The following is a 55,677-nucleotide window of genomic DNA, read 5'->3' on the forward strand; positions in this document are numbered from 1 at the left end:
GAGGCTGCCTGCTATTAGGGCTAAGGCGAGGGTTCCTCCCTCTAACCAAGGGGGATGTCGGGTCTACATGGCTGATTCCTGTAAAGCATCTAATACAAGTGTAGTTATCCCCTATCGATAGGGATTGTAATTCCCGATTAGCTGGTTATAATGCCTGCCTCTCGAATGATTACCTCGGCTGTGGCGCTAAAGCAGACGAGCTAAGAGACAAGTTTTTGCCTGGTGGCAATAGCGTTGTGGAACCACCTGACTCCATGCCGAACTCAGAAGTGAAACGCAACTGCGCCGATGATAGTGTGGGGCTTCCCCATGTGAAAGTAGGTCACTGCCAGGCTCTCAATAAAAAGGCCCTGCTCATTGAGCGGGGCCTTTTTGCATTCAGCGCACACTAAACTGACCTAGTTTTGCATGGGGAAGCAGGTAAAGAGCGCGCCTATGGCGCAACAAACCCCATGTGAAAGGCTTCGCGGTATATCAATAGAACAGAGACTGGCTCTTAAGAGCGCGCCTTTGGCGTATCAATCCCCTTGTGTATGTGAGGCGCAGCGCACCGAACCGAACGGCAGGCTTCGATGTTACCTCTGGTATTGGCTCCGAATTACCACGCGCAGTGAAGTGACCTAGTAGATCTTACTCAGTGACAGACTTCCCCCATGAGCACAATAGGTTAGTCTTCATCCTCGCCCTGCGTGCTATAGCGGCGCCTAGCTCTGGCTAACGTTCCTTCACCACTTTGTGCCTGAGATCCGCGATGTACCTAAGCAGCGCACCAAAACCGGCACTAATCACCCGTCGTACCCATGGCTCGGTATATCTGGCTATCACAAACGAGACTGCCATTAAGCACCCCACAACACCGATGGGCACTATCACCTGATAAGGTTCAGGGACGTACCTAGCGAAGTGGGCTGTAAGTGCAATCAATGCGTTTTCGTGGATCAGATAAAGCGGATAGCTGATAAACCCGGTAAACAGCAGTGGTGCGCTGCACAGGGCGCGTTGAAGCAGGCTGAGCTTAAGTGCTGCGGGAAATAGGCCAGTCACCAGCATTGTGGCTATAAACGTGGCGGTGTTCAGGCGACTGGAGGCTATCGCAGCGAGCAGCAATACCGCGATGCCAAAGGCAAAACGGCTGTGGTTTTCGGCCTCATGAGTGGATTGATAAAACAAAGCACCAGCAGCGAACCATGCGAAGTATTGCCACGAGCCAAGTAGGCTTAGCTGGTAGCAGTAGGCTATGGTCGAGTTTGGGAAATAATGGTAGGCGATTTCAGCGAGCAGCGCGAACACGTAGAGACTCAGTAGTAACGGCACTAAGCTGCGCTTACCGATAAAGAAGTAACAAGTCGCCGCCAACAGGTAGAATTTGAACTCCACATAGAGCGACCAAAACGCGCCTTCGATACTGTGCCATTCTCCACCGAATAGCTGGGATAGCCAGGCGGGTTCAATCAAGCTTAAGCTGGGGATTAACTGAGAAAGCTGAGGCATGCCGCCGGGCCTTTGGCCAATTATCGGGGCGGTAGCAAAGATTAGAGCACAGGCTATCAGCATGGCCGGGAACAGCCGTAGCCAACGTTTTGCGATAAAGCCGCTAGCCGTTGTACTGCGTTCCAGCGTCAGCAGTATCACGTAGCCAGAGATAACAAAAAATAACTGTACCCCAAGGTAGCCATACTGAAATGCAGGGACATCAGCCCAGAGGTCGGCATAGGGGAGATACTCCGGCCAGCGGGCATAGGCGTGGAAGCCGATAACCAACATTATGGCTATGCCACGTAGGCCATCGATATAGTGAACGCGCTGCTGCATATTCCCTCCCGGACAAACCGTCAGGTTAGGCAACAGCAATTCACGTTCCTGTTCTTAAAACACTTTTAAAATCAACCGATAAAGTGACGCTGTGAATGGCGTTTGCATTCTGCAAATGGGTTAGCTTGCGCTTAACGTAGCCTGCAACCAACGCTCAAGCGATTTGATTTGCTGATGGCCGATGGTATGGCTGATCGGATAAAGCTCCAGCTCTGGCTGTAGTCCCAATGCTTCGAGGTGTTGTTTGGCATGGTCGGCAAGCGCTGGTGCTACCACATCGTCTACGCTGCCGTGTTGAATCAAGATGGGCAAGGGCTTGCTTGAATCGAAACGGCTTAGCTCGCTGGGCACGTAGCTGGACATAACCACTAGGCCTGCCAGTAGCTCGGGGTGAGAAAGTGCCGTTTGATAGGCGATCGCGCCGCCTTGGGAAAAGCCCGCCAGCACCACTTTCTCGATACCTTGTTTGCGTTGCTGGACAATCAGCTCACGCACTGTCTGGGATATCTGCTCTATATGCTGATGATTGAGCTCTCTCTGCGGCTCAAAGCGCAGGATATCGTACCAAGCACGCATCTCGTAGCCGCCGTTAGCGGTTACCCGGCGATAAGGTGCTGCGGGAAAGATAAAGCGAGTGCGGGGCAGGCCCGGTGAAAGCAACTTGGCGATAGGGGCAACATCTTGAGGGGCTGCGCCCAAGCCATGCAGGCAGATAAAAGCACTGTCGGCGGGTAGCTGGCTTTCGATAACAAGGGATTCAAGCATGATTGGCTACTTACGATGAACTTAAGTCAGACTGACTGGGCTGGGAGTGGTCATGAGCTTATCTAACCAGAGTGCGCGCTCAACATCAAACAGCCCTTGGCGGCGCGCCTGAACGCGGCTGAGGCGGCCCTCAAACTGATCGATCATCAATTGCACGTTACGGTTATTGGCATCCAGCCAGCAATCACTGTCGCTGTACTCGCCTTGATTAACAGGGCGCCCATTGAGGATGACCGGACGATACTGCCACGCTTGGCCGGGATAGTAGTAGCCGGAGAACTGCATGCTACCGTTACTACCGACTAGCTCTAGGTGATGGTAAATACCTTCAAATCCGCTCAGGCTAAAGCTCAGTTCTAGCTGGGTATCGCCACAGGCAAACTGCAGCTCCAGTTGTCGCGCGTAGCTGCGCCGCTTTAACAAGCGGGGCTCACCAAACTGATGGAGCAGCCAAGCCAGAGGGTGGGAGCTGGTCTCAAGTATCCATTGTTCCAAGGTAAACTGCAGCGGCAAGTTAACCGCAGAGCGCAGCTTGACCTTACTCACGGTACCAAGCTCGCCAAGGTGTTGCGCTGCCAGCTGGGCCGTCTGCAATTGGGGGAAGGCATAGTTCACCCACAGCTGGTCAGCATGGGCGGGTAGTGAGTGTTGCGGGCTGCGCGTTCCGAGCAGTGGCTTCTCGCAGATCAATGAGGGGCCGTCCAATTGGCTGAGGATAGCGCTATGGCTATCTGCCGGGCTGGCTACAATCACCAGATCGCAATCCAGCGCATCAACGACATCGGTGCTATAGCCGCTAAAGCCTTCGCGCTTGGCGATAACGGCCAGTTGAGTGGGATCTTGGCCGACTAACAGCTTGGGCTGAATGCCGCGCTCGCGCAGCGGTCGCAGGTAGGTTAATCCCCAGTTGCTGCCGATAATCGCGGCGCTGCGAATGACCTTGCTCATGCTTGGTTTGGCGCCTTGGTCGCCACCTTAGCAGCCACCACCATAAAGCGTGCTCCGTGCTCGCCTGCGCTCACCGCATGGGCCTGACCGCACAGGATGCAGTGACAATCCCCGGGCAATAACTCAACGCATCGTTGCTGCTGTTGATCATACAAGGTGATGGTGAGGCTACCCTCCAGTAGGTAGTAGAGCTCTTCGGTATCGTGATGCTGGTGCAAGCCAATCACCGCATGGGGCTCGAGGTGGGAGTCCATAAACAGCTCTACGCCACTTTTGAGCAGGCCTTCGGCTTTACCCGGTTCTTCGCAATAGAGCCACTTACCAACGAGCGCACCGCTGCCTTGCTGGCCGCTGGGGGCGGCGGGGTTATGGTGCGCAGCCTGATAGCTCACCCGGCTGATCTCTGCATCACGTTTAAACTGTGGATCGGTACCGCTAAAAACGGGCGCATCGCCGTGGTGGAACTGCTCTGCGCTAAAGTGTGGACTGGAATTCTTCATAGACGCCAAGGGCTAAGCGAACGTGCCGCTATCATGCCTTTTTATCAAACCCGCATAAAGCTAAACTTAGCCCAGCACTAAGCGTTGAGAAATAACATGTTTGATGAAATAGATGAGCTAAAAGCGGCCGATCAAAGTGGCGACTATCCCATGGAGTTGCCAAATGAGGTGCAGTTGGTTGAGGTTGAGGAACAGCTTCTGATGGCGATGCCTAGCGACTTACGTACCTTTCAGCTTACGGTAAGCAACCTGGTGATTGGCAGTTTGGAGCCGGTGACCATTGCCGATCCGAATATGCATACCTACCTGCCCGAGGTGGCGGCCGAGGCCTGGAGTCAAGGCGTGCCACGCCATCTTATCCCGATCTGCCAGCGGGGCGAGGACTACTACGTTATCCGCGAAGACAACCAGATTGGCCTGTGGCAGGGCTTTGATGATGTCGAGCCCAAGTGGGAAACCATCTGGGACTGGGCCATGGAAGTGTGGCTGATCAGCTAAGCATGAGCCAGCCCGAATACCTGCAGCGCTTTTATCTGGTGATTGCCAATATCCCCGCCGGCCAAGTGTGTACCTACGGTAAGGTCGCCGAGATGGCCGGCTACCCACGGATGGCCCGAGCGGTCGGGCGCTGCCTCAAACAATTGCCCAAAGACAGCCGGCTTCCTTGGTTTCGGGTGATCAACGCCAAGGGTGAGCTGTCTTTTCCCAAGGGCTCAGATGCCTATTTACGCCAACGCGCGCACTTGGAAGAAGAGGGCGTGGTGTTTATCGGCGCGAAGGTCCGGCTCAAAGACTATCTGTGGCAGGGCGGTTAGCTAACCTGTTCCATCTCTGGCAACAGCTCCAGCTCCATTAACAGTTCTTCGGCAATAGCTTCGATCTCTTGGGCAGCATGCCCATCAGGTTCCAGCTCCCCCACGCTATAGCCCGAGGCCTGGCAGTCGTCGTAGATGTCCAGTTCATGGGTGGCGGCAGACAACAGCTTGACCCCGTTGTCGCGACACACCTGGATCGCATCGGCAAGGCGCGCTTGCAGGGGCGTGGCGACCGGGCATTGGGTGAGCACAATGGCATGCTTGAGCTTGCGATTAACCAACTTGCAGGTATAGATTAGCTCGTTGAGTTGAGAGAGGGTGCGCAGGTCGCCCAACTTGGGGCGCAGTGGCAACAGGGCATAGTCGGCCACCATAAAGCTGGAGCGGAGGGCACGCTGATCGCTGCTGCCGCAATCGACGATCACGATGCCATAGCTGCGTTGCAGGCTGGCCAGATCGTTGCCGATATTACCGTAGAGTTGTACGCAATCGATTTTCGGTAGTGATAGTTGTTGCCGTGCTTGCTCCCATTGCGATGTGCAGCGCTGGGGATCGCAATCGACCAACGCCACCCGGCTTTGGGTGCGCAGTTGCAAACAAGCGGCAAGGTTCTGTGAGAGGCTGGTCTTTCCGGTACCACCCTTCTCCCCGCCAACAAGTATTATCATTGTAAGTCCTTGGGGCCCCCATCTTCATGAGATAGGGCTCTGCTTTTTTTGTAAGTTAGTCGCTCCCACCTATGTTTGGTAGGATGGCGGATATTTAAGCAATAACAAGTACTTAATGGCAAGTGAATTGTTTGATTTTTAGTTATTTCTACACAAATAGAGGGCAAATTGACGCAAGATTCGGTGGTTCGCTGCAGTGAGGAGAACTGGAGCGTGTATATGATTCGTACCCGCCATGGGCATCTATATACAGGCATCACTAACGATGTCGAGCGACGCTTTCACTCTCATCAACACGCCAGCCAAGGTGCGAAGTTTCTCAAGGGAAAGGGGCCACTGTTATTGGTGTTTCAACAAAAGGTGGGCAGTAAATCCCAAGCCGCCCGTTACGAGTACCGGATCAAACGACTACCCAAGCGCTGCAAGGAGTCGTTGGTTGCGGGAACCGCGGCATTGGATGAGTTGGTGGTGCTTGATTGAGTTTTATTGCTAGCTGCCGCTACCCTCTCCAGAATCAATTAAATTGATATTCACTATGAAAATTATCAGATATTAATTATTGCTGAATTCAATAGACTGCTACTCCGGTAACAATTGCCGCTCAGTAACTTACCTGATGTGAGTTCTCTGGAAGTGGCGAGCAGGGGAGTGGGTCGTGTCTGCTAAAATTCATCGTTTTCCTAAAGCTGCAGCAACCAGTCTGGTTGAAGATGCAGCGAGCTATGGCAGCGCCAAAGTGGCAAAAGCCAAAGCTCAGTCGCTTGGCTTGGCGGTCTTTGCCGGCGTATTCATCGCGATTGCCTTCATTTTCTACACCACGGTGACCACCGGTGCAGCGACCATGCCATGGGGTATGACGCGTCTGGCCGGTGGGCTGGCGTTTAGCTTGGGGCTGATGCTGGTTGTGGTCTGTGGTGGAGAGCTGTTTACCAGCACCGTGCTGAGCTCGGTCGCTTGGGCGGAAGGGCATGTTCGCGGACGTGACTTGCTGACCTGCTGGGCGCGAGTCTATCTGGGCAACCTGATTGGTGCCTTTGTGATGTTGGCCTTGGTGCTAATGGCTAAGTTGCCAGAGCTACATGCCGGTGCCTGGGGCGTCAATGTACTGAACATCGCTCAACATAAGATTCACCATAGCTGGCTGCAGGCATTTAGCTTGGGTCTGCTTTGTAACATGCTGGTTTGCTTAGGTATTTGGATGACCTTTACCTGCAAAGAGTCGTGGGCGAAAAGTCTGATGCTGATTCTGCCAGTGGCGATGTTTGTCAGCACCGGCTTTGAGCACAGCATTGCCAACATGTTCATGGTGCCACTGGGCATTATGACCCGCAGCCTGTCAGGCAGCTATCTGAATCTGGGCGAAGGGGTCGAGATTGCGCATTACGCCGATCTGACCTGGCTGCACTTTGTTATGCACAACCTGATCCCGGTCACCTTGGGCAATATTGTAGGTGGCGCGGTGTTTATCGGGCTGGGTAACTGGTATGTGGAACAAGCCAGTGGCCACAAAAAACCGAGTGCTGCTAATGCACTTTCATCCAATCCGCTTGAGGAGTACTCATTTATGTATCAGCGTTTATCTTCAACCCTTGTTGCGGATCTTATGGAAGAGAATCCGTTTGCCCTTAACCAAGATATTACCGTCAAACAGGCGCTTAGCCAGTTGGTTGATTACCGTCTACGCGGTGCGCCAGTTGTCGCTGAAGACGGCAGCTACCTGGGCTTTTTGAGCGAGCAAGACCTGCTGCGCCTATGGTGGTCAGAAGAGTTCGATCAAGACTCTAGCACCACCGTGGAGAGCTTGGTAAAACGCAAGACCAAGGTGTTATCACCCAACGAGAGCCTGATTGAGGTGCTCGAGTTGATGATTGTGAACAAAGACAAGCTTTACCCAGTTAACGGTGGTGGCTTCTTAATGAGTCATGAACCACAAAGCTTTGAGCAACGCCTGTTGGAAGCGGCCTCCCATATGCCTAGCCAGTATCCGGTTGTTGAGAACGGTCGACTGCTCGGGATGCTTCGCCGTTCGGAGCTGGCTGCATTTATCAGCCGCGGCAAAGAGGTTGCCAAAGAAGGCCAAGCCGCCTAGGTCTACAAACCTGAGTTAGCTGGCCAATTACCCCGGCGGCGCACCAGCCGCCGGGCTTCCCGCAATATCCCCTCTCTTATCGGACTCTCCAAACTGTCATTCCGCCAGATAAACGAGATACTGCGATGCAAGTCCAGCTCCGGCGTGTTGATAATCACCAATCGTTCAGCCTCCACATCGTTGGCCGCATCAAAGTAGGGAATGCAGCTTAGGTAGGGGCCGTTCGCTACGAGCGCTTTGATAACCGCCACGCTGTCGTACTCTCGCCATACGTTAACTGTTTCCAGCTTACCTTGCACCGCGCCATTAAAGGTGCGTCGGGTGCCTGCGCCAGATGAGCGCAATATCCACTGGGCCTGCTCTAACTGCGACAACGATACTTGCTCATAGCCGGCATAGGGGTGATGAGGCGAAGCGATGATGACCAAGTGGTCATCCAGCCAGGCTTCGCGATGTAGCCTGGGGTCGTCGCTCAGCCAACCTTCGATAACACCTAGGTCGGACTCGAAATCGAGCAGGCTCTCGATCACTCGGTCGCTATTGGCCGAGGTGAGCTCGATATGAATATCGGGAAAGTCACTATCAATCTTACTGATTAGGGTTGGCAATAAATGTTCAGCCGCGGTTTGGCTGGCACAAACCCGAATCGCGCCGCTAAGTACATGCTGATGATGCAGCCCAGAGACAATCTCATCGGCAGATTGCAGCAGCTGTTTGGCGCGCGGCCTGAGCCAGTTGCCCCAATGACTCAATACCAGACGATTCCCTCTTCTTTCAAAGAGTTGCCGATCAAGCTGCTTTTCCAGCTGCTGCAAAGACATGCTCACTGCCGATTGGGTCATCGACAATGCTTTGGCGGCATCACTGACGCTCTCTGCGCTGGCAACCGCATCAAAAACACTTAGCTGTTTGAGGGTATATTTACGCATATTCGGCAAAATCCAAGCTAAAAACCATCAATATAATTGATGGTAAGCTAAAGGAAAATTAGATGGGGTGAATTCGGGGCTTTCTAATGTGATCTTGCGCAGGGGTAGAGCTTAATACTGCTCACCATTGATTGTAGCAATGATTCTGCGGGAGCCGCCGTGGTTGCGGTGTTCGCCCAAGTAGATACCCTGCCAGGTACCCAAGGCAAACTGACCGTCGCGGATCGGTAGGCTGAGGCTAACGCCGAGTAGACTGCTCTTGATATGGGCGGGCATATCGTCGGCACCTTCATAGGTGTGCTGATAGTAAGGTGCGTTCTCTGGCGCTAGTCGCAGGAAGTGGGCTTCCATGTCGCTACGCACGCTGGGGTCGGCGTTCTCATTCAGGGTCAGGCTGGCGCTGGTGTGCAGTAAGGTCAATTGACACAGGCCCACTTGGTAGTTTGAGAGCATGGAAAGGTGTCTGCTCACCTCGTCGGTTATCAAGTGAAAGCCTCGGGCGCGAGGCTTTAAGCTGAAGCTATGTTGTTGCCACATGGCTATAGGTTCCTTTGATCGGATAGGGTTACGCAAATCTTCAGGAGCTGCGCTCCTAGAATGAAGCGATAATCGCGGTTAACCCTGATATAGCACAAAGCCCCAACGACCAATAGCGCATCTGCTCCGGAGGAAGCCAACGGCGCACTTTCTTGGAAGCCCGTGATGCCAGAATTACCGCCGGGATGAGCGGCAAGCTTGCCATCAGGTGTTGCCAGCTCATATAACCAGTAGGGATCTGGACCGCCAAAGACATCAGGCTACTGGCCAGGAAGAACGCCGCCAAGTTAGCCCGCAGCAGGTCGGCCTGTTGATGCTGCATCAGCAGCGCCATCGGCGGGCCTCCAATTGAGGTACTGGTACCCATAAAGCCGGATAGAAAGCCAGCTACGGCCAGCCTCCTTGGGGTGGGATTAACCCGAAATGGTAACAAGCTGATTACTACGGCGATTAGCACCGCTACGCCAAGCCATAGCGATAGTTCGGCGACATCAATCTGCGTGAGCAAGACACCACCGACAATAGAGCCAGGTAGTCGACCAATAAGCGCCGCTTTCAGGCCGCCTAAGGAGATATTCTTGCGGTTCTCATAGCTGCTCAGGATTGAGACAACCAGCGCGAGGATAACCAGTGGGCCGGGTACATAGATGGGAGAGAGCAAGAACAGTAGCGGAGCTGCTACCACCGCCATGCCAAAGCCAACGGTGTACTGCACTAATGCGCCAAGGAAAACTAAACAGAAAGCAGCTAACGAAATCACGACTAATAACCACTAGATAGACTGTGATCAGGATAACAGCTTTCTGTTTTAAGGTATTGATCTAAGCAGGCTTTGCCACGGCCAGCGGGCGGCTCCCTTCGGCTTCACTTTGCATCGCCAACTCGATGAGATAGATCACCAAGCGGGCTTGCTCAATGGTCACCTCCAACGGTGCTTCGCCGCGGATTGCGGCTGCGACATTTTGATAAAACGCCGGGTAGTTGCCGCGTTGCATCTTTTGATGCACCAAGGCCTTATTGGCGAGGTGACACTCACTGCGCTGCACGTCTTTGCCAAAGTGCTTGGCATTGGGTGACAGGCCAGCGGCAAGTTGCGACTCTTGGGGATCGGTGCCCCACTTGGCGTAGGAGCCCAGAGCGCCATGCAGTTCATAGCGAGGGCCGGGCTCAACCACCAATGAGTTGCAGCTAAGTTGTACGTTCAGCCCCGGATAGTACAACTGAATATCAAAGAAATCCGGTGCTTGCGCACCGCTGCGTAGGGCTTTTACCTGGGCAGACAGGCGCTCTGGCAGGCCGAACAGGCACAGCGCCTGATCGAGCAAATGGGCGCCCAAGTCGTAAAGTACCCCACCGCCGGCGGAGGCTTGCTCCTTCCAGCGCTGCTTAACCTGAGGGCGGTAGCGGTGAAAGTGGGTCTTGTAGGTGTGCAACTGCCCCAGTTTTTGCTCGTCCAAAAGCTGCTTAATGGTCTGAAAGTCGCCATCCCAGCGGCGGTTATGGAAGATGCTTAAACAGCGTTGCTGCTGCTCGGCAAGCTCTGCCAACACCTGACACTCTTCACTTTGAATGGCGACCGGTTTTTCTACTACCACATGCTTACCGGCCAACAAGGCTTGCTGGGCAAAAGGCGCATGCAGATCGTTGGGGGTGGCAATCACCACCAGGTCGATGGTTGGGTCTGCCAGTAGCGCCTCAAAGCTGGCGGTTTTGGCATCTGGATAGAGCTCAGCAATGACTTGCTGCTGACTGCTGACAATAGTGCTTAGGTGAAAATCCTCACTGGCACTGAGTAAGGGGGCATGGAATACCCGCCCTGATAGGCCAAAGCCGACAATGGCTGCGTTTAACATGCGAAGCTCCCGTTGTTTATCTGTCTATAGTCCAAAGCTTAACGCCATCAGTTTGCCGATTATTTACAGTCAGCAAAACCAGTTGTTGATCCTGGGTGGTGAGTGACAATGCCCGCTCGTCATTATCTAACGGCAGCAAGTAGGGCCGTAATGCCGGGTTGGCAAGGGAGCTAATCTCTATCAACAGCTGGTGGCTGCGGCTTAAGCCCAGTAAGGTGCCACGGTGGACCGCCAAGCTATCGATGCTGTAGCTACTGTCGCCATTGCTTAGCGGTGGCAGCTCGAGGGTTTTCTGCAGTTTCAGCTCGCGATCAAACAGGTAGCACAGGCGCTTGCCTTGCTGCTCACAGGCAATCAGTTGTTGCGATTCTGCAAGCCAGGCAAACGCGGCGAGCTGATGGGACAGGCCATCGCGCAGCAGCTTGCGGCGATGGGCTAAGCGAGAGGTGGCATAGTCGCCAAACAGCAGAAAGCGCCCCTGTCCGTCGAGGGCGGCCAACTGCTGGTCGATGATGCTGAAATCGCTGACATTGCCAGAGGCGGGCAGCGGCACGCTATCGCTGGTGGAGAGCTGGGCGTCAAAACGATAGAGCATGGAATTTTGATTGGCTAGCTTATCTTGGGGCAGGGCGCTGCTAATCCACCACTGCTGCAGTGGCTCTAGCCATACTATCGCACTCGGGGTTGCCGGAAACTCACCATAAGCCAGCGGGGTGAGCTGGGCCGACGGGCTGTTTACCGGTGCTTGAGCGCTTGGTGGTGGGAAGGCTACCCGCCCCACTAAACCCACTGCGATGACCAACACTACGGCCGCGAATACTTTCCACATCAGATTCTTCCATTATTCCATGCCGCAGCGGTGTCGTAGAAATCAACAACAAAAAACACTAGCAACAATCTAAAAATCACAATCCTTGTTGGGGAGGATTTTGCGTATCTTGGAGCGACTATACAAGGAGAGACTATGCTCAATCGCTCGCTAATCCATGATATTCAACAGGCGCTGCGTAGCAACCTGATACCGGGAATTTTGCTACAGCTGTTTGCCCTGATGTTGGCGCTTAGCTACTTCCACTGGCCTGCCGCGCAGTTAGCATTTGACCAACTCGCATCGCTTAAGGCGCAGTACCAATGGCGTTTTAGCGCTGTCGCCACCGCGCTGTTTGGCGGGCTAATCCCCTTCGCGATTGCTTATTGGAGTGGTCAGGTGAGCGGGCGTATCTGGCCGCAGATTCTCTGTTTGGGGCTGCTATGGGCTTACAAAGGGGTAGAGGTTGATTTGGTGTACCAGTGGCAGGCGCGGGTGTTTGGCGAAGGGGCAGACTGGCAAACCGTAGCCACCAAGGTGGCGGTGGATCAGTTTATCTACGCCGCACTATGGTCGATTCCGGGTATCGCTCTGGTCTATCACTGGAAGGATCGCGGCTTTGTCTTTCGGGGTATGGGGCGGGAGCTAAACCGCCGTTTCTGGCAGCAAAAAGTGCTGAGTATGGTGTTGACCAACTGGCTGATCTGGATACCGGCAGTGGCGATTGTCTACACCATGCCGCTAAACCTGCAGATCCCCTTGTTTAACATTGTGCTGTGTTTCTTTAGCCTGTTGGTGGCGATGCTAAGCAAGCCGCCGGTTGAGGCAGCTAGCTTGACAAACTAAATCACTAGTTGAGGATTGGCATCACCCGGTTGCGCCCGAGTCGCTTGGCCTCGTAAAGCTGTTTGTCAGCCTCTTCGACCGGCGAGCGTTTCGGTGACAATTTGTCGAAAACCGCCACCCCAAAGGAGGTGGTGATGTTCTTGATCTGGCGATTGGCGCGGCGGTCTTTGAGCGATAGCTTTTCAATTGCCCGGCGCATGGTTTCTGCCAGGTAGCGGGCTTTACGCAGATCGGCATCGGGCATCAGAATCATAAACTCTTCACCGCCATAGCGATAAATCTTCATGCCTTCGCGGCAGCCCTCACTTAAGCGCTTGGCTACCACCTTTAGCACTTGATCGCCGAGCACATGCCCGTAGTTATCGTTAAATGCCTTGAAATGGTCGATATCGCAGGCGATTACCGCAAACTCGCGCTTATGTTGCAGGAGTTGCTGGTAATCGAGATCGAAAGCGCGACGGTTATAGATGCCGGTCAGGGCATCGTGCATGGCTTGCACTTCGGTTTGCTTGAGCTGGTCTTTCAGCTTGGAAATTTCTTCCTGGGCGCTGCTTAGCTGCTCATTAAAGAAGTTGGTGCTTTTGCGGATAGTCGCGGCTTGATCGATCAGGTGGCGGACAAGGTCCATAACCTGATCCAGCGCCATGCCATCACGCTCGGCGTTCTCCAGTTTTTCGAAGCTGCTGTCGATGGTGCTTTGGAAGTTAGCAGTGTCGGTACCTGTATCACGCATGGTGTGCTGCAGCTCCTGCACCATGGCTTCCAGGTTCTGACGCATTTCTTTAACCTCAAGGTTTTGCTCTTCCTCGATAAACTGGTTGTAGAGCAGATCTCCTTGGGAAGGAGGAATCGTCTGATAGGTGTCGAGGGTTTGCTCCATGGCCTGTTTTAACTCGGCTTTGTTGTTCTCGACATAGAGATACCAAAGAGCGTAGTTATGCGGGGTAGCAGCAATCTTGTGTTTCATCATCAAGGCAACGGACTTCTTAAGTACAGCCGTTGCCTTGGCAAATAAGCGATCTGACATACAACTTCCGGTCTAGCGGTGAAACATTAAAGCGTGTTCGGGTTAACCATCCTGACATGCGTAGGCTGAGACCAGCAGCTCGTCGCCTTGGTCATAGCTGAGCTCTAGTATATGCAGCGTGTCGCCGCCTAGCTCGCGATTAACCTGACTGAACTCCGCTTGTTGTTGCTCCCAGCGCTCTTTAGAGGTTCCCAAAGTCGCGAGGATAAGGCAAGCCTGCATATCGCTGGCATTATAGGAAACACCAGATGAAGGGCCGTCCGATTGTGAGGAACACGCGCCCAAGGCCAAGCTCGCCATTGCCACACACCATGCTAATTTCATTACCCATCCTCCGCTGAAGAGCCCGCTTAATCAGTGCGCCGTGAATCAGGCGAATTAAGCCGGCTGGTTTAGAATTACCTCTAAAAGACAAGCACTTACTGGTATTAATCCATTCGTATTGGGCGTTAAAGGCGGCAGCAAACGCGCACTTGTCTAACCCGATCATTAGCTTAGTAAATATATGGCCAAAGGAGCAGAAATTCTCCGCTGATGCAGAGTAGAATGGGCGCGGGAAAGATCAACACCACTATAAGGAAATACCATGCTAAGTTCTCAGCAAGCATTGCAACTTTGTCAAATTGCCCTGCAGCTCGCCCAACAAAATCAGTAAGCGATAGCGGTTGCAGTCGTCGATAGCCATGGCGAACTGATGGCATTTACTCGCCACGATGGCGTGGGCTTGCCGTCGATCCATTTAGCGCAAAACAAAACCTATACCGCAGCCAGAGAACGTCAGCCATCGGGCAACCTCGGACAATGGGCGCGCGATACCGGCAAAGACATGGGTTACTGGAACGATGCGCGGGTAACCGGTTTTAAGGGCGGCCTTCCGATCTTCGTCGATGAGCAGTGTGTGGGCGCGATCGGTGTCTCAGGGCTAAGCGAGGAAGAAGATGAAGCCTTGGCGTCGCAGGCCATCGATGTGCAGCGATTGCAGTAGCAGCGCGAGTTTCAGCTAATAAAAAGCCCGCTATGCGCGGGCTTTTTGGTGTCTATTGGTGCTGGAGATTACTTCTCTAGCAGGATGCGGAGCATCCGACGCAGCGGCTCGGCAGCGCCCCATAGTAGCTGATCGCCCACGGTGAACGCGGCAACGTACTCAGGACCCATGGCCAGCTTACGGATACGGCCTACCGGAATGCTCAGGGTACCGGTAACCTTGGTCGGGCTAAGTTCTAGGGCGGTGATGTCGCGCTCGTTGGGAATCACTTTCACCCAGTCGTTGTGCTCGGCGATAATTTTCTCGATCTCTTCCACCGCTACATCTTGCTTGAGCTTGATGGTTAGCGCTTGGCTGTGGCAGCGCATCGCACCTACGCGAACGCAGATACCGTCGATAGGGGTTTGGTTATCAGAGGTGCCCAAGATCTTGTTGGCTTCTACCTGGGCTTTCCACTCTTCCTTGCTCTGGCCGCTGGCTACTGGCACATCAATCCATGGGATCAGGCTGCCTGCCAGAGGAACACCGAACTGGTCGGTTGGGAAGTCTTCGCTGCGCATGGTCTCGGCCACTTTCTTGTCGATGTCGAGAATGGCTGACGCGGGGTCGGTCAGTTGCTCGGCAACTTCATCGCGCAGTACGCCCATTTGTGAGATCAGCTCGCGCATGTTACGGGCACCGGCACCAGAGGCGGCTTGATAGGTCATTGGGCTTACCCACTCCACCAAGTCTTTCTCGAACAGACCGCCGATGGCCATCAGCAGCAGTGATACGGTGCAGTTACCGCCGACGAAGGTCTTGCTGCCCGCGCTTAGGGCTTGATCGATCACGCCACGGTTGACTGGGTCGAGCACGATAATCGCTTCGTCTTGCATACGCAGGGCCGATGCGGCATCAATCCAGTAACCCTGCCAGCCGCTTTCGCGCAGCTTAGGGTAAACGTCTTTGGTGTAGTCGCCGCCTTGGCAGGTAATGATGGTGTCCATCTTGCTCAGGCTGGTGATGTCGAAGGCATCTTCCAATGTGGTGCTTCCCTTGCCTACATCTGGGCCAGGAATACCTACCTGAGAAGTACTGAAGAACACAGGATCGATATGAGCAAAGTCTTGCTCCTCTCGCATCCGCTGCATGAGCACGGAACCCACCATTCCGCGCCAGCCAATCAAACCTACTTTCATGACGACTGCTTATCCTTAAATTATGTGTGTATGCATGTTGTGTGACCTTTCAATCTACCACTGGCAACGTGGGAATTGCTAGGGGCTGGTGAATATTTGTGCTCGATTTTTGTGCAACTAAGCACTACACAGCATAAGGTCGGACATGCTGGTTTAAGCGCTGCGCTTATTGGCAAAAGGCAAGACCTCGGGCGAGCTGGGCTCGCCGCCATGGATTTTGACGCGGCGAGAGCGGCGCTGGCCGTTTTGATAGCGGTCGTAGTGGGCCTCATCAACCTCCATCATCTGGCAGAGTTGGTAAAAGCTGGCGTAGTCCTGGCTGGTGAAGGGGCTGTCGTCGCGGGTCATCTGCCCTTCGATATAGCAGCTATTGCCGTTGAAGGTGAAGCTGGCACAGGCATCGTAGGCTTGTCCGTAGCTGGAGGCGCGGATCGCGCGCACCGCCTTTACCTCATAAATCCAATCGCCAATCTGAATACGTCTTATGGTCGGTAGTTGCATAGTGCCTCATCCATGAATCGAAAGTGTTGTTGCAGTGGATGAGTTAATACAGACTTCATGCCAAAAGAAAATAGTTATTTAAAACAGTTGGTTAGTAAGGAGCTTTTGGTTTGACTGTCGCTAAATAGCGACAGTGGCAACAGGGAGAATGCGCCAGCAAGCAGTGAAACAGGGTTTACAAGGTCGGGCGAAATATTTTTCTTGTTAAATATCATGCTGGTACGAGGTAATTGGCGACGTGCAGTGGATGTCGCCAACTGGCAACAGTGGGGTTTTGCGCGGCGCTCTGGCATGATGATGCGTTGTCTGTCCAGCGTAGCTATTGAGTCCTCACTGTATACAGACCTATTGATAAATGGAGTTATCTCGCCTGTGTTGCCAAGACACTATATTAGACAGTGGATGTCGATCCGCCACTTGAGCTTTGTCGCGCTGGCGATCCTTGGGGTACCGCTACTGGTTAGCCTAAGCCTGAGTCTGCGCCACGTTGAGCTGCTCTCGCAGCAAGCGCATAGCTTGGTGGCACAGGCCAGTGATGGCAGCCAGCTACGCAAACAGCTACAGCAGCAGCTGGATACCCTTGAGCGCACTAGCAAGCAGGCGGTGGTGCTGCGTGATCCGCAGGCAGACCAACGAGTCGCTAGCCTGTTGGGCGAATGGCACCAGTGGCGACTCTCTCAAACCATCGTGCTGCCTGAGTTTGCCGAACTCAAGCAGTTTCAAGCTCGCTTTGAGCTGGCCCGTGAGCAACAGCAACTAGCGCCGCTGAACGACTACTTCGTTAGCATCAACAATGCCCTGCTGCTGTGGGAGCAACAGCAGCAGCAAGACTTGTTGCTTGGTGCCAGTGAGTTCGATCTGTTTCGTCAGCAAGCGCGCAAGGGCATCTTAATCAGCCTGGCCAGTCTGCCCTTGGCGGCGATGGTGGCTTTTTTGCTGATGTGGGGCACCACCCGGCCACTTACCCTGATGCAACAGCAGATCACCAAGCTCAAACGCCACGGCCTCGGCCAACCGATCAAGGTCAAGGGCTTGTGCGAGCTGGTGGAGATCGCTGAGGCCTTGGACGATATGCGCCTAAGGCTTCTACAAATCGAGCAGCAGCGCAGCGACTATCTGCGCCACCTCTCCCATGCGCTAAAAACCCCGCTGGCAGCCATCCGTGAAGGCAATGCGCTACTTAGCGATGACAGCATTGGCAGCCTTAGCCCGCAGCAGCGCGAACTCACCCATATCCTCGATGACAGCAGCCTGCGGCTACAGCAGCTTATCGAGCGGCTGCTGGACTTCAATCATCTACTGGCTGCCCCGCGCCACCGTGAGCAGCGGGTGAATCTGGCCGAGTTGGTGCCCAAGGTGCTGCTTAATCACCGTCCGTCCATCCTCAGCCGCGGGCTGATTGTCGAAGACTTGGCCTTGGAGCATGAGCTGTTCAGCGAGAGTGAGTCCTTGCAGGTGATTATCGACAACCTGATCTCAAATGCAGTGAAGTTCTCCCCCGAGGGGGGCTGCATTCAATTGAGTTTGGTGACCGAACATGGCCATTGGGCACTGCGAGTGGACGATCAAGGGCCGGGCATCGATGAGCTGCAGCAGGCGCGGGTGTTTGAAGCCTTCTATCAGGGCGATGCGGTGGCCAGTGCCTCGGTTAAGGGCTCAGGTTTGGGACTGGCAATTGCCGGTGAGCTGGCCAAGCGACTGGGCTTGGTGCTTAGCTACCAGCGCCTAGAGCAGGGTAGCCGCTTTCAGCTCAGTGGTTTTGAGGAGGCGGCTGATGTGGCATAGCTGTTTGATAATTATGAGCGCGTTGCTGCTCGTTGGCTGCAGCCAACAGCTACAGGAGCCGGCGCCCACCGTTGAGGTGTTGCACGATGGCCCCCAGCAACATGCTACCCCCTTACTTGATTACTACCTTCAGCTCGAGGCGATGAGCATCGCCGAGCTGGAGCTTGAGTGGCAACGGTTATCGTGCGATGACTGCCCGAGTCTCCAGCCGCAGCGCGCCCTGTTTATCGCCTACCGCCGCTCACCGGTGAAAAACCCCCATCGGGCCAACAAGTTGATAAAAAGCCTGCTGGAACAACCCCTAGCGCCGGAACAAGGCGCCATGTTGCTGGCGCTACAGGCCCAACTCGATGACACCTTGTATTGGTATGAGCGCTACCTGGAGCAACAGCACTTGGCCGAACAACAACAGCTGGATAACCAGCAGCTACGCGAGCAGCTCCAGCAACTTCAACAGATAGAGCTACAGATCCATGAACGAACCCAAGACCTGCGCTAGCCACCGTATCCTGGTGGTGGATGATGACCCCAGCTTACTGCGGCTGATTAGCATGCGCTTGCAAGCCAATGGTTATCAGGTGGTGGCTGCCGAGTCTGCCAAACAGGCGCTGGCTGAGTTGGAGAGTCAATCCTGCCAGTTGGTGATTAGCGACGTACGCATGCCACAGATGGACGGTATGGATCTGTTCGGCCAGCTCAAGCGGCTCTATCCCGGTCTGCCAGTGATACTACTAACCGCCCATGGCAGCATTCCCGATGCGGTGGAGGCCACCCAGCAAGGGGTGTTTGCCTATCTCACCAAGCCCTATGAGGCGGAGCAGCTGCTCACTCTGGTGGCCTCGGCCTGCCAGCGCACCCAGCCTAGTTCAAGCAATAGCCATAGTGCTCAGCCTGCCTGGCGACAAGCGATCGTCACTGCTAATCCGCAGATGCATCATTTGTTGGAGCAGCTAGGACAGCTGGCCTTGAGCGAGCTGTCGCTGGTGCTGCGCGGCGAGAGCGGCACCGGCAAGGAGCTGTTTGCCCAAGGGCTGCATCAGGCCAGCCCCCGCAGCAAGGGGGCGTTTATCGAGGTGAACTGTGGCGCGATACCCGAAGAGCTGTTCGAGTCTGAGTTGTTTGGCCATGTGAAAGGTGCTTTCAGCGGTGCCACCCGTGACCACAAAGGGCTGATTCAGTCTGCCGATGGCGGCACGCTGTTCCTCGATGAGATTGCCGAGCTACCGTTGTCGGTGCAGGTCAAACTGCTGCGGGTATTACAGGAGCGCAAGGTGCGGCCGGTCGGCGCGACCCAGCCGATCCCGGTGGACTTTCGCTTGGTCTGCGCCAGTCACCAAGACCTGCAACTGGCGGTGAGTGAAGGACGTTTTCGCGATGATCTCTACTATCGCATCAACGGATTCGAGCTGGTGATACCGCCGCTACGCGAGCGCCAGGAAGACATCCCGCTGCTGATTAGCCACTTCTGCCAAGTAGGCGCTATGGCGAGTAGCAAGCAGTTTGCCCCCGCTGCGATGGCACTGATGATGGCGGCCAACTGGCCGGGTAACGTGCGTCAGTTGGCCAACGTGGTTCAGCAGCTGGTGATCTTGGTGCCGGGGGAGCTTATCGATGAAGATGCGGTGCGTCGCGCCCTGCGTGAAGAGCAGCAGTGGTTGGGCTTTAGTCAGGCCCGCGAGCAGTTTGAGCGGCGCTATCTGGCCAAGCTGTTACGCATGACCGACGGCAATGTCAGCCATGCGGCGAAGCTGGCTGAGCGAAACCGCACCGAGTTCTACAAACTGCTGGAGCGGCATCAACTCAAGCCAGAGGCTTATCGTTAATCTGCCTGGCACACCGTTAACCTGCCTAGCACACCGTTAGATCAGCTGACGCTGGTGGGCCAGCTGGTCGGCAATCTCATCCAGGCTGGCCGGGTCATCGATGGTCGACGGTACGCTGTACTCCTCGCCTTCAGCCAGCTGGCGTAGGGTACGTCGCAGGATTTTGCCCGAGCGGGTTTTCGGCAGTCGCTGCACCACGGTGGCCTGATTAAAGCAGGCAATCGGTCCTATCTCAGCGCGCACCTTAGCAATCAGCTCCTGCTCCAACTGGGCGTTGTCCATGCTTACCCCGTCTTTGACCACCACCAAGGCGAAGGGGATCTGGCCCTTGAGCTCGTCGTGACAGCCAATCACCGCACACTCGGCGACTGCAGCGTGCGCGCCGACCACCTCTTCCATCTCACCGGTGGACAAGCGATGCCCCGCCACATTGATCACATCATCGATGCGCCCCATCACGAACAGGTAGCCATCTTCGTCGATATAGCCGCCATCGCCACTGACATAGTAGCCGGGGAACTGGCGCAGATAGGCCGACTCAAAGCGCGCGTGATCGCCCCATACCGTGGGCAGGCAGCTTGGCGGCAGCGGCAGCTTGATGGCGATAAAGCCTTGCTGGTTGGGCTCGCAAGGCTGGCCGCTCTCATCGAGGATTTCCACCTGAAAACCGGGCATGGGCTTGGTGGCGCTGCCGGGCTTCACTGTGAAGCGCTCCAGCCCTAGCGGGTTGCTGGCGATCGCCCAGCCGGTTTCGGTTTGCCACCAGTGGTCGGTGACCGGCTTGGCGGTGTGTTGTTCGGTCCACTCGAGGGTCGGTGGGTCGAGGCGCTCGCCCGCCATAAAGATCTCTTGCAGGCAGCTGATGTCATAGCCTTGCAGCGCCTCGGCATTGGGGTCTTCCTTCTTGATCGCCCGAAAGGCGGTGGGAGCGGCGAACAGCACCTTCACCTGATACTCCTCGGTCACCCGCCAGAACGCGCCGGCATCGGGAGTGCGCACCGGCTTGCCCTCGTACAAGATGGTGCTGCAGCCAGCCAGCAAGGGCGCATAAACGATATAGGAGTGGCCCACCACCCAGCCCACATCAGAGGCCGCCCAGAATACCTCGCCGGGCTGCATGTTGTAGACCGCCTGCATCGAGTAGTGCATGGCGACCGCATGGCCGCCGTTGTCGCGCACTACGCCCTTGGGTTTACCGGTGGTGCCGGAGGTATACAGAATATACAGCGGATCGGTGGCGTTGACCGGGGTGCAGGGCGCCGGTTCGCTTTGCGCCAGCAGGGCCTGCCAGTCGAGGTATTGGCTGTCGAACTTAGCCGGGTGCTCCGAGCGCTGCCAAACCACCACCGGTAACTTAGGCAGGCTTGAAAGCTTGAGTGCCTGTTCGACCAAGGGCTGGTAGGGCAGTAACTTGCAGATCTCGATACCGCAGGAGGCGGTGAGGATCAGCTTGGGCTGGGCATCATCGATGCGCACCGCCAGCTCTTGGGCTGCGAAGCCGCCGAACACCACCGAGTGGATTGCCCCCAGCCGGGCACAGGCCAGCATAGCGATCGCCGCTTGGGCAATCATCGGCATGTAGATCACCACCCGGTCACCTTTGGCCACGCCTTGGGCGGCCAGCATCCCGGCGCAGCGCGCCACTTCATCGCGCAGCTGTAGGTAGCTGTATTGCTGCTTGGTGTCGGTGACTGGCGAGTCGTAGTAAAGGGCCACTTGCTCGCCGCGGCCCTGCTCAATGTGGTAGTCGAGCGCCATATAAGCGGTGTTCATCTGGCCATCGGCAAACCAGCGCTGTTGGCCGGATGTCGGGTTGTTGCCATCTTCACTTAGGCCCTGAGTGGGCATTTGATACCACGGGAGTTTGGCGGCCTGCTCTAGCCAGAAGCCTTGGGGATCGTTAGTCGACTGCTGTTTCTGTGTTGCATAGCTCATTTGTTGATTCCTTGTCTTAGCCTTGTACAGGCATAGCCGGTAGTCGCTGGGTCAGATCGCCGCGTTAAAAGGCTGGCGAAAGGCTTGGGATATGCACCCAGCCGTCCATGAGTACCCGCGCGCTGCGACTCATTACCACCTTGTCGATCTGCCACTGGCCATCTTGCTCACTGGCCTTAGCCCCTACGGTCAGGGTTCCTGACGGGTGGCCAAAGCAAAGCCTTGTCTTACTGGTGCCACCGGCGGCGCGACTGACTAGTGTGCCCGGCACGGCGGCGGCGGAGGCGATGGCGACTGCTGCGGTGCCCATCATGGCGTGGTGTAGTTGCCCCATCGACATGGCGCGTACCACCAAATCAATGTCTTGCTTAGCTATCTCTCGACCGCTGGAGCTTTGGTAGCTGGTGGCCGGAGCAACCCAGGCAATCTTGGGGGTATGCTGGCGCGCTTTGGCTTGGCTGAGATCGTCGATTAGCCCCATCGCCAGCGCGCCGTGAGCGCGGATCTGTTCCAGCTTCTCCAGCAGCGCCGGCTGACTATTTACCTCGGCCTGGCTTTCACAACCGCTCAGTCCCAGCTCGCTGGCATTCAGAAACAGGGTGGGGATCCCAGCGTTGATATAGCTGACGTTAAAGCTGCCCAGCTCGGGTACGCTCAGGTCGTCAACCACTCGCCCGGTGGGTAGCAGCGCACCGTCCACCGGGTCGACAAAGCTCACCTCGATCTCGGCGGCGGCGAAGGCCACCCCATCGAGATAGAAATCGCCCGCTTCCTCGACCTCGCCGTCGCAGATCGGGATCTGCGCCTCAATGGTTTTCTCGATATTGCACTGCCAGATCCGCACCCGGCTATGGCCGTTGTCGGGTAGTTGCTGCTTGTCTATCAGTCCTCGGCGGATGGCGAAGGCCCCCACCGCGGCGCTTAGGTTGCCGCAGTTGCCGGTCCAGTCGACAAAGGGCCGATCGATGGCCACCTGGCCAAACAGGTAGTCAACATCATGGCCGGGACGGTCGCTTTTGCTCACCAGCACCACCTTGCTGGTGCTGGAGCTGCCACCGCCCATGCCGTCGATGTGCTTGCCGTAGGGGTCGGGGCTGCCAATCACTCGCAGCAACAGGGCATCGCGCTCGGGGCCGGGCTGACGGGCCACCAGCGGCAAGTCATCGAGACTAAAGAACACACCTTTGGAGGTGCCGCCACGCATATAGGTGGCGGGTATTCGTAGCTGCTTGGTCATAACTCGGCCTCCTGCTCTTTAACGGAGCGATCAGAAGAGGGAGAAGAGGAAGACGTTTCCTGCTGGCCTTCCAAAAAGTCTTGGGCGAAGCGCTGCAGTACACCGCCAGCTTGATAGACCTCGACCTCTTCGGCGGTATCTAGTCGGCAATGCACGCTGATCTGCACGCACTGGCCGCTGCTGCGCTCAATCAATAACTGCAGCTCGGCGCCGGGAGCCAGATCGCCGGTCACCGAGAACAGCTCGCTGCCATCCAAGGCCAAATCGTGGCGGCTGACACCTTCTGGAAGCTGTAGCGGTAGTACCCCCATGCCAATAAGGTTGGTGCGATGAATGCGCTCGAAGCCTTCGGCAACTATCACCTCCACCCCCGCTAGACGCACTCCTTTGGCGGCCCAGTCGCGCGACGAGCCTTGGCCGTAATCGCCTCCGGCCACAATAATCAGCGGCTGTTGCTGCTGCATATAGTGCTCGATGGCTTCCCACATCCGGCTTACTCGCCCTTCGGGTTCGATGCGTGCCAGCGAGCCTTGTACCACCTCACCTTGCTCATCGCGGACCATTTCGTTGAGCAGTTTGGGGTTGGCGAAGGTGGCGCGCTGGGCGGTCAGGTGATCGCCGCGGTGGGTGGCGTAGGAGTTAAAGTCGGCCTCCTCCAGCCCCATCTTGGCCAGATACTCGCCGGCGGCGCTATCGGCCAAGATCGCATTGGACGGCGAGAGGTGATCGGTGGTGATGTTATCGCCCAGCAGCGCCAAGGGGCGCATCTTGCTTAGGCTGCGTGGCTTGGCTAACGCGCCTTCCCAATAGGGCGGTCGGCGGATATAGGTGCTCTGTTCGCGCCATTGATAGAGTGGGTTAGCGCGCTCGCCATAATCCACTTTCACATCGAGCGGCTTGTCGAACAGAGGTTGGTACACCGCATTGAACTGGTTGGGCTTAACAAAGCGCGCCACGTAGTCGTCGATCTCGGCATCGCTTGGCCACAGGTCGCTCAGGCGCACCGGTTTGCCTGCACTGTCGTGGCCGAGTACATCTTGCTCGATATCGAAGCGCATCGAGCCGGCCAGTGCATAGGCCACCACCAGTGGCGGCGAGGCCAGAAAGGCCTGCTTGGCATAGGGGTGGATGCGACCGTCGAAGTTACGGTTCCCCGAGAGCACTGCGGTGGTATACAGATCGCGCTCAACAATCTCTTGTTGAATAACCGGGTCGAGGGCACCACTCATGCCGTTACAGGTGGTGCAGGCAAAGCCGACAATGCCAAAGCCCAACTGCTCCAGCTCGCTGAGCAAGCCCGCTTCCTGCAGGTAGCTTTGTACCACCTTCGACCCGGGTGCCAGCGAGGTTTTCACCCAGGGCTTGCGGTTTAGCCCCAGCTGGTTGGCCTTGCGTGCCAGCAGCCCGGCGGCAATCAGGTTGCGCGGGTTACTGGTATTGGTGCAGCTGGTGATGGCGGCGATGATGATGGCGGCATCGGGCAGTTGACCGGCGGCTTCTTGCGCTTGCACCTTGCTAAGGTCTTGGGCGATACCGCGCTCGGCCAAGGCCTTGGTGGGCAGGCGGCGGTGCGGATTAGAGGGGCCTGCCAGGTTGCGCTCCACACTGGAGAGATCAAACTCTAGCAGCCGTGGATAGCGCGCCTCGCTGAGCTGCTCAGCCCACAGGCCATTGGCCTTGGCATAGCGCTCAACCAACTCAACCTGCTTTGGCTCGCGGCCGGTGAGGGTCAGGTAATCCAAGGTCTGTTGATCGATGTAGAACAGCCCGGCGGTGGCGCCGTACTCTGGGGTCATATTGGAGATGGTGGCGCGATCGCCGATGCTCAGTGAGCGGGTGCCGTCGCCGAAAAACTCCAGATAGGCCGACACCACCCGCTGCTCGCGCAAGAACTCGGTGAGTGCCAGCACGATATCGGTGGCGGTGATACCGCTTTGCCGCTGGCCGCTGAGTTTGACCCCAACAATCTCTGGCAGGCGCATCATCGAGGCGCGCCCGAGCATCACATTCTCCGCTTCCAGCCCGCCGACCCCGATGGCCAGCACCCCGAGCGCGTCCACATGAGGGGTGTGGCTGTCGGTGCCGACGCAGGAGTCGGGGAAGGCCACGCCGTGTTGCACCTGCACCACTGGCGACATCTTCTCCAGATTAATCTGATGCATGATGCCGTTCCCGGCCGGGATCACGTCAACATTGTCGAAGGCCTGTTTACACCAGTTGATAAAGTGGAAGCGATCGGCGTTACGCCGCTCTTCAATCTCGCGGTTGCGCTCGAAAGCCTCGGGGTCAAAGCCGCCATGCTCCACTGCCAGCGAGTGATCGACGATCAGCTGGGTGGGCACCACAGGCTTGACCTGCGCCGGATCGCCGCCTTGCTCGGCAATCGCATCGCGCAGCCCGGCCAAGTCGACCAAGGCGGTTTGACCGAGGATGTCGTGACAGACCACCCGCGCCGGATACCACGGAAAATCCTGTTGCTGCTGGCCATGAATGATCTGCAGCAGGCTTTGCTCCAGCTGCTCGGGCGGGCAGCGCCGCAGCAGATTTTCCACCAATATGCGGCTGGTGTAAGGCAGCCGTTGGTAGCTGCCGGGCACCAGCGCATTGACCGCGCTGGCACCATCAAAGTAGTCGAGATCGGTGCCAGCGAGTGGCACCCGATAAGCTCTGTTCATAAAGGCTCTCCCTGTTTGCCTCTGGCTTTGCCGTTTGTGCAGCGGCGCGGCTTAGCCACGCTCGGCCAGTGGCACATAATCACGCGGTTCAGCGCCGGTGTAGTCGGCACTGGGGCGAATGATCCGGTTGTTGCTGCGCTGCTCCATCAAATGGGCCGCCCAGCCGCTGGCGCGGGAGCAGACAAAGATCGGGGTAAACAGCTTGGTGGGAATGCCCATAAAGTGATACGCGCTGGCATGGAAGAAGTCGGCGTTACAGAACAGCTCTTTCTCGCGCCACATTACCTGCTCAACCCGTTCGCTCACCGCAAACAGGTGCTGATCGCCAGTGTGTGCGCTGAGTTTGCGTGACCACTCCTTGATCAGTGCATTGCGCGGATCGCTGGTGCGGTAGATGGCATGGCCAAAGCCCATAATCTTCTCTTTGCGCTCCAGCATGCCCAAGATTTCCTGTTCGGCCTGCTCGGGGCTTTGCCATTGTTCGATCATCGCCATGGCGGCTTCGTTGGCACCGCCGTGCAGTGGGCCGCGCAAGGCGCCAATCGCGCCAGTGATCGCCGAATGAATATCGCTGAGGGTGGAGGCGATCACCCGGGCGGTGAAGGTGGAGGCGTTAAACTCATGCTCGGCATAGAGGATCAGCGAGCACTGCATCACTTGCTCGTGCAGTGGATCGGCCGGTTTGCCATGCAGCAGGCTGAGGAAGTGACCGGCAATCGAACCGGCCTCGCTTTGGGTGGAGATGCGCACGCCATCATGGCTGTAGCGATACCAGTAGCAGATGATGCCCGGCAGGGTGGCCAGTAGGCGATCAGTCTGTTGCTGCTGCTCGCTAAAGCTTTGCTCGGTTTCCAGGTTGCCGAGCATGGAGACGCCGGTGCGCATTACATCCATGGGGTGGGCGTCAGCCGGGATTGCTTCTAGCACTTGTTTGAGGGCGTCGGGCAGCTCGCGCAGTTGATGCAGGCGATCGAGGTAGGCGGCTAGTTGCGCCTGAGTGGGCAGCTCGCCGTGGCACAGCAGGTAGGCCACTTCTTCAAAGGTGGCTTGCTCGGCCAGCTGCTTAATGTCGTAGCCGCAGTAAGTGAGGCCAGAGCCGCTTTGGCCGACGGTGCAGAGTGCTGTTTGGCCCGCGCTTTGGCCGCGCAGGCCCGCGCCGTTAAGGGATTTTTGTACCATGATGCTCTCCTTCAGTCCTTGTTTTGGTCATCGTGTAGGGACGGTCTGATGCCGCTTAGTTATTTTGTGATTGCGCCTTGTCAGGTGTGGCGCTGTAGAGCTGGTCGAGCTTGGCCTCAAAATCGTGATAGCCGAGGTAGTCATAGAGCTCGCTGCGGGTCTGCATCTGCTCCACCACATCGCGCTGGTGGCCCTGATCGCGCAGGCTGCGATAGACATTGAGCGCCGCCTGATTCATGGCGCGGAAGGCCGATAGTGGGTAGAGCGCCATGCCCACGCTGGCGCGAGCCAGCTCTTCGCCGCTGAACAGTGGGGTCTGGCCAAACTCGGTGATATTGGCCAAGATCGGCACCTTCACTGCTTCGGCAAACTGCTGGTACTGCTCAAGGGTGTTCATCGCTTCCGGGAAGATCATGTCGGCACCGGCCTCGACGCAGGCACAGGCGCGGTCGATGGCGGCGTTGATGCCTTCCACCGCCAGCGCATCGGTGCGCGCCATCACCACAAATTGCTCATCGCGGCGGGCATCCACGCAGGCCTTGATGCGATCGACCATCTCAGCGCTGGAGACAATGGCCTTGTTAGGGCGGTGGCCGCAGCGTTTTTGCGCGACTTGATCTTCGATATGCACCGCGGCGGCTTCCGCCCGCTCCATCTCCTTGATGGTGCGGGCAATGTTAAAGGCACCACCAAAGCCGACGTCGATGTCGACCAACAGCGGAAGATCGCTGGCGGCGGTGATCCGTCGCACGTCTTCCAGCACATCATTCATGGTGGTAATGCCCAGATCGGGCAGCCCATAGGAGGCGTTGGCGATACCGCCGCCGCTTAAGTAGATTGCCTGATGGCCTTCGCGCTGGGCCATCATCGCGCAGTAGGCGTTGATGGTGCCGACGATTTGCAGGGGGCCTTTCGATTGTGGCTGCAGTGCTTGTGTCACTGCTTGCCGAAATTTCGCTCCTTGGCTCATGGTGGTTCCTTTTATCTTGTTTGTGGGGCCTAGTTGTTTGTGAGGCTTAGTTGTTTGTAAGGCTTAGCTGTCGGGGGAAGAGAGCTGTTCGATCACCTTGCGGGCACGGCTGATATGCCGGCGCATCAGGATCTCGGCCAGTTCTCCATCGCGGTCGTTAAGTGCCTGCCAGATTGCCCAGTGCTCCTGTAAGGCGCGCTTCGGGCGGGCGTGTTGGCGGGCGGAGGTGCTGCGGTACATCCGCAGTAGGTGGTAGAGTTCGTCACATAACAAGGTCACCAGCCGCTGATTGCCGGTGGCCTTAATAATCCGGTAGTGGAAGTCGAAGTCTCCTTGCTGGTCGAAGTAGGCCTCGCCGTGGTTGTCATCGAGGTATTGCTGATGGTGCTCCAGTAGATCATGCAGTTCGTTGAGTTGGCGTTGGGTGAGACGCTCGGCGGCCAAGCGGCAGGCCATCCCTTCTAAGGGTTCGCGAATGGTGTAGATATCGAGCAATTGTTGACAATTTAGCTCAACGACTCGAGCGCCGACATGGGGAATGCGTTCCACTAAGCCAATCCCCTCCAGCTTGAGCATAGCCTCGCGTAGCGGGCCGCGGCTGACTCCGTAGCGGCGGGCCAGTTCTGGCTCGGAGATCTTTGAGCCCTGCGGGATAACCCCTTGTACGATGGCTTCGGTGAGCAGTTCGCCAAGGTCTTGAGAGAGCATGCTCTGCTTATCGATGTTGCGAAGGTTTTGCATATTTGCACCTAATGTTGCGAAGTGGTTAAAGATTAGGCGGTGTCGACAATCCCTTCAAGTGATTGTCGACAATCTAAAGGTAGACATTGGTATTAGGTGGATAGATAAGGAAACGATCAGTGAGATTGTCTACAGCTTGCGGTCTAGCTGTTGAAGGAAGGCGTCGCTGAGCTCCCAGCCCCAGCCTGCAATGGTAGATAGCGCCTGATCGACCGAGGCGGTCTGTAGAAAGGCCACTTGGTCCCGGCTTGGTCGCTGGTAGTCGATCTGCTTGTGGACAAAGGAGGATAGCCCGGGGTTTGAGACTAAAAAAACACTGTGGCTCAAGCCTTTGCGCAGGCTGTCTTCGAACTGCAGGCTCATAATCGGGTAACAGTCACGGGTAAGTAATTGCCAGTCTCGGGCATCAAAGATTCCCAGCCAGGGTTCGGGTGAGAGCTGATCGGCACAGCGTTGAAAGGCGCGATGGTAGTCCTCGGTGCAACGCTAGTTCCAGCTGCCGTGGAGGCTGGCTAGGATCATCTGCGGCTCTACCAGAATCGTAAAATGACCATGGGCACGCATATAAACCTCTGAATTATTTCCAAATTTGCTCAAAAATTGTGTTGCTTAAATTGTAGACTACGGTAGATTAAACGTTCCGGCAGCTACTAACAGGGAGAACATCATGACTACATTCACTAGCCATCTGCAGATGTCCTCATCCCCTGTTGCGCTGAACTGTGTGTTTAACCATGCGTTAAACCCAGCGATGAAACGATCAGGTTCATCATCGCGCGAGCTCCGGTAATCACTTTTTATTATCCGAGCCGCGAGATCAGCGGTTCGGAGCATCACGTAACACCTCTTGGTTTTTGCTTCTTTTTTGACCGCTGATGTCGGGCTCTTCACTCAGGAGAGAACGAGATGGACCTATCACCTTTCACCAACAGTTTGCATCTTTGGTATGCACGGATGTTACAGCGACGCTTAATCGACAAGCAGAGTCGCACGCTACGTATTGACGGACTGAACCCGCATCTGTACCGGGATATTGGTGCCGACCCCGACGGTGTTATGCGCAAGCCTCTGCAGGATGTGCCGCCGTCTGAAGCGGAGATGAAAAACCGCGGCGCGGGATTGCTCTACAAGCCCCGGCAAGAGGGGGAGGAGACGTGAGTAAGCGGCCTTCGGGCCGCTTTGTTAACTGCTTGTTTCTTGGGCGTGAGCACTGTGCTTGCGCCGAGCCACAGCTCAAGTACACTAGCTGGTGTTGTTTAAGCAGGAATCGCTATGAGTCAAACCAAGGAAACCACCCACTTCGGCTATCAAACTGTTAACAAGGAAGACAAGGTAGGCATGGTCGCCAATGTGTTCCACTCGGTAGCCGCCAAATACGATCTAATGAACGACCTGATGTCAGGTGGTATCCACCGCTTGTGGAAGCGTTTCGCCATCGATTGCAGCGGCATTCGTCCGGGGCAAAAGGTGCTGGATCTAGCGGGTGGTACCGGCGATTTGAGCGCCAAGTTCTCGCGCATTGTTGGCAAGCAAGGCGAAGTAGTGCTGGCCGATATCAATGACTCGATGCTGAAGGTTGGTCGCGCCAAGCTGCGCGATATGGGTATCGCTGGCAACATTAACTATGTGCAAGCCAACGCCGAGAACCTGCCTTTCCCGGATAACTATTTTGATTTGGTGACCATTGGCTTTGGCCTGCGCAATGTGACCGACAAAGACGCGGCGCTGCGCTCGATGTTTCGGGTGCTCAAGCCCGGTGGTCGACTGCTGGTACTGGAGTTTTCCAAGCCCGAGCAGGAAGCCCTGTCGAAGGCCTATGATGCCTACTCCTTCCACCTGCTACCGAAAATGGGACAGGTGATTGCCGATGATGCTGAAAGCTATCGCTATCTGGCCGAGTCGATCCGCATGCACCCCGACCAAGATACCCTCAAAGAGATGATGGAGCAGGCGGGTTTCGAGAACGTCGGCTACTACAACCTCACCGGAGGCGTTGTCGCCCTTCATCGCGGCTACAAGTTTTAGGAGTGGCCATGCCGTTTGATAATCTGCTGACCGCAGGGCTGGAAACCCTCAGTAACCAATTGCTGCAGCTGGATCAAGCCAGCGGCCAGCGACGCTGTGAGCTGCAGGGACAGGTACTACGCATTGAACTGCGGCCACTGAAGCCCTTGTTCTTTGTGGTCAGTGAGCAGCAGCTCGATGTTCTCGGTCAGTATGAAGGCGAGGTGGATTGTGGCCTAAGCCTGCATATCTCCAGCCTTCCCGAGTTAAGCCAATCTGAGCGCCTTCCCGAACTACTTAAGCAAGACAAACTGCAGGTGGAGGGTGACATTAAACTGGCCCAACAGTTTGCTGATCTGTTCCTCAAACTCGAGCCGCAGCTGGAAGAGAAACTCTCGTCGGTTATTGGCGATGCGCCTGCACACATGGTGGCGAGGGCGTTTAAACAGTTACAGGGTACTATCAAGTCATTAGCCGAGCAGAGCCCTGCTCATGTCGCCGAGTTGGCGCGCGATGAGTGGCAGCTGCTGGTGGGCAATGGCGAGTATCAGCGCTGGGCGCTGCAGGTGGCGCAGCTGCAAGATCGCCTTGAGGCCCTCAGTGCCCGGGTGGAGGCCTTGGCCGAATGACCCCGAAAGAGTTTGCCCGTTTCTACCGTATAAGCCGTACCCTTTGCCACTACGGCATTGATGAACTGCTCCCGGAAAGCCTGTGGCCCAAGCCGCTGCGGATGGCGCGCGGCATGATGCTGTTTTGGCGCAATCGCCATGCTGACAAACCGGCTGGAGAGCGGATCCGCCGCGCCTTGGAAGAGCTGGGGCCGGTGTATGTGAAATTTGGCCAGATGCTATCGACCCGCCGCGATCTGCTGCCGCCGGATATCGCCGAGGAGCTGGCGCTGCTGCAAGACCAAGTCGCCCCCTTCCCGGGAGAGCAAGCCAAGCAGCAGATTGAGCAAGCGCTGGGCTGCGATATCGACAGCCTGTTCAGTGACTTCGACTTACAGCCGCTGGCCTCTGCCTCGGTGGCGCAGGTACATACCGCTCGGCTAAAAGAGAACGATGAAGAGGTGGTGCTGAAGGTGATCCGCCCGGGCATCGAACGCACTATTGTGTCTGATGTTGCCTTGATGAAGCGCTTTGCCGGACTGATTGCCTATTTCTCGAAAGATGGTCGTCGGCTGCGCCCGGTGGAAGTGGTCGAAGAGTATCGCAAGACCTTGGTCGATGAACTCGACCTTAGCCGTGAGGCGGCCAATGCTATTCAGCTCAAGCGCAACTTTGATGGCTCGCGCGAGCTGTATGTGCCCAAGGTCTATAGCGACCACTGCCGCCGCCAACTGTTGGTGATGGAGCGGATCTACGGCGTGCCGGTCTCCAATATTGCCGAGCTGGAAGCCCAAGGCACCAATATGAAGCTATTGGCCGAGCGCGGTGTTGAGGTGTTCTTCACCCAAGTATTCCGTGACAGCTTCTTCCATGCCGATATGCACCCGGGCAATATCTTTGTTAGCCGCGAGCACCCAGAAGACCCACAATATATTGGCATCGACTGTGGCATCGTCGGCACCCTCAACAAGCAAGACCAACGCTATCTGGCCGAGAACTTCTTGGGCTTTTTCAACCGCGACTACCACCGAGTGGCCCAACTGCATATCGACTCCGGCTGGGTGCCAGCCGATACCAAGGTGGAAGAGTTCGAGGCGGCGATCCGCACGGTGTGTGAGCCAATCTTCGCCAAACCGTTGGCCGAGATCAGCTTCGGCCATGTGTTGCTGAACCTGTTTAACACCGCGCGGCGCTTTAATATGGAAGTACAGCCGCAGCTGGTGCTGTTGCAAAAGACCTTGCTGTATATCGAAGGCTTAGGGCGACAGCTCTATCCGCAACTGGACTTATGGGCGACCGCCAAGCCGTATCTGGAGTCATGGATGCGTAAACAGGTTGGCCCCGAGGCGCTACTGAAAACAGTCAAAGAGAAGGCCCCGCAATGGCTGGAGGCGCTGCCCCAGCTACCCGAGTTGATCGTCGATAACCTGCAGCTGGCCCGCCAGCACCAGCAACAATTTCAACAGCTTGTGGACCAATATTGGTTGCACCAGCGCAGGCGCCAGCGTAGTCTTTTGTTAGGTATTGGCGCGGCTGCCAGCTTGGTGTCGGCCGCGGTTCTTTACAGCGACCAGCCCTTATTGGCTGGTGGATTGTTGGTGGTATGCCTGGTTTCAGCCGGAGCTGGCTGGCGTGAGTTAAAATAGCTTAGAGAAAGAGTCAAAAGGAGTAGACATGGGTGGTATCAGTATTTGGCAGCTGTTAATTGTAGCTGTAATCGTAGTGCTACTGTTCGGCACCAAGAAACTGCGCGGTATGGGCGGTGATTTGGGCACGGCAGTGAAAGGCTTTAAAGATGCGATGAAGGATGAGAAAGACCCTAAGCAACTGGATGAAGCCACCGCTCAGAAAAAAGAGTCTGTTGAAGAGCAAGATAAGCAGCAAGGCTAAGTATGTTTGATATTGGCTTTTGGGAGCTGATTGTCATCTCTGGCATCGGCTTGCTGATCTTAGGGCCGGAGCGTCTGCCCGGTGCGATTCGTAGCGTACTGAAAACCGTTAATGCGGTGAAAAAGAGCGTTTCCCAGGTGGGTACCGAGCTCAAGCAAGAGCTGGAGATCGATGAACTGCACGCCAACCTAAAAAAGGCTGAAGAGCAGGGACTGGAAAGCCTCAACGGTGCCAACAGCGGTCTCAAAGAGAGCCTCGACGAACTGCGGGCGCGCGCCGATGAGGTGACCCGACCTTATGCGCCGCGGGCCGAGCAAGCTGACGACAGCGAAACCCCATCAACAACTAAGCAACCAGCTGACTCCGCCAAGGCCGATAAGCCAGAAGTGGAAACCTTCCCGAATAGTGAGCACAAGCCCCATGAGTGATTCAGCCATGCCGCTCATCAGCCACCTGATTGAGCTGCGCAGCCGTTTGCTGCGCGCCGTGGTGGCGGTGTTGGTGGTGTTTTTGGCGCTGGTTTATTTTGCCAACGATATCTATACCCTGCTGGCCACGCCTATCTTGGCGGTGGTGCCAGAGGGCAGCACCATGATTGCTACCGATGTAGCATCGCCATTCTTTACCCCGATTAAGCTGACCTTGGTTACCGCCATCTTTGTGGCGATGCCCTACCTGCTGGGACAGGTGTGGGGCTTTATCGCTCCCGGCCTGTATCAGCACGAGCGTAAGTTGCTGGTGCCGCTGGTGATTGGCTCTGGTCTGCTGTTCTATGCCGGCGTTGCCTTTGCTTACTACGTGGTATTCCCGCTGGCCTTTGCCTTTTTCGCCTCGGTGGCGCCGGAAGGGGTGACCGTTGCCCCGGACATCGCCAGTTACCTCGATTTCGTATTAAAAATCTTCTTCGCCTTCGGTCTGGCCTTTGAGATCCCGATTGCCACTGTACTGCTAGTGTGGACCGGCGCAACCACCGTGAAAGAGATGAAGACCAAACGTCCTTATGTGGTGGTGGGCGCTTTTGTGGTTGGGATGTTGCTCACCCCGCCGGATGTTATTTCGCAGACCCTGCTGGCGCTGCCAATGCTGGTACTGTTTGAGTTAGGCCTGTTTGTGGCCCGCTTCTACACCCCGCGCGATGAGGCCGGCCCACAGGCACAAGACGGCAAACAACAAGACAACGCCGAGCAAAGCTAGATTGATGTTTGATATCGCGGTTAACCTGACCAGCTCTCAGTTCGACAAAGACCGCCAGCAGGTGGTTGAAGATGCCCAAACCGCTGGCCTAAGCGGCATGCTGCTACTGGGCTCGGATATCGACGAAAGCCAGCAAGTCGCCGAGCTGGCCACACAGTGGCCGGGCTTTTGCTTCGCTACCGCCGGGGTTCACCCGCATGATGCTAAATCCTGTACGCCAGACGATCTGCTCGGACTAAAAGCCCTATGGCAGCAGCCGCAAGTGGTGGCTGTGGGTGAGTGTGGTTTGGACTTTAACCGCAACTTCTCGCCTCCCGAGCAACAAGAGCTGATCTTCGATGCCCAGCTAGCGCTGGCGGTAGAGCTGCAGCTCCCGGTGCTGCTGCATGAGCGCGACGCCCATCAACGTTTTATCGAGATCTACCGTCAATGGCAGGACAAGCTGGTGGGCGGGGTGCTGCACTGCTTCACCAGTGATCGAGTGGCGCTGGATACTTGCTTGGATGCGGGTCTGCATATCGGGATTACCGGCTGGGTGTGCGATGAGCGCCGTGGCCAAGAGCTGCAACAGCTAGTCAAACACATCCCTGCCGATCGACTGATGCTAGAGACTGATGCGCCTTACTTGCTGCCGCGCGACCTTAAGCCCAAGCCTAAGTCGCGGCGCAATCAACCCGCCTATATCGCCCATATCTACCAGCGAGTGGCCGAGCTGCGTGGCGAGCCGCTGGCGCAGATGAGCCAGCAGATCCAGACGAATATCTCGCAGTTATTCGGGATTTAGTCCATGCTGGGTAGCCCGCCGGGTCGCTAGCGACCACGGCGCTTATCTCAAGGATGGAGAGCCCCGTGAAGCCTAAGCCTGCTAGCAACACCCCCAACGATCAAACCCGTTACCTTCCGGTGCTGGTGAGCGCCTGCTTCCTGCTGATGCTCTCGTTTGGCTATCGGGCCGGCTTCGGACTGTTTTTGCAGCCGATGTCTGAGGCTAATGGCTGGGGGCGGGATGTGTTCTCACTGGCCTTGGCCATCCAAAATCTGGCCTGGGGCGCGGTGGCGGTATTGGCCGGTGGCCTGGCCGACCGCTTTGGTAACCTGAACGTCTTGCTGGCGGGGGTGCTGTTCTATGGCGTGGGTATGCTGTTAATGGCCCATTCAGCCGAGCAGTGGCAGCTTATCTCCAGCGCAGGTCTGCTGGTGGGCGCGGGCATTGCCGGTACCTCCTTTGGCATCGTATTGCCGTCGATAGCGCGCGGTGCCTGAAGAGAAGCGTGGCTGGGCCTTGGGTTTGGGCACCGCCGCGGGTAGTTTCGGCCAGTTCTTGCTGGTGCCGATCATGCAGCAGCTGATTGAGTTAAGTGGCTGGTTTATGGCGCTGCAGCTATTGGGGATCAGTGCCTTGTTAATGGCGATTTTTGCCCTACCTCTAACGCCCTTTGGCGGCGCGAACAGCGCTAGCTCTCAAGCCCAAGACCCTGCCTTAAGCCTTATGGAGGTATTGCGAAGAGCGCTAACCGTGCCTTCCTACAGCCTGCTGACCATCGGCTTTTTTGTGTGTGGTTTTCATGTGGCCTTTATTACGGTGCATATGCCGGGCTATCTGGTGGACAAGGGCTTCGCTCCGCAGTTGGGGGCCTGGAGCCTGAGTATGATTGGTTGTTGTAACGTGATTGGCGCCTATTGCTCGGGGCTGCTCTCCAACCGTCGGCCGATGGCCCGCATTCTCAGCCTTATCTATGCCGGGCGAGTGGTGGCGATCAGCCTGTTCGTGTTGCTGCCGATGTCGTTGACCTCAGTATTAGTATTTAGCGCCTGTATGGGCTTTTTGTGGCTGGCGACGGTGCCGCCGACCTCGGGCCTGGTGGCGGCGCTGTTCGGTACTCGCTATATGAGCTTTCTCTATGGCGTGGTGTTCTTCTCCCACCAACTAGGCAGTTTTAGTGGGGTGTGGCTAGGCGGTTGGCTGTATCAGCGCTTTGGCAGCTACGATGGCATTTGGTATTGCGGTATTGCCCTTGGGGCGCTGGCCACTTTGCTGCATATTCCGATTAAGCAGCGTAGTCAGCAGCAACTGCTCACCGCGACCTAGCTTGGCATGGCCGCAATTTTTCGCTGATTGTTGAAAAAGCAGGCGACGAGGCTCGCGCAAAAGTCTATACTCTGCGCCCTTTGACCGCTGGCGTTGATCGCTGCGGGTATCGATTAACCGGGTAATCTTTCAGGAGCTGTCGTGAGCGAGCATTCTTTTTCCCAACTTCCTTTATCTACGGCACTGCTGGAGAACCTGACATCGCTGGATTATCAGCAGATGACGCCGATTCAGGCGCAGAGCCTGCCTGCTATCTTGGCAGGCAAAGACGTGATTGCCCAAGCCAAAACCGGCTCGGGTAAAACGGCGGCGTTCTCGCTAGGGATCTTGCATCATCTCAATGTGAAGCGTTTTCGGGTACAGGCCTTGGTGCTGTGTCCTACCCGTGAACTGGCTGATCAAGTGGCAGTGGAAATCCGTCGTTTGGCGCGTTTTATCCATAACATCAAGGTATTAAGCCTGTGTGGCGGTACTCCGATTGGGCCGCAGATCGGCTCGCTGGAGCATGGCGCGCATATTATTGTTGGTACGCCGGGGCGGGTGGATGATCATATTCGCAAGCAGCGTCTGGACTTGAGCGAGCTTAAGTTGCTGGTGCTGGACGAAGCCGACCGGATGCTGGAGATGGGCTTTAAAGAAGAGCTCGATAGCGTGGTGGAAGCTAGCCCGGCCGAGCGCCAAACCCTGCTGTTCAGCGCCACCTTCCCCAGCCAAATCCAGTGGATTGCCTCTAGCGTGCTGCGCAAGCCGGAGCACATTAAGGTGGAGTCGACCCACAACCAGCAGGCAATCAAACAGCATTTCTACCATGTCGCCCTTGCTGATCGGGTGGACGCGCTGCGCCGAGTGCTACTGGAGAAACAGCCGCAGGCCGCGGTGGTGTTCTGTAACACCAAACAACAGGTGCAAGAAGTGGCCTCCGAGTTGGCAGTACACGGCTTTAGCGCGCTGGCGCTGCATGGCGACCTGGAACAGAAGGCGCGCGATCAGGCCCTCGTGCGCTTTGCCAACCACAGTGTGTCGATATTGGTAGCCACCGATGTGGCGGCGCGCGGCTTGGATATTCAGGCCCTGGACTTGGTGGTGAACTTCCAAGTGGCCCATGACACCGAGGTGCATATTCACCGGATTGGCCGCACTGGCCGTGCCGGGAGTGAAGGCCTGGCGTGTACCTTCTTCGATGATAAAGACGACTACAAGATGGCGCTGCTCGGTGACTACTTGGGCTACGACCTGCCAACCACCGCCTTGCCAGATGTGACCATCCTTAACCAACAGCCGCAACCTGCGCCGATGATGACCCTGCAGATAGATGGCGGTAAGCGCCAGAAACTGCGCCCGGGCGATATCTTGGGCGCGCTAACCGGCGAACAGGGCATTGCTGGCGATCAGGTGGGTAAGATTAAGGTGATGGCCAACACCGCATTTGTGGCAGTGACCCGTAAAGCCTTTAAGCCAGCGCTTAAGCGGCTGGAAAGCGGCACCATGAAAGGGCGTAAGTTCCGGGTGCGGGTGCTGCGCGGTTAGCAGCGCATTGAACTAAACGCATTGAACTAAAAAAGGGAGGCTGAGCCTCCCTTTTTGCTACATCACTGTCAGTGCTTAGTCGTCGATGCTAATCGCGCTAACACCGGTTGCGCTCATTGGGTCATCCAGCGCGATAATGGTGGTGAGTGTATTCCCGGCAAACGGAAACTCCACTGGACCAATTGCAATCACGCTGTCATCGCCTGCAGGGGTTACCATCACATAGCGAGCTCCCGGGGTAATCGACAGCACGGTGCTATCGCCTTTGTAAGCTACACCTTCGAGGATGATATCGTCCATGCTTGGGGTGGCATCTTCGCTGATATAGATATCGACGTTACCGGCCAATGCAGAGGCGTGGATTGCGCGCACCTTGGCTTCGGTGGCGACGCGGCGGGTGTTGGCGTCCACGACCACATAGGTTTCATCGTTATCCAGCATATCGCCGAGGTTGCCAATCGCAATGGCGCTGTAGCTAGTGTTTGCGTCGAGCATCACGTCGCTAAGGCCTAGGGCGTCTACTACCACTAATGGGTCGCTGCCGTTTACGCCTACCGCAAAGTCGTAGCTCATGCCGACGTCAAGGGCGAGGTAGTCGGTGAACTCTTTGAACATCAAGTTAAATAGCGGGCTGCTGGCATCTGGCGCGGTGCCGTATACCCAGATATCGACTCCCGGTGCATCAGAGATGGTGTGAACCACCCGTAAGTTGGCGGTGCTATCAGCGCTTTGTACAACTAACGATGCTGCGCCGGTATCTACCACCAAGCTCACCGGTGAACCGCCAGCATCGGTATTGGTAACCGCTGCTGCTACCCAGTCTCCGCCCGCTGGTACGCTAACGGTGCCGGAGTCGAAGTAGACGATGCTGCTATCGCTCATATCGGTGATGCGGATTTGGTAATCGCCAGCCGGGACTTCGACGGCGTCGCTCGCCATGGTGTAGGCTAAGTCGTCAGCAAAGGGCATCTCGCCGCTTAGGTCGGCACCCGGTGCGGTGATAAAGACGTCGACGGTGGGCGCGTCAGGGGAGGCGTGGATGGCTTGAACTCGCGCGCCTTCTGGCATTAGGTAATCTCGAGCCACAATTTGCGGGCCGAACTCGGTGTCGTTGCCGCTGCCAATCTCAGCCGCACGGCCCATGGCGAGCACGTTGTATTCCATGTTCTCGGCAAGGTCTAGCGTGGTTTCTGGCAGTACTGTCAGCGTCGAATCGTCAGCCAAAATGGCGTCGATCTGCACGGTGTGACTACCAGCGGCTACTCTGATTTGCCCTGAACTGGCTTGGTAGTCAACGCCTTCTAAAGCGGGACTGCCATCTAGCCAAACGTTTACAGCTGGGGCGTCTGGTGAGGCGTGAAAGATTCGCAATACGGCTTCTGCGGCTACATGATCATCATCGTCACTGCATGCGGCAATCGTGAGTGTTGCGAGGGCTGCCAGCCCTATAGGGGCAAAACGGTTCATATGCGTCGTCCTTTGTGTGTTGTTGACAGCGATTCAACGGCGGCTATCGAGTGGACGATCAGTAATTCAAGTCAGTAAGCGTGGAAGTTTGAGTTAGTTAGAAGTTTTAGAAAAAAGCCGAAATTGCTCGCGATCTAAGTGGGTGGCTAGCGCGTTTAACTAAGGTTTTGCTAATACAAAAAAGCCAGCGCTAGGCGCTGGCTTTTTTAGTCTCGCGGTACCGGCTTACTTGTACAGTTTTGCCATGTATTTTGGATTCTTCATGTTTTCAACAGACAGGATTTCGTCCACTTCCTGCTCGCTCAGCAGGCCTAGTTCCAGGACTACTTCACGCACGTTCTTACCGGTTTCGGCACAGATCTTACCCACTTTGTCGCCGTTGTGGTGACCGATGAATGGGTTCAGGAAGGTCACGATGCCGATAGAAGACATCACGTTGTTTAGACAGATCTCTGGGTTAGCTGTGATGCCAACCACACACTTGTCTTTCAGTGCCACACAGGCTTTTTCTAGCAGGTGGATAGACTCGAACAGAGACTGAGCCAGTACTGGCTCCATCACGTTCAGCTGTAGCTGACCGGCTTCAGCGGCCATCGCGATGGTGGTGTCGTTACCCACAACCTTGAAGCACACTTGGTTTACCACTTCTGGGATTACTGGGTTAACCTTGGCTGGCATGATAGAAGAACCCGCTTGCAGTTCAGGCAGGTTGATCTCTTTAAGGCCAGCGCGTGGGCCAGAGCTTAGCAGGCGCAGGTCGTTACAGATCTTAGACAGCTTCACTGCGCAACGCTTCAGCGCGCCAGACAGCATCACGTAAGCGCCACAGTCTGAGGTCGCTTCTACCAGATCTTCGGCAGGCTTGAAGCCCCAACCAGTGATTTCAGCCAGCTTAGCGATAGCCATCTTCGAGTAGGCTTCGTGGGTGTTCAGGCCGTTGCCGATAGCGGTTGCACCCAGGTTTACTTCCAGCAGCAGCTCTTGAATCAGTTTGATGCTTTTTAGCTCTTCGCGCAGGGTCACGGCGAAGGCGTGGAATTCTTGACCCAAGGTCATTGGCACTGCGTCTTGAAGCTGGGTGCGGCCCATCTTCAGTACGTCTTGGAATTCTTGTGCTTTTACTTCCATGGCATCAGCAAGGCTTTCTACTTGTGCCAACAGTTGGTTGGTGTAGTAGTAAGATGCAGCACGGAAGCCAGTTGGGTAGGCGTCGTTGGTAGATTGGCTCTTGTTTACGTGATCATTAGGGTTAATGACGTCGTAATTGCCTTTCTCTTCGCCGATCAGTTCCAAGGCAAGGTTAGCGATAACCTCGTTGGTGTTCATGTTTACCGAAGTACCTGCACCGCCTTGGAATACGTCCACGGGGAACTGGTCCAGGCATACACGTTCTTCTAGAATCTTGTCACAAGCTTTAACAATGGCGTCAGCAACTTCCTGTTTAATGGTTCCAATCTCTCCGTTCGCCAGTGCTGCCGCTTTCTTTACCATCACCATACCCATGATGAACTCAGGGTAGTCACTGATGGTTTGAGTACTGATGTCGAAGTTGTTTACGGCACGTTGAGTATGTACGCCGTAGTAAGCACCAGCTGGGATCTGTAGTTCACCTAGCAGGTCTTCTTCAGTACGAAATGCGGTTGAGGTCTCGTTGGTCACGATGTTTCCCCTAAAAGAGAGTTGTTATAGGTCAAGGTAGGCCTTGATGTTCAGTTGCGTTGCTTGAGCTTGTCGAACAAGCTTTGTTCAACGACACTGGGATTGTCGAGAAATCGCGGTGGGTTTACCAGTAAGATTATATATGTTTTTGATATCGATCCCGATGTGGGAATAATTAATGGTTATATAAACCGTATTTGTATGATTTTTTAGGGATAATATCTGGTCAAGATTAGTTAATTTGGTGTTTTCTATTACTTTTGCTAATGATGTTTTATTGATGTCTCTTCCGGGTAGTTAATGTATAAAACAGTTCTCGCAACCAGAACCCGTGGAAAAAGGATGAAATCGTGAAGGCTGTAGTGCTCAGTGTGTGTATATCGTTGATGTTAGTGGGGTGTGGCAGGAAGGAGGAAGTTGCCAGCGTGTCGCTGGGCTTGCTTACCACCAAGGATATCCAGGTAGAGGTGATGCAGGACCCGCAAGTGCCGGGCGTGACTTGTCATATCTCGAACATTGTTGCCGATTTGGATTGGTCCGATCCGTCTGATATGAGCATCGCTTGTCGTCAAACCGGCGAGATCACCCCACAGATGCTGGCATCTATCGACCGCTCCGACTCTGGCGAGGTGGTGTTCAAAAAGTCAAAGAGCATACTATTTAAGAGTTTAAAGATACGCCGTATCTTTGATCCGCAATCGCAAACCCTCATGTATCTGTCGTACTCCACCAAAGAGATCAACGGCAGCTACAAGCATGCCTTGTCGACAGTACCGCTATGGGGAACGGCGGCTTATCAGCCTGAGCTGGCCAACTCGCCCTAGGCAAAGCGCCGGCGAAACGCCGCTGGGCTGAGGCCCATTACCCGGATAAAGGTCTTTCTAAAGGCACCATGATCTTGATATCCCACGGCCTGCGCGATCTGTTCGCTAGATTGGGTGGTGCTTTCCAACAACTCACAGGCCTGCTGTACCCGCAGTCGTTGCAGGTATTGCTGGGGGCTAAAGCCGGTGGCTTTGCTAAAGCGGCGCAGCAGGTTGCGTTGGCTCATACAGGCCTGTTCGGCCAAGCGCTGCACGCTCAGTGCTTGGGCAAGCTGGGCACTAAGTTGCTGCTGTATCGCCAAGATGGGCTGATCGCCATGCTGCAGGTTAGGGCGGAACTGCTGGTAATAACGCTGCTCACGTGGGCTGGTATCCACTACCAGCATTTTCCCCACCGCCCGCATGGCTTGAGCATTGGCGGTTTGGCCAATCAACTCCAGTGCCAGGTCGATCCATGCCATCATCCCGCCTGCTGTGACGATATCGCCATGGTTGATCAGTAAACGCTCCGGGCGAAGGGAAAGTGTCGGGTAATGTTGCTTGAATAGCTCCGCCAAGCCCCAGTGGGTGGTGCAGCTGCGCCCGTTCAGCAGGCCAGCTGCGGCTAGGATAAAGCTCCCGGCGCAGGCGGACGCGAGCACGGCGCCTTGCTGATGCTGCTGTTGTAACCAAGTCAGCAAGCGCTTATCTGGCTTGAGATAGTAATCTTGCTGCAGGCTGGGTGGCAGTATCACTAGGTCGGTTGGGGCCGATGAGAGCTGGGTGCAATCGTATACCACCGGGGTAAAGCTGTGCTGGAGCGCGAGCTCGCCACATGCGCGATTGGCTAGCTGAAAGGCCTCTTCCAAGCCAAATACCGCCGATTGAAGGGCTTGCGGATAATGTACGATCACCACTCGGGTGGTAGATATCTCGCTATCCCAGCTAACATCACTGCACATAAGTAGCTTGTCCGATTTAAACCAGTAGTTGTCATTTTAGCCACTCGATGGGGCACTGAATAGTGGCGATACTTTACTGGTCGCAAACACAACCGAGGCAAGCACATGACTAAGCAAGCACTGTTAATTATCGACCTGCAGAATGATTACTTCCCCAGCGGCCTGTATCCGCTGTGGAACACCGAGCAAACCTTAAGCAATATCAAAAGCGCTATCGCCCTGGCCCAGCAAAACGATGTGCCGGTAATCCATATCCAACATATCTCGGATCCCGCGCTCGGCTTGGCACCATTCTTTAACGAAGGCACCGAGGGTGCGGCCATCCACCCGGAAATCCTCAACGCCGCGCCCGATGCCGAGGTGGTGATCAAGCGCTTTGCCGATAGCTTCGAGCAAACCAGGCTGGAAGCGGTGTTAAGCGAGCTGCAGGTGGAGGAGCTACTGGTATGCGGGATGATGACCCAAAACTGTGTTACCCATACCGCGATCTCTAAGGCGGCGGAGAAGTATCAGGTGAGTATCTTGGCTGACTGCTGCACCACGGTGGATGAGATGTTACACAATATTGCTCTGAACGCCGTGTCGACGCGGGTCACCTTACAACCGCATGCAGTAGCACTCACCTAAGCGCGCAAGCAGTTTAAGGCCTAGACCTTAAACTGCTTTACAATCTCATCCAGCTTTTCAGCGGCGTTTAGCACTTCGCCATTAGCCTCGCTAATCTGCTCGGCGCCTTGAGAGGTAGTATCGGCTTGCTCGGTGACACTGGTAATTCCCTGATGAATTTGCTCGGCCACTTGAGACTGTTGTTCTGTTGCCGCAGCGATTTGTACGGCCATGTCGTTAATTCGAGCGACAGCCTCCGATATTTCAACAAAGGCGGAATGGGTTTGACTGGCCAGCTCGGTAGTGGTGGAAGCCTGCACTTGGCTTTGTTCCATTACTTCGGTGGCTTGCTGGGCGCGTCGTTGGATGGACTCGACAGTAGCTTGAATATTCGCTGCAGATCCTTGGGTTCGCTGTGCCAAGTTGCGTACTTCGTCGGCCACCACGGCAAATCCTCGCCCTTGCTCGCCAGCTCTGGCGGCTTCAATTGCGGCATTGAGCGCGAGCAGATTTGTCTGCTCGGCAATCTCTTGAATGACTTGCAAGACACTGCCGATCTGCTGGCTTTCGATACTGAGTTCTTGCATGGCTTGGGTGGCTTCTGTCACGCGCCTGACTAACTCGGCGGTGGCCGCATTGGCTGAATCAATGGTCGCCTGTCCTTGCTGCGCTTGCTGTTGGGTCTGCTCGGTAATTGATGCGGTTTCACTGGTGCTGCTTGCAACCTGCTGAACACTGGCGGACATCTCGGTAATAGCGGTGGCAATCTGGGTGGTACTGCTTCGTTGTTGCTCAACACCAATTAAGGTGGTCTCGGTAGAATGTTTGGCTTGGGCAGCTGCTGTTGAGAGGCGACTGCTAGAGAGCGACAGCTGGCTGACAATCTGTTTGAGGATGTGCGACATATCGCGCATTGCCCCGTAGACACTCGTGCTGGCGACCTCGGCATCGAAATCTTGGCGCAAGTCTTGGTCGGCAATAGCGCGGGCAACCGACACCATTTGCTCAGGCTCTCCACCTAAAGGGCGAGTGATGCTGCGGGAAATCAGCAGCGCAGCCGGAACAACGAGTATCAACATCAGCGCCAACAGTGAGGCTATCCAAAATTGCAAGTCGTATTCAGCAGCAAAGGCTTCCTTGATATCCATCTCTGCAATGATTGCCCAATTCAATCCGTAGGCATTGAGAGGTGCATAAGCGACTAACGCGGGATTTCCATGGATATCGGTGGTCGCTTCGGTACCGCTGTTACCGCTGAGTGCACGTTTAACCGGCAGAATCTCCGCGCGGCCTGACTCTGGATTGGCAAACGAATTGACCATGCTATGGGTATGAGGGTGGCTGTAGGAATTTGAGCGCATCAGGTAATCAGCACCAACTAAAAAAGTATCACCGCTTTCACCAAGCCCCTCGCGTAATGACATGATGCTATTGAGCGTATCGATAGGAAACTGATAAATCAGTACACCGATGGTCTGCCCATTATTTTTGATGGGCGCAGAAACAAAGCTGGCTGGCGCATCATAGGACGGTAAGTAGCGGGTAAAGTCAACAAAGCTGGCATCCGCTTGACTTGTGGAGCGCATCGCTAGATTAAAAGCTTGAGCTATTCCGGAGTTGGCGTGTGGTCCGGAGGTTAACGAGCTTGCGAAGTCAATTTCTTTGAACACGCTATACACGATGGAACCGGTTGTCGCATCAACCAAGAATATATCGTAATAGCCGAAGCGTTCTAGAAAGTCTCTGAGGAATGGGTGAGTCACCTTATGAATCTGGTCGTAATCGGTTTGGTGATGGGTGTTGTTCAAGCGCTGTTTTTTACCGAGCGGATATTCATTCTCGGCAATGTAATCGATTTGCAGTGTTACGGCGGCAGGGCTGAAATCACTGAGAATCTGTTCAGGCAATGGAGGATTTTGCTGGGTACGCTGCTGGTACTCTGAAAGAAAGCTACCCCGGTAATGATTAGCAAGTTGCGTGCTTAACTGTCTAATATCGGGGCGACCGCGCTGCTGGTGGTAACTGGCATAGGCACCGGCAAATGCGTCCATCGCTTGGATGATCTCGGGGCTGCGTGCCATAGATAAAATCTGATGATTGATGCTATCGAAGTAGCGCAGCACGCTTGTACTGCGTGAGCTGAGAGTGGATTCGAGTTGTTCGCTGACCTGATGTTCAATTGCACGGCCGGCAATTATCAACGAGGTCAGTGCGATAAGGGCGCCGGTGATCAAAGCAACGGCCAACATGCTGAATAGAATTTTACTTTTTAGCCGTAAATGGCGTCCCGTAGGAGAGGAGTGGGTCTTACTTGAAGGGCTTTTCATGATGCATCCCTAGTGATTAACTTCTCAATTAACTATTGTGTTAGCGTTAGCTGCTGCCGTGCCTTTCTAATTCTATACATTGAGTTGATAATTGATTTATTAATAGCCTGTAATGCTGGTGAACTGTGAGCTGTATATGATTTAACTATCAGAGGTGCTGTTCTAATGCTGTGTGAACTCTAGGCTATTGCGAAGCAAGAAGCTATCGACGCTGAGATTGAAATAATGTTTCAGTGACTGGACTTGTGAAAGTAAGGCGGCGACAGGAGTCAACCTTAAAGTCTGGCTGACCTTTTCTGCAGTTGGCTGTACTGCTTGGGACTGAGGCCCTGTTGCTGTTGAAAGCGGCGGCTAAAGTGTGCCTGGCTAGAGAAGCCACATTCCAAGGCGACCTGCAGTACGCTGAAGCCCGCAGCCAGTAGCTGACGAGCCTCGTTAAGCCTAAGTTCCAATTGGTAGTCAGCCGGTGAGCAGCCGAGGCTCAGCTTAAACATACGTTGGAAGTGGAATTCGCTGAGTCCACACGCTTGGGCTATCTCGGCTAGCGCTATCTTATCGGCCCAGTGGCTGTGCAAGTAGTCCAGCGCGATCCGTTTCTCTCGACTGCCTAGCCCCCCCTGGTAGTGTGTTTTGGCTGGAAGAGTCTCGTTGAGCAAAGCTGCAAACACTTGATTGCTTGCCTGCTCAAAGCTCAGCGGGTCCTCATCCAAGGGGGTGCTAAATAGCTCAATGCAGCCTAGGTTAAGTGAGCGGCTACGATGAAACGTGAGCTCCGGCAATACCACCCGGCGCGGATCGATATCCAGCTCGCGCTGGGCGTAGCGCTTGATGGTTTGCTCGCGAAAATAGAGGTGGGCAAATTGAAACGGTGCCGAGATCTCCCAGCTGGAGCACTGCCCTTGCGGCAGCAGGCACACCACGCCACTGCTGCCATGTTGCTTGGGCTGGCGATAGCCCGCATCGACCCGGCGGCTGCCTTCTCCGCCTCTCAGATAAAAGGCGAGGGTATGCACACTGTCCTTTTGATAGTGCACCCGGTCGCTGTCGTTACTCCAAAATGCCACGCGTAGCGACTGGTTGATTCGTCGCTCGGCCCTGAGCTTGGCATTAGAGCGCGATAAAGTCTCAAACACGCTTTGCTGCTTCATGCTTCAACCCTAATTGCGTCGGTCGGTGCTGGCAAGCCACAGACCGGATGGCCCCTTAACTAAGCGCAAGATTGTGCAAATCCTGATGGGCAAGCTAGCGCACAATACTGGTTCGTTGTTGGAATGCATGCTGTTTGCTAAGGAAGCTGCAATGAATTTGTTTTTGTATCTCAGCACTGTGCTGATCTGGGGTAGCACCTGGTTGGCTATCTATTTTCAATTGGGTGAAGCGCCCGTGGTGGTGTCGGTGGCCTATCGCTTTATCTTGGCTGCGCTGCTGTTTTGGCTGCTATTAAAGCTGACCGGACGCCTGCAACCATTGAGCAAGCGCGACCAAGGCTTTGTGGTGCTCCAAGGTATATGCCTGTTTTCGCTTAACTTTATTTGTTTTTACAACGCCACCTTGTACATTCCCAGCGGGCTGGTATCGGTGATCTTCTCTCTGGCTACCTTGTATAACGCGCTGGGTAATCGGCTGTTTTATCGCGAAAAGCTGGACGCGCGGGTGCTGGTCGCGGGCTTGGTGGGGCTGGTAGGGCTACTGGTGCTGTTCCTGCCTGAGCTGCGGCAAACCCAATCTGAGCATGTGGTTAAAGGTGTTGCGCTGGCGGCATTGGGCACACTGTTCTTCTCATTGGGCAATATGATCTCGAAGCGCAATAGCTTGCAGGGGCTCTCGCCACTGACCACCAATGCCTATGGGATGGGCTATGGCTCGCTGCTGCTGTGCCTGATCCTGCTGCTAACCGGCCAAGCGCCAGTACTGCCCAGCTCGCCTACTTACTGGGGGGCGCTGGTTTATCTAAGCGTATTTGGGTCGATCTTCGCGTTTACTGCCTACTTGATGCTGGTGGCGCGGATTGGGGCGACTAGAGCGGCCTACGCTACGGTGTTGTTTCCGCTGGTGGCGCTGAGTTTGTCGGCGCTGTTTGAGGGTTATCAGTGGTCGCTGTGGTCACTGCTGGGCATGCTACTGGTGATTGCTGGCAATTTGATTATCAACGATCAGCTGCGTCTTCCCACATTACGCTCGCTGGTTCGACAGGCCAACTAAGGGTCATTGTTCATCAAACTGCCATGGTTCGCCCACCAGTGCTGCTAATCTTTAACAGTTAAAGTAGTTTTCAATGGAGTGAAGGATGAAGTATCTAGGGATGGTGCTGGGCGTGGCAGTGAGCGGGGCGATGGTGAGTCAGGGCACGCAGGCGGCCTTGGCGGAGCCAGGCTTTGATGGTGAGCTGTCTGTGTTGGCCGGTTATAGCTCGCAGGAGAGTAACTTTAATACCGACAACGCGGTCAAAAATGGTGAGCTGAATAGCCGCGGTGAATCAGACAGCAGCATTGTGGTATTTCCACTGGGGCAGCTGCGCTATACCTTTGGCCGTGAGGCAAACAATCAACTGTTTCTCGGTACCGCGCGGGAAGATGTGGTCACTGGGTTGGTGGCCTTAGAGCTTGGCTACAAACGCGAAGTCGGCCAAGGTTCTAGCATTGCACTGTCGGTGTTGCCCACCGTGGTGAACGATGAGACTTGGGAAGACCCTTTTGTTTTGGGGGAGTCTCGCAAAGAAACCGATGCCTCCGGTAATGCCATCCGTCTGCAATACGACAATATACTGGGCAGCAAGCTCAATCTCGATATGGCGTGGTATGAGCAAGAAATCGATGATGAACGCTCTGGCGAGGCTTTAGCACCTGATGATATGCAAGCCCTGCGTCGCGACGGCGATGGCTGGTATTCACGACTCAGTTATCGCTTTCCGATAGCGCGTGGTGCGATACTCGCGCCGGCCGTGCGTTATCAAAGCTTCGATGCCGATGGTAATGCCATGAGTTATTCGCGCTGGGGGCTGGATGCTACCTATGTGCGCTTTATCGGGCGTCATCGCTATTCGCTTTCGGCGGAGTACAGCAGCTACGATTTCGATGCCAGCCACCCGGTGTTTAATCGAACCCGCGAAGATGACCAGTGGGGCCTGACTATGGGCTACGAGTACGCCAATATCTTTGGCTGGCAGGATTGGGCCTTTACGGGCTTTATCTCCTTCAGTGAGCGCGACTCTAACATCAACTTCTACGACGAAACCGAGCGTTTTATTGTCTCGGCGGGTGTCACTTACCACTTTTAATACCATTGTTGCTGTTTAGGCTCAGCCGCTCGGTTGCGCCTTTTTAAGCGCCTCGAGGTAGCGTTCATAGATACAGTGAGCCGTTCAGAGGCTGTTGGCGTAGGAGCAATGATGTATAATCCGCGGCCCGGATTACCTTGTTTAGTGTGGGATCTCCTCGCTGGGATTTCGCTTCAACAATGGACTTATTGAACCCCCAAGGCGCAAACCAAGGTGCGATATGACAGTAAATACCTTTGACCCAAAACAGACCGTGAGTGAAGGTGCGCAGATTGATGTGCAGGATGCGATCCTGACTGATAGCGCTCGCCCCGGCGGCCAGCGTATCGGCTTTATCAGCCTGGGCTGTCCCAAGAATTTGGTGGATTCAGAGCGTATCCTTACCCAGCTGCGCACCGAGGGTTATGAGGTGGTCAACACCTACAACGACGCCGATCTGGTGATTGTGAACACCTGTGGCTTTATCGACAGCGCGGTGGAAGAGTCGCTGGATACCATCGGTGAGGCGATGGCGGAAAACGGCAAGGTGATTGTGACCGGCTGTTTGGGCGCGAAAGAAGATGAAATCCGCCAGGTATTCTCGAATGTACTGGGGATTACCGGCCCGCACGCCTACGAGAATGTGCTGGAGCAGGTGCATGAGTTTTTGCCTAAGCCAGAGCACAATCCCTTCACCCAACTCGTGCCGGATATCGGGGTAAAACTGACCCCGCGTCATTTTGCCTATCTGAAGATCTCTGAGGGCTGTAACCACCGCTGTACCTTCTGCATCATCCCTTCGTTCCGTGGCGATCTGGAAAGTCGTGCGATTGGCGAGATCCTCGATGAGGCGCAGCGCCTTAAGGCCTCCGGGGTGAAAGAGCTGTTGGTGATCTCGCAAGACACCAGCGCCTACGGCGTAGATACCAAGCACCGCACTGGCTTTTGGAATGGCATGCCGGTGAAAACCCAGCTCAAAGCGCTGTGTGAGAAGCTCAGCGAGATGGGGATTTGGGTGCGCCTGCACTACGTGTATCCGTACCCGAACGTAGACGAAATCATCCCACTGATGGCTGAAGGTAAGATCCTGCCTTATCTGGATATTCCCTTCCAACACGCCAGCCCGAAAATCCTAAAGGCGATGAAGCGCCCCGGCCAAGCCGAGCGGGTGCTGGAGCGTATCAAGAAATGGCGCGAGATCTGCCCCGAGTTGGTACTGCGTTCCACCTTTATCGTTGGCTTCCCGGGTGAGACTGAAGAAGACTTCCAGTTATTGCTCGACTGGCTGCGTGAAGCCCAGCTAGACCGTGTCGGCTGTTTTGCTTATAGCCCCGTGGAGGGCGCTGCCGCCAATGAGCTGGCTGATCAGGTGCCGGAAGAGATCAAAGAAGAGCGCTTGGCGCGCTTTATGGGCGTGCAAAAAGCCATCAGCCGCGACAAGTTAGCCAAGCGTGTTGGCCAGAGCATGACGGTGCTTATCGACGAGGTGGACGAAGAGGGCTCGATTGCCCGCTCCTACGCCGATGCCCCAGAGATTGATGGCATGGTCTACCTTAACGGCGAGACCGAATTGCAGGTGGGGGATTTTGTGGAAGTAACCATCACCCACAGCGACGACTACGACTTGTGGGCTGAGCTTAAGGGCAAGCCCAAGGGGTAAACAAGGACATGTAAAAACACTGAAGCGGCGCTTGCGCCGCTTTTTTTGTGCCGGTGCGTGAGCGCGGTCAGGTTCCCACAGCTTCAGTGGTTTAGCTGGGCTACCATTGCTGCGCGAAAGTGCTAAATTGAGCTTGTCTCAGGCGCTAGCCTGAGCACCATCAAACAGGGATACCGTTGTGTTATTTGCAAGGAGAAGCAAATCATGAAGCTAGGTTATCTTGCGTTACTTCCGTTAGCTCTGAGCGCGCAGGCTCAAGAGTGTGGCACCGTCACCATTGCCGAAATGAACTGGGGCTCAGCCAGTTTTCTGGCCAATATGGACCGCTTTATCTTAGAACACGGTTTTGGCTGCGAAGCCGAACTCGTGCCCGGCGATACCATGCCCACCACCACCTCAATGGTCGAAAAAGGCCAGCCGGATATCGCCCCTGAACTATGGACCAACTCTGCCAAAGAAGCACTGGCCCGTGGTGTGGAAGAGCAGCGGCTGCGCTTTGCCGGTAATTCGCTGTCAGACGGCGGCGAAGAGGGCTTTTGGGTGCCGCAGTACCTGTTCGAGCAATACCCCGAGATGGCCAAGATCGAGGGCGTACTCAAACACCGAGCGCTGTTTGAGCATCCTGAATCTGACGACCTGTCGGCCTTCTATGGCTGCCCTGCGGGCTGGACCTGCCAGATCACCGTGGAGCATCTGTTTAACGCCCTAAACCTTGAGGATGCCGGCTTCGAGATTATCGACCCCGGCTCGGGTGCTGGCTTAGCAGGCTCCATCGCCAAGGCGTATGAGCGCCAAGAGCCATGGTTTGGTTACTACTGGGCGCCCACCTCCGTGTTAGGCAAGTACCCGATGGTGAAGGTCGACTTTGGCTCCGGCATCGACTTTGAAGAGTATGTGGAGTGCACCACTCAAGTGGAGTGCGAGAACCCGAAAGTGACCATGTATCCACCTTCCGCGGTGCATACGGTGACCACTGAGCGCTTCGCCAACCAAGCGCCTGAGGCCTACAAGTACATCGCCACCCGCAGCTTCCCCAATGCCTTTATGAATGGCTTGCTGGCTTGGATGGAAGACAATCAGGCCGATGGTGAAGAGGCGATGTATTACTTTATGGAGTCTTATCCCGAGATCTGGCAAGCCTGGCTTGACCCGGCTATCGCCAAACAAGTGGCTGATGCGCTGTAGCTAGTTGCTCATTGGTTAGCAGGCATAGCCTGCTAACCGCTGCTTGTGCTCCTCTGGCTAACTCCCTACTGTCCTTCCTGCTATTCGCTTCTCGTTGGTTATCGCTTCTCACGCTGACTGATAAAAATGTTATGAAATTGTGACTTGTTGTTTGAAAGCTTAATAAAGCGGTTGATACTAGATGTAAGCAAACATTGAGATAGGCAAGGGAACATGCCGCATATCAACGGAACTGAGCTGTCGTCACTGATAGGAGATATCTACGATTGCTCGATTAGCGGTGACTGGAAGGGCTTACTGGAGCAGCTGCGCTTTGCCATGGGATCGAACAAGACCTTTTTTGCGCTATGGAATGCCCCCGACAATGACATGGTAAGCTTCGAGATGGTCACCGATTTTAACTATGACCCCGCGGTGATGGAGTGTTATCTGCAGCGCTTTCCGGAAGATCCGTGGTATCAGTCCTCTCTGGCCAAACTAGAAGGAGAGATTAACCGTTTCTCTGATGAGATACCCATAGAGCAGATCCAGTCTCTTAGTATCTATCAAGATGTGTTTGTACCAATGAAGACCCATCATTGTGTTGGGGCAACTGTGGTGCGTGATGGTGTCCACGATGGCTATGTGGTGTTTAATCGCGGCGCCGACTCCCCAGCCTACGATGAACACGATCTCGCCTTTTTAGCCCAAGTAACCCCTCACCTGCGCAGAGCCGCCAACATCCATACCCAGCTCAAGCTCGCCCAGAACCATGCCAACATCCTCACCACCATCTCTCAGGCGACGCGCAACGGTCTGCTGGTATGCGATGAGTCGGGTCGCATCCTGTCGATGAACCCCGCCGCACAACAGCTACTGACCGATAGCCACCACTTGGTGGACGACAGCACAAGGCTCAGCTTGCATACCCCTTATCTCAACAAGCGCCTCATAGCCATGCTCAAGCAGAACTGTTTCTTTCAAGGTGATGCTGAGCAATCGCTATTGCTGGAAGGGCATGAGGACAGTGCCGATATCTTGATTGGCCGATGAGATGGGGATAAAGGTCACCACCGCGCGCTCGTATATTCAAAATATCTACAAGAAGCTGCACGTCAGTACCCAGATGGATCTGATGGTGAAGCTCAGTCAGTTTAAAAGTGGCTTGATCTAAATCGTCGCTAACGCTGCAGATCTTTATTAGGCGCTTCAATATCTAACAAGGGTGCTGCATCAATAGCGGTGGCATCCATCATCTGGGCAACCTGCTGTAGTGAGCTGAGGATCTGGGTTTTGTTCCATTCCTCCAGTGACTCAAACTTATCAATAAACTCTTCGTGAAGCAGCGGCGGCACGGTTTCCAGCAGCGAGGCGGCCAGCTCGGTCAGGCGCGCGTTTACGATACGCCGGTCTTGAGTACTGCGCTGGCGGATCACCAACTGGCGTTCCTCCAAGCGGTTAAGAATGGTAGTGACGGTTGCCGGGCTTAGCGATACATGGTGGGAGATGGTCTTAACGGTTACGTCGCCCAGCTCTTCGATGGCGCGTAGCACCATCACCTGAGGAATGGTCATGCCACAGGCTTTTACGATGCGTTTTGACTGCAGATCGGTGGCGCGAATGATGCGGCGTAGTGAGATCAACACCTCTTGCCAGTATTGGCTGTTTTCCATTAATTCCATCTCAAGTACTTAAGTTGGCTAATATTAATCGAGACGAGAGGTTTTGGTACAGCTCAAATGGTTTGAGATCTAATTATTTGAGCTGTATGGTAATTAACGATGTTTTTGCAATGGAGATGCAAGTAATGAAATTACGCTATTTAGCCTTGGTACCTTTGGCCTTTGGTGCTCACGCCGCACAAGCAAGTGAGTGCGGAGCGGTCACGATTGCCGAGATGAATTGGAACTCTGCCAGTTTAATCGCCAATATTGATCGCTTTATTCTGGAGCATGGCTTTGGCTGCGAGGCTGAGTTGGTGCCCGGAGATACCATGCCTACTGGTACCTCGATGATTGAGAAAGGTCAGCCAGATATTGCCCCTGAGATGTGGTCTAACTCCATGAAGGAGGCTCTCGAGCAAGGCGTTGAAGAAGGGCGTTTACGCTTCGCGGGTAAGTCGCTTTCGGATGGTGGTGAAGAGGGTTTCTGGGTGCCTAAGTACCTCGTCGAACAATATCCTGAACTGGCTACCATTGAAGGCGTGAAGCAACATGCCAAGCTGTTTGAGCATCCAGAAACCGATGAGGTGGCGGGTTTCTATGGTTGTCCAGCGGGTTGGAACTGCCAGATCAGTTCCGGTAACCTGTTCCGTGCTTTGGGCTTGGAAGAAGCGGGTTTTGAGATGATCGATCCTGGCTCGAGTGCCGGCTTGGCGGGCTCGATAGCCAAGGCCTATGAGCGTGAGCAAGGCTGGTTTGGTTACTATTGGGCGCCTACCGCGGTACTCGGCAAATACGAGATGGTTAAGGTCGACTTTGGCTCGGGTGTAGACGAAGAAGAGTTTGTTGAGTGTACTACTGCCGAAGAGTGTGAAGACCCCAAAGTCACCATGTACCCGCCGTCGCCGGTACATACCTTGACCACAGAAAGCTTTGCGAGCAAGGCCCCTACTGCATTTGCTTACATTTCCAGCCGCAGCTTCCCGAACGCTCAGATGAACTCCCTATTGGCGTGGATGGAAGATAACCAAGCCACCGGTGAAGATACCATGTACTACTTCATGGAAACCTACCCAGATGTTTGGAAGGCTTGGCTTAGCCCTGAGGTATCCGAACAAGTAGCGGCTGCGCTACGTTAATACTACATAGGATGTACTGAAGGAGCCTTTGCTCCTTCAGCGTGTAAGTAACAAAGGACAACTTGATATGGCTGACAACTCCTGGCTCACTAGCTTCCCGAAAATGGAGCGTGGTGAGCTTGCTGCTATCCGCAAAACCTTGGATGGTGCCTACCGACAATTCTCGCGCGATTACGGCGAGAGCATCGAGGCTTTCTTTGAGCCTCTTTTATCTTTTCTAGTGTGGTTTGAGCGATTACTGCTGGCGACTCCTTGGTGGATCGTATTAGCGGCAGTTGCAGCGCTTGTTTATGCTGCCAGCCGATCTTGGAAACTCTGCGTGGGCAGTATTGTTTCGTTGCTGCTGATTGGTTACCTCGGGATGTGGGACGATACCATGCGTACCCTCAGCATTATCACCGTGTGTACCTTGTTGGCGATTGTATTAGGGATTCCCATCGGCATCGCCATGGCCCGCTCTAATCGGACCCAGTCAATTGTTACCCCGATGCTGGACATTATGCAGACCATGCCGGCCTTCGTTTACCTGATCCCGGTAGTTATGCTACTGGGTATTGGCAAGATACCAGGCCTGATTGCAGTGGTTATCTATGCCATTCCGCCGGTGATTCGCCTGACAAACTTGGGGATTCGGCTGGTGGACCGTGAAGTTCTCGAGGCAGCTACTGCCTTTGGTGCTAATCCTCGACAACGTCTGCTCGGGGTGCAGTTGCCGCTGGCGATGCCGACCATAATGGCGGGCATCAACCAGACCATTATGATGGCACTGTCGATGGTGGTGATTGCCTCAATGATCGGTGTGAAAGGCTTGGGTCAGCCAGTACTCAAATCGATTACCAACCAATACTTTACGTTGGGGCTGTTGAACGGCTTGGCGATTGTTGCCTTGGCGATTATATTCGACCGGGTATCGCAGGCCTATGCCAAACGCACCCAAGCACACTTGGGAGGGCTGCAGCATGACTAAGCCGCTGATTGAAGTTAAAGGCCTTTACAAGGTATTCGGTAGCCAGCCTCAGAAAGTGTTACCGCGGGTGAAGCAAGGGCAGAGCAAA

The 55,677-nt window shown here is 55.2% G+C and carries 57 protein-coding genes and 1 rRNA gene (1 of these 58 only partly in view); 31 read left to right on the forward strand and 27 right to left on the reverse strand.

The genetic code is table 11. From position 1 onward, the window contains the following. Positions 1-218: 218 nt before the first annotated feature. A 5S ribosomal RNA gene (gene rrf, locus G462_RS0101530) occupies positions 219-334 on the forward strand. Positions 335-714: 380 nt separating this feature from the next. Here the strand turns inward: rrf and G462_RS21435 are convergent. The 4 genes from G462_RS21435 to G462_RS21445 all read right to left on the reverse strand — a co-directional run bounded on the left by G462_RS21435 (position 715) and on the right by G462_RS21445 (position 4,025). Next, positions 715-1,812 carry an acyltransferase family protein gene (locus G462_RS21435; RefSeq protein WP_051326457.1) on the reverse strand — a complete coding sequence of 366 codons (1,098 nt, stop codon included), beginning with the start codon at positions 1,810-1,812 and terminating at the stop codon, positions 715-717. 120 nt (positions 1,813-1,932) lie between these two features. Then, positions 1,933-2,577 (reverse strand): alpha/beta hydrolase, encoded by a 645-nt coding sequence (locus G462_RS0101540; protein WP_026957413.1) that lies wholly within the window; start codon positions 2,575-2,577, stop codon positions 1,933-1,935. 21 nt (positions 2,578-2,598) lie between these two features. Beyond that, a complete protein-coding gene (locus G462_RS21440) occupies positions 2,599-3,525 on the reverse strand; it encodes a Gfo/Idh/MocA family oxidoreductase (protein ID WP_051326458.1) in 927 nt (308 codons plus the stop codon). After that, complete coding sequence (locus G462_RS21445; RefSeq protein ID WP_035476424.1) at positions 3,522-4,025, reverse strand: cupin domain-containing protein; 504 nt, start codon at positions 4,023-4,025, stop codon at positions 3,522-3,524. The genes G462_RS21440 and G462_RS21445 overlap by 4 nt, the downstream gene beginning before the upstream one ends. A gap of 96 nt (positions 4,026-4,121) precedes the next feature. Between G462_RS21445 and G462_RS0101555 the strand changes: the two genes are divergently transcribed. Both G462_RS0101555 and G462_RS0101560 read left to right on the forward strand, forming a co-directional pair. Further along, positions 4,122-4,523 (forward strand): SMI1/KNR4 family protein, encoded by a 402-nt coding sequence (locus tag G462_RS0101555; protein WP_026957414.1) that lies wholly within the window; start codon positions 4,122-4,124, stop codon positions 4,521-4,523. Beyond that, entirely contained in the window at positions 4,508-4,840 is a 333-nt protein-coding gene (locus G462_RS0101560) for an MGMT family protein (protein ID WP_342664469.1), read from the forward strand. The genes G462_RS0101555 and G462_RS0101560 overlap by 16 nt, the downstream gene beginning before the upstream one ends. Here G462_RS0101560 and G462_RS0101565 read toward each other — a convergent pair. Beyond that, the gene (locus G462_RS0101565) at positions 4,837-5,508 is read right to left on the reverse strand and encodes an AAA family ATPase (RefSeq protein WP_026957416.1); all 672 of its coding nucleotides are present in this window, start codon (positions 5,506-5,508) and stop codon (positions 4,837-4,839) included. The two genes, G462_RS0101560 and G462_RS0101565, sit on opposite strands and share 4 nt — an antisense overlap. A 168-nt stretch (positions 5,509-5,676) precedes the next feature. Between G462_RS0101565 and G462_RS0101570 the strand changes: the two genes are divergently transcribed. Continuing rightward, positions 5,677-5,988 carry a GIY-YIG nuclease family protein gene (locus G462_RS0101570; protein ID WP_245579514.1) on the forward strand — a complete coding sequence of 104 codons (312 nt, stop codon included), beginning with the start codon at positions 5,677-5,679 and terminating at the stop codon, positions 5,986-5,988. A 175-nt stretch (positions 5,989-6,163) separates the two neighbouring features. Further along, entirely contained in the window at positions 6,164-7,597 is a 1,434-nt protein-coding gene (gene focA, locus G462_RS21450; protein WP_051326459.1) for a formate transporter FocA, read from the forward strand. 2 nt (positions 7,598-7,599) lie between these two features. Here the strand turns inward: focA and G462_RS0101580 are convergent, their stop codons facing one another. The 5 genes from G462_RS0101580 to G462_RS0101600 all read right to left on the reverse strand — a co-directional run bounded on the left by G462_RS0101580 (position 7,600) and on the right by G462_RS0101600 (position 11,745). Continuing rightward, complete coding sequence (locus G462_RS0101580; RefSeq protein WP_026957418.1) at positions 7,600-8,526, reverse strand: LysR substrate-binding domain-containing protein; 927 nt, start codon at positions 8,524-8,526, stop codon at positions 7,600-7,602. Positions 8,527-8,637: 111 nt separating this feature from the next. Then, positions 8,638-9,063: a secondary thiamine-phosphate synthase enzyme YjbQ gene (locus G462_RS0101585; protein WP_026957419.1), complete on the reverse strand. Its 426-nt coding sequence runs from the start codon at positions 9,061-9,063 to the stop codon at positions 8,638-8,640. Positions 9,064-9,118: 55 nt separating this feature from the next. After that, positions 9,119-9,823: a sulfite exporter TauE/SafE family protein gene (locus G462_RS0101590; protein WP_026957420.1), complete on the reverse strand. Its 705-nt coding sequence runs from the start codon at positions 9,821-9,823 to the stop codon at positions 9,119-9,121. 61 nt (positions 9,824-9,884) lie between these two features. Next, positions 9,885-10,916 carry an oxidoreductase gene (locus G462_RS0101595; protein ID WP_026957421.1) on the reverse strand — a complete coding sequence of 344 codons (1,032 nt, stop codon included), beginning with the start codon at positions 10,914-10,916 and terminating at the stop codon, positions 9,885-9,887. Between the two features lie 16 nt (positions 10,917-10,932). After that, positions 10,933-11,745, reverse strand: a complete 813-nt coding sequence (locus G462_RS0101600; protein ID WP_026957422.1) for a hypothetical protein — start codon at positions 11,743-11,745, stop codon at positions 10,933-10,935. 135 nt (positions 11,746-11,880) lie between these two features. On the opposite strand from G462_RS0101600, the gene G462_RS0101605 reads away from it, so the two are divergent. Beyond that, positions 11,881-12,570, forward strand: a complete 690-nt coding sequence (locus G462_RS0101605) for a hypothetical protein (RefSeq protein WP_026957423.1) — start codon at positions 11,881-11,883, stop codon at positions 12,568-12,570. A gap of 4 nt (positions 12,571-12,574) precedes the next feature. Here the strand turns inward: G462_RS0101605 and G462_RS0101610 are convergent, their stop codons facing one another. Continuing rightward, the gene (locus G462_RS0101610; protein ID WP_026957424.1) at positions 12,575-13,597 is read right to left on the reverse strand and encodes a GGDEF domain-containing protein; all 1,023 of its coding nucleotides are present in this window, start codon (positions 13,595-13,597) and stop codon (positions 12,575-12,577) included. Positions 13,598-13,639: 42 nt separating this feature from the next. Then, positions 13,640-13,921: a hypothetical protein gene (locus G462_RS0101615; protein ID WP_157378532.1), complete on the reverse strand. Its 282-nt coding sequence runs from the start codon at positions 13,919-13,921 to the stop codon at positions 13,640-13,642. Between the two features lie 334 nt (positions 13,922-14,255). Here G462_RS0101615 and G462_RS21455 point away from each other — a divergent pair, with 334 nt between their 5' ends. Further along, on the forward strand, positions 14,256-14,582 hold the full coding sequence (locus tag G462_RS21455) for a GlcG/HbpS family heme-binding protein (protein WP_281171846.1): 327 nt from the start codon (positions 14,256-14,258) through the stop codon (positions 14,580-14,582). 68 nt (positions 14,583-14,650) lie between these two features. On the opposite strand, the gene asd is transcribed toward G462_RS21455, so the two are convergent. Together asd and G462_RS0101630 are read right to left on the reverse strand one after the other, a co-directional pair. Then, positions 14,651-15,760 carry an aspartate-semialdehyde dehydrogenase gene (asd, locus tag G462_RS0101625; protein ID WP_026957426.1) on the reverse strand — a complete coding sequence of 370 codons (1,110 nt, stop codon included), beginning with the start codon at positions 15,758-15,760 and terminating at the stop codon, positions 14,651-14,653. A 153-nt stretch (positions 15,761-15,913) separates the two neighbouring features. After that, positions 15,914-16,261: a hypothetical protein gene (locus G462_RS0101630; protein WP_026957427.1), complete on the reverse strand. Its 348-nt coding sequence runs from the start codon at positions 16,259-16,261 to the stop codon at positions 15,914-15,916. A gap of 402 nt (positions 16,262-16,663) precedes the next feature. On the opposite strand from G462_RS0101630, the gene G462_RS21460 reads away from it, so the two are divergent. The 3 genes from G462_RS21460 to G462_RS0101645 are packed head-to-tail and all read left to right on the forward strand — an operon-like array spanning position 16,664 to position 19,869. Further along, positions 16,664-18,046 (forward strand): sensor histidine kinase, encoded by a 1,383-nt coding sequence (locus G462_RS21460; RefSeq protein WP_035476429.1) that lies wholly within the window; start codon positions 16,664-16,666, stop codon positions 18,044-18,046. Then, positions 18,036-18,545 (forward strand): hypothetical protein, encoded by a 510-nt coding sequence (locus tag G462_RS0101640; protein ID WP_026957428.1) that lies wholly within the window; start codon positions 18,036-18,038, stop codon positions 18,543-18,545. Before G462_RS21460 ends, G462_RS0101640 begins: the two co-directional genes overlap by 11 nt. Continuing rightward, positions 18,520-19,869, forward strand: coding sequence for a sigma-54-dependent transcriptional regulator (locus G462_RS0101645; RefSeq protein ID WP_026957429.1), 1,350 nt, complete (start codon positions 18,520-18,522; stop codon positions 19,867-19,869). Before G462_RS0101640 ends, G462_RS0101645 begins: the two co-directional genes overlap by 26 nt. Positions 19,870-19,905: 36 nt before the next feature. On the opposite strand, the gene G462_RS0101650 is transcribed toward G462_RS0101645, so the two are convergent. From G462_RS0101650 to G462_RS0101680, 7 genes are all read right to left on the reverse strand, one after another. Then, entirely contained in the window at positions 19,906-21,804 is a 1,899-nt protein-coding gene (locus tag G462_RS0101650) for a propionyl-CoA synthetase (RefSeq protein WP_026957430.1), read from the reverse strand. Positions 21,805-21,868: 64 nt separating this feature from the next. After that, positions 21,869-23,041, reverse strand: a complete 1,173-nt coding sequence (gene prpF / locus G462_RS0101655) for a 2-methylaconitate cis-trans isomerase PrpF (RefSeq protein WP_026957431.1) — start codon at positions 23,039-23,041, stop codon at positions 21,869-21,871. After that, a complete protein-coding gene (gene acnD / locus G462_RS21465; protein WP_051326460.1) occupies positions 23,038-25,716 on the reverse strand; it encodes a Fe/S-dependent 2-methylisocitrate dehydratase AcnD in 2,679 nt (892 codons plus the stop codon). The genes prpF and acnD overlap by 4 nt, the downstream gene beginning before the upstream one ends. Before the next feature lie 51 nt (positions 25,717-25,767). After that, on the reverse strand, positions 25,768-26,895 hold the full coding sequence (prpC, locus tag G462_RS0101665; RefSeq protein WP_026957432.1) for a bifunctional 2-methylcitrate synthase/citrate synthase: 1,128 nt from the start codon (positions 26,893-26,895) through the stop codon (positions 25,768-25,770). A gap of 55 nt (positions 26,896-26,950) precedes the next feature. Then, positions 26,951-27,865 carry a methylisocitrate lyase gene (prpB, locus tag G462_RS0101670; protein ID WP_026957433.1) on the reverse strand — a complete coding sequence of 305 codons (915 nt, stop codon included), beginning with the start codon at positions 27,863-27,865 and terminating at the stop codon, positions 26,951-26,953. A gap of 63 nt (positions 27,866-27,928) precedes the next feature. Then, on the reverse strand, positions 27,929-28,606 hold the full coding sequence (locus G462_RS0101675) for a GntR family transcriptional regulator (RefSeq protein WP_026957434.1): 678 nt from the start codon (positions 28,604-28,606) through the stop codon (positions 27,929-27,931). Positions 28,607-28,735: 129 nt separating this feature from the next. Further along, positions 28,736-28,969: a hypothetical protein gene (locus G462_RS0101680; protein WP_026957435.1), complete on the reverse strand. Its 234-nt coding sequence runs from the start codon at positions 28,967-28,969 to the stop codon at positions 28,736-28,738. A gap of 543 nt (positions 28,970-29,512) precedes the next feature. Between G462_RS0101680 and G462_RS0101690 the strand changes: the two genes are divergently transcribed. From G462_RS0101690 to dbpA, 11 genes are all read left to right on the forward strand, one after another. Further along, positions 29,513-29,764 (forward strand): hypothetical protein, encoded by a 252-nt coding sequence (locus tag G462_RS0101690; protein WP_026957437.1) that lies wholly within the window; start codon positions 29,513-29,515, stop codon positions 29,762-29,764. Positions 29,765-29,878: 114 nt separating this feature from the next. Continuing rightward, positions 29,879-30,631, forward strand: coding sequence for a bifunctional demethylmenaquinone methyltransferase/2-methoxy-6-polyprenyl-1,4-benzoquinol methylase UbiE (gene ubiE, locus G462_RS0101695; protein ID WP_026957438.1), 753 nt, complete (start codon positions 29,879-29,881; stop codon positions 30,629-30,631). 8 nt (positions 30,632-30,639) lie between these two features. Continuing rightward, positions 30,640-31,239 carry a ubiquinone biosynthesis accessory factor UbiJ gene (locus tag G462_RS0101700; protein WP_026957439.1) on the forward strand — a complete coding sequence of 200 codons (600 nt, stop codon included), beginning with the start codon at positions 30,640-30,642 and terminating at the stop codon, positions 31,237-31,239. Next, the gene (ubiB, locus tag G462_RS0101705) at positions 31,236-32,864 is read left to right on the forward strand and encodes a ubiquinone biosynthesis regulatory protein kinase UbiB (protein ID WP_026957440.1); all 1,629 of its coding nucleotides are present in this window, start codon (positions 31,236-31,238) and stop codon (positions 32,862-32,864) included. The genes G462_RS0101700 and ubiB overlap by 4 nt, the downstream gene beginning before the upstream one ends. A gap of 28 nt (positions 32,865-32,892) precedes the next feature. Beyond that, positions 32,893-33,108 carry a Sec-independent protein translocase subunit TatA gene (gene tatA, locus G462_RS0101710; protein ID WP_026957441.1) on the forward strand — a complete coding sequence of 72 codons (216 nt, stop codon included), beginning with the start codon at positions 32,893-32,895 and terminating at the stop codon, positions 33,106-33,108. Between the two features lie 2 nt (positions 33,109-33,110). After that, positions 33,111-33,536, forward strand: a complete 426-nt coding sequence (gene tatB, locus G462_RS21470) for a Sec-independent protein translocase protein TatB (protein WP_051326461.1) — start codon at positions 33,111-33,113, stop codon at positions 33,534-33,536. Then, positions 33,529-34,302: a twin-arginine translocase subunit TatC gene (tatC, locus tag G462_RS0101720; protein ID WP_026957442.1), complete on the forward strand. Its 774-nt coding sequence runs from the start codon at positions 33,529-33,531 to the stop codon at positions 34,300-34,302. Before tatB ends, tatC begins: the two co-directional genes overlap by 8 nt. A gap of 4 nt (positions 34,303-34,306) precedes the next feature. Further along, positions 34,307-35,086, forward strand: coding sequence for a TatD family hydrolase (locus tag G462_RS0101725; protein WP_026957443.1), 780 nt, complete (start codon positions 34,307-34,309; stop codon positions 35,084-35,086). Positions 35,087-35,151: 65 nt separating this feature from the next. Further along, positions 35,152-35,565: an MFS transporter gene (locus G462_RS24735; protein WP_211234173.1), complete on the forward strand. Its 414-nt coding sequence runs from the start codon at positions 35,152-35,154 to the stop codon at positions 35,563-35,565. Further along, on the forward strand, positions 35,558-36,391 hold the full coding sequence (locus G462_RS21475; RefSeq protein WP_211234174.1) for an MFS transporter: 834 nt from the start codon (positions 35,558-35,560) through the stop codon (positions 36,389-36,391). Before G462_RS24735 ends, G462_RS21475 begins: the two co-directional genes overlap by 8 nt. Positions 36,392-36,532: 141 nt before the next feature. Continuing rightward, complete coding sequence (gene dbpA, locus G462_RS0101735) at positions 36,533-37,918, forward strand: ATP-dependent RNA helicase DbpA (RefSeq protein WP_026957444.1); 1,386 nt, start codon at positions 36,533-36,535, stop codon at positions 37,916-37,918. Positions 37,919-37,993: 75 nt separating this feature from the next. Here dbpA and G462_RS0101740 read toward each other — a convergent pair whose 3' ends face one another. Both G462_RS0101740 and aspA read right to left on the reverse strand, forming a co-directional pair. Beyond that, positions 37,994-39,385, reverse strand: coding sequence for a DUF4397 domain-containing protein (locus G462_RS0101740; RefSeq protein ID WP_026957445.1), 1,392 nt, complete (start codon positions 39,383-39,385; stop codon positions 37,994-37,996). A 225-nt stretch (positions 39,386-39,610) separates the two neighbouring features. Next, positions 39,611-41,044 (reverse strand): aspartate ammonia-lyase, encoded by a 1,434-nt coding sequence (aspA, locus tag G462_RS0101745; protein ID WP_084404884.1) that lies wholly within the window; start codon positions 41,042-41,044, stop codon positions 39,611-39,613. Positions 41,045-41,430: 386 nt separating this feature from the next. Between aspA and G462_RS0101750 the strand changes: the two genes are divergently transcribed. Then, entirely contained in the window at positions 41,431-41,868 is a 438-nt protein-coding gene (locus G462_RS0101750) for a CreA family protein (protein WP_051326479.1), read from the forward strand. Here the strand turns inward: G462_RS0101750 and G462_RS0101755 are convergent. Further along, the gene (locus G462_RS0101755) at positions 41,865-42,809 is read right to left on the reverse strand and encodes a GlxA family transcriptional regulator (RefSeq protein ID WP_051326462.1); all 945 of its coding nucleotides are present in this window, start codon (positions 42,807-42,809) and stop codon (positions 41,865-41,867) included. The two genes, G462_RS0101750 and G462_RS0101755, sit on opposite strands and share 4 nt — an antisense overlap. A 105-nt stretch (positions 42,810-42,914) precedes the next feature. Here G462_RS0101755 and G462_RS0101760 point away from each other — a divergent pair, with 105 nt between their 5' ends. Next, the gene (locus G462_RS0101760; protein WP_026957449.1) at positions 42,915-43,436 is read left to right on the forward strand and encodes a cysteine hydrolase family protein; all 522 of its coding nucleotides are present in this window, start codon (positions 42,915-42,917) and stop codon (positions 43,434-43,436) included. Positions 43,437-43,456: 20 nt separating this feature from the next. On the opposite strand, the gene G462_RS0101765 is transcribed toward G462_RS0101760, so the two are convergent. Then, positions 43,457-45,742: a methyl-accepting chemotaxis protein gene (locus G462_RS0101765; RefSeq protein ID WP_084404885.1), complete on the reverse strand. Its 2,286-nt coding sequence runs from the start codon at positions 45,740-45,742 to the stop codon at positions 43,457-43,459. A gap of 275 nt (positions 45,743-46,017) precedes the next feature. Further along, positions 46,018-46,890, reverse strand: coding sequence for an AraC family transcriptional regulator (locus G462_RS0101770; protein ID WP_026957451.1), 873 nt, complete (start codon positions 46,888-46,890; stop codon positions 46,018-46,020). A gap of 151 nt (positions 46,891-47,041) precedes the next feature. On the opposite strand from G462_RS0101770, the gene G462_RS21480 reads away from it, so the two are divergent. The 5 genes from G462_RS21480 to G462_RS0101795 all read left to right on the forward strand — a co-directional run bounded on the left by G462_RS21480 (position 47,042) and on the right by G462_RS0101795 (position 52,875). Next, a complete protein-coding gene (locus G462_RS21480; RefSeq protein WP_051326463.1) occupies positions 47,042-47,944 on the forward strand; it encodes a DMT family transporter in 903 nt (300 codons plus the stop codon). A gap of 85 nt (positions 47,945-48,029) precedes the next feature. After that, positions 48,030-49,019, forward strand: a complete 990-nt coding sequence (locus G462_RS0101780; protein ID WP_026957452.1) for a DUF2860 domain-containing protein — start codon at positions 48,030-48,032, stop codon at positions 49,017-49,019. 220 nt (positions 49,020-49,239) lie between these two features. Further along, positions 49,240-50,658, forward strand: coding sequence for a 30S ribosomal protein S12 methylthiotransferase RimO (rimO, locus tag G462_RS0101785; protein ID WP_026957453.1), 1,419 nt, complete (start codon positions 49,240-49,242; stop codon positions 50,656-50,658). A 204-nt stretch (positions 50,659-50,862) separates the two neighbouring features. Beyond that, positions 50,863-51,843, forward strand: coding sequence for an ABC transporter substrate-binding protein (locus G462_RS0101790; protein WP_026957454.1), 981 nt, complete (start codon positions 50,863-50,865; stop codon positions 51,841-51,843). 213 nt (positions 51,844-52,056) lie between these two features. After that, positions 52,057-52,875, forward strand: coding sequence for a hypothetical protein (locus G462_RS0101795; RefSeq protein ID WP_026957455.1), 819 nt, complete (start codon positions 52,057-52,059; stop codon positions 52,873-52,875). 128 nt (positions 52,876-53,003) lie between these two features. On the opposite strand, the gene G462_RS0101805 is transcribed toward G462_RS0101795, so the two are convergent. Continuing rightward, a complete protein-coding gene (locus tag G462_RS0101805) occupies positions 53,004-53,495 on the reverse strand; it encodes a MarR family winged helix-turn-helix transcriptional regulator (RefSeq protein ID WP_026957456.1) in 492 nt (163 codons plus the stop codon). A gap of 134 nt (positions 53,496-53,629) precedes the next feature. Between G462_RS0101805 and G462_RS0101810 the strand changes: the two genes are divergently transcribed. The 3 genes from G462_RS0101810 to G462_RS0101820 form a co-directional block, all read left to right on the forward strand. Continuing rightward, complete coding sequence (locus G462_RS0101810) at positions 53,630-54,622, forward strand: ABC transporter substrate-binding protein (RefSeq protein WP_026957457.1); 993 nt, start codon at positions 53,630-53,632, stop codon at positions 54,620-54,622. A 67-nt stretch (positions 54,623-54,689) separates the two neighbouring features. Beyond that, entirely contained in the window at positions 54,690-55,589 is a 900-nt protein-coding gene (locus G462_RS0101815) for an ABC transporter permease (protein WP_026957458.1), read from the forward strand. Then, positions 55,582-55,677, forward strand: partial view of a quaternary amine ABC transporter ATP-binding protein gene (locus G462_RS0101820; RefSeq protein ID WP_026957459.1) — the 5' end (the start) only. Its footprint extends 1,149 nt past the window's final position; 96 of the gene's 1,245 nt are visible here — the first part of the coding sequence; it begins with the start codon at positions 55,582-55,584; its stop codon lies beyond the right edge, outside the window. Before G462_RS0101815 ends, G462_RS0101820 begins: the two co-directional genes overlap by 8 nt.

The sequence above is a fragment of the Aliagarivorans taiwanensis DSM 22990 genome (genome assembly GCF_000429505.1).
Taxonomy (GTDB): domain Bacteria; phylum Pseudomonadota; class Gammaproteobacteria; order Enterobacterales; family Celerinatantimonadaceae; genus Aliagarivorans; species Aliagarivorans taiwanensis.

What these genes read in the sequence shown, in the direction of transcription:
- G462_RS0101555 (WP_026957414.1), top strand. Translation starts at nt 4,122, where the DNA reads ATGTTTGATGAAATAGATGAGCTAAAAGCGGCCGATCAAAGTGGCGAC.
- G462_RS21440 (WP_051326458.1), bottom strand. Translation starts at nt 3,525, where the DNA reads ATGAGCAAGGTCATTCGCAGCGCCGCGATTATCGGCAGCAACTGGGGA.
- G462_RS0101765 (WP_084404885.1), bottom strand. Translation starts at nt 45,742, where the DNA reads ATGAAAAGCCCTTCAAGTAAGACCCACTCCTCTCCTACGGGACGCCAT.
- G462_RS0101760 (WP_026957449.1), top strand. Translation starts at nt 42,915, where the DNA reads ATGACTAAGCAAGCACTGTTAATTATCGACCTGCAGAATGATTACTTC.
- G462_RS0101585 (WP_026957419.1), bottom strand. Translation starts at nt 9,063, where the DNA reads ATGTGGCAACAACATAGCTTCAGCTTAAAGCCTCGCGCCCGAGGCTTT.
- G462_RS0101645 (WP_026957429.1), top strand. Translation starts at nt 18,520, where the DNA reads ATGAACGAACCCAAGACCTGCGCTAGCCACCGTATCCTGGTGGTGGAT.
- G462_RS0101680 (WP_026957435.1), bottom strand. Translation starts at nt 28,969, where the DNA reads ATGAGCCTGCAGTTCGAAGACAGCCTGCGCAAAGGCTTGAGCCACAGT.
- G462_RS0101690 (WP_026957437.1), top strand. Translation starts at nt 29,513, where the DNA reads ATGGACCTATCACCTTTCACCAACAGTTTGCATCTTTGGTATGCACGG.
- G462_RS0101640 (WP_026957428.1), top strand. Translation starts at nt 18,036, where the DNA reads ATGTGGCATAGCTGTTTGATAATTATGAGCGCGTTGCTGCTCGTTGGC.
- G462_RS0101750 (WP_051326479.1), top strand. Translation starts at nt 41,431, where the DNA reads ATGTTAGTGGGGTGTGGCAGGAAGGAGGAAGTTGCCAGCGTGTCGCTG.
- G462_RS0101540 (WP_026957413.1), bottom strand. Translation starts at nt 2,577, where the DNA reads ATGCTTGAATCCCTTGTTATCGAAAGCCAGCTACCCGCCGACAGTGCT.
- prpB (WP_026957433.1), bottom strand. Translation starts at nt 27,865, where the DNA reads ATGAGCCAAGGAGCGAAATTTCGGCAAGCAGTGACACAAGCACTGCAG.
- G462_RS0101630 (WP_026957427.1), bottom strand. Translation starts at nt 16,261, where the DNA reads ATGCAACTACCGACCATAAGACGTATTCAGATTGGCGATTGGATTTAT.
- G462_RS0101600 (WP_026957422.1), bottom strand. Translation starts at nt 11,745, where the DNA reads ATGTGGAAAGTATTCGCGGCCGTAGTGTTGGTCATCGCAGTGGGTTTA.
- G462_RS0101615 (WP_157378532.1), bottom strand. Translation starts at nt 13,921, where the DNA reads ATGAAATTAGCATGGTGTGTGGCAATGGCGAGCTTGGCCTTGGGCGCG.
- G462_RS0101700 (WP_026957439.1), top strand. Translation starts at nt 30,640, where the DNA reads ATGCCGTTTGATAATCTGCTGACCGCAGGGCTGGAAACCCTCAGTAAC.
- tatC (WP_026957442.1), top strand. Translation starts at nt 33,529, where the DNA reads ATGAGTGATTCAGCCATGCCGCTCATCAGCCACCTGATTGAGCTGCGC.
- G462_RS21445 (WP_035476424.1), bottom strand. Translation starts at nt 4,025, where the DNA reads ATGAAGAATTCCAGTCCACACTTTAGCGCAGAGCAGTTCCACCACGGC.
- G462_RS0101650 (WP_026957430.1), bottom strand. Translation starts at nt 21,804, where the DNA reads ATGAGCTATGCAACACAGAAACAGCAGTCGACTAACGATCCCCAAGGC.
- G462_RS0101595 (WP_026957421.1), bottom strand. Translation starts at nt 10,916, where the DNA reads ATGTTAAACGCAGCCATTGTCGGCTTTGGCCTATCAGGGCGGGTATTC.
- G462_RS21460 (WP_035476429.1), top strand. Translation starts at nt 16,664, where the DNA reads ATGTCGATCCGCCACTTGAGCTTTGTCGCGCTGGCGATCCTTGGGGTA.
- G462_RS0101810 (WP_026957457.1), top strand. Translation starts at nt 53,630, where the DNA reads ATGAAATTACGCTATTTAGCCTTGGTACCTTTGGCCTTTGGTGCTCAC.
- ubiE (WP_026957438.1), top strand. Translation starts at nt 29,879, where the DNA reads ATGAGTCAAACCAAGGAAACCACCCACTTCGGCTATCAAACTGTTAAC.
- G462_RS21480 (WP_051326463.1), top strand. Translation starts at nt 47,042, where the DNA reads ATGAATTTGTTTTTGTATCTCAGCACTGTGCTGATCTGGGGTAGCACC.
- asd (WP_026957426.1), bottom strand. Translation starts at nt 15,760, where the DNA reads ATGAAAGTAGGTTTGATTGGCTGGCGCGGAATGGTGGGTTCCGTGCTC.
- G462_RS0101675 (WP_026957434.1), bottom strand. Translation starts at nt 28,606, where the DNA reads ATGCAAAACCTTCGCAACATCGATAAGCAGAGCATGCTCTCTCAAGAC.
- tatB (WP_051326461.1), top strand. Translation starts at nt 33,111, where the DNA reads ATGTTTGATATTGGCTTTTGGGAGCTGATTGTCATCTCTGGCATCGGC.
- G462_RS0101580 (WP_026957418.1), bottom strand. Translation starts at nt 8,526, where the DNA reads ATGCGTAAATATACCCTCAAACAGCTAAGTGTTTTTGATGCGGTTGCC.
- ubiB (WP_026957440.1), top strand. Translation starts at nt 31,236, where the DNA reads ATGACCCCGAAAGAGTTTGCCCGTTTCTACCGTATAAGCCGTACCCTT.
- G462_RS0101790 (WP_026957454.1), top strand. Translation starts at nt 50,863, where the DNA reads ATGAAGCTAGGTTATCTTGCGTTACTTCCGTTAGCTCTGAGCGCGCAG.
- tatA (WP_026957441.1), top strand. Translation starts at nt 32,893, where the DNA reads ATGGGTGGTATCAGTATTTGGCAGCTGTTAATTGTAGCTGTAATCGTA.
- G462_RS0101815 (WP_026957458.1), top strand. Translation starts at nt 54,690, where the DNA reads ATGGCTGACAACTCCTGGCTCACTAGCTTCCCGAAAATGGAGCGTGGT.
- prpC (WP_026957432.1), bottom strand. Translation starts at nt 26,895, where the DNA reads ATGGTACAAAAATCCCTTAACGGCGCGGGCCTGCGCGGCCAAAGCGCG.
- G462_RS0101565 (WP_026957416.1), bottom strand. Translation starts at nt 5,508, where the DNA reads ATGATAATACTTGTTGGCGGGGAGAAGGGTGGTACCGGAAAGACCAGC.
- G462_RS0101605 (WP_026957423.1), top strand. Translation starts at nt 11,881, where the DNA reads ATGCTCAATCGCTCGCTAATCCATGATATTCAACAGGCGCTGCGTAGC.
- acnD (WP_051326460.1), bottom strand. Translation starts at nt 25,716, where the DNA reads ATGAACAGAGCTTATCGGGTGCCACTCGCTGGCACCGATCTCGACTAC.
- G462_RS0101770 (WP_026957451.1), bottom strand. Translation starts at nt 46,890, where the DNA reads ATGAAGCAGCAAAGCGTGTTTGAGACTTTATCGCGCTCTAATGCCAAG.
- G462_RS0101795 (WP_026957455.1), top strand. Translation starts at nt 52,057, where the DNA reads ATGCCGCATATCAACGGAACTGAGCTGTCGTCACTGATAGGAGATATC.
- G462_RS21435 (WP_051326457.1), bottom strand. Translation starts at nt 1,812, where the DNA reads ATGCAGCAGCGCGTTCACTATATCGATGGCCTACGTGGCATAGCCATA.
- prpF (WP_026957431.1), bottom strand. Translation starts at nt 23,041, where the DNA reads ATGACCAAGCAGCTACGAATACCCGCCACCTATATGCGTGGCGGCACC.
- G462_RS0101780 (WP_026957452.1), top strand. Translation starts at nt 48,030, where the DNA reads ATGAAGTATCTAGGGATGGTGCTGGGCGTGGCAGTGAGCGGGGCGATG.
- G462_RS0101740 (WP_026957445.1), bottom strand. Translation starts at nt 39,385, where the DNA reads ATGAACCGTTTTGCCCCTATAGGGCTGGCAGCCCTCGCAACACTCACG.
- G462_RS0101805 (WP_026957456.1), bottom strand. Translation starts at nt 53,495, where the DNA reads ATGGAAAACAGCCAATACTGGCAAGAGGTGTTGATCTCACTACGCCGC.
- G462_RS0101725 (WP_026957443.1), top strand. Translation starts at nt 34,307, where the DNA reads ATGTTTGATATCGCGGTTAACCTGACCAGCTCTCAGTTCGACAAAGAC.
- rimO (WP_026957453.1), top strand. Translation starts at nt 49,240, where the DNA reads ATGACAGTAAATACCTTTGACCCAAAACAGACCGTGAGTGAAGGTGCG.
- G462_RS0101755 (WP_051326462.1), bottom strand. Translation starts at nt 42,809, where the DNA reads ATGTGCAGTGATGTTAGCTGGGATAGCGAGATATCTACCACCCGAGTG.
- G462_RS0101610 (WP_026957424.1), bottom strand. Translation starts at nt 13,597, where the DNA reads ATGTCAGATCGCTTATTTGCCAAGGCAACGGCTGTACTTAAGAAGTCC.